This is a genomic window from Brevibacterium permense (assembly GCF_025506275.1).
GTDB classification, from domain to species: Bacteria; Actinomycetota; Actinomycetes; order Actinomycetales; family Brevibacteriaceae; genus Brevibacterium; species Brevibacterium permense_A.
Genome location: NZ_QYCP01000080.1, coordinates 1 through 56,987 on the forward strand (window position 1 = coordinate 1; position 56,987 = coordinate 56,987).

Annotated in this window: 52 protein-coding genes and 1 tRNA gene (1 of these 53 running past the window's edge); 35 read left to right on the plus strand and 18 right to left on the minus strand. The window is 64.7% G+C overall.

Annotated features, from left to right (window positions below):
• The first annotated feature begins 105 nt into the window (after positions 1-105).
• The 6 genes from D3I60_RS05860 to D3I60_RS05885 all read left to right on the plus strand — a co-directional run bounded on the left by D3I60_RS05860 (position 106) and on the right by D3I60_RS05885 (position 6,149).
• Positions 106-1,053 carry a metallophosphoesterase gene (locus tag D3I60_RS05860; RefSeq protein WP_262775211.1) on the plus strand — a complete coding sequence of 316 codons (948 nt, stop codon included), beginning with the start codon at positions 106-108 and terminating at the stop codon, positions 1,051-1,053.
• Positions 1,054-1,108: 55 nt separating this feature from the next.
• Positions 1,109-3,469, plus strand: coding sequence for a transglycosylase domain-containing protein (locus D3I60_RS05865; protein WP_262775212.1), 2,361 nt, complete (start codon positions 1,109-1,111; stop codon positions 3,467-3,469).
• A gap of 279 nt (positions 3,470-3,748) precedes the next feature.
• Entirely contained in the window at positions 3,749-3,904 is a 156-nt protein-coding gene (locus D3I60_RS05870; RefSeq protein WP_009883339.1) for a hypothetical protein, read from the plus strand.
• A 49-nt stretch (positions 3,905-3,953) separates the two neighbouring features.
• Positions 3,954-4,427 carry a RidA family protein gene (locus D3I60_RS05875; RefSeq protein WP_101545695.1) on the plus strand — a complete coding sequence of 158 codons (474 nt, stop codon included), beginning with the start codon at positions 3,954-3,956 and terminating at the stop codon, positions 4,425-4,427.
• Positions 4,417-5,388: a hypothetical protein gene (locus tag D3I60_RS05880; RefSeq protein WP_262775213.1), complete on the plus strand. Its 972-nt coding sequence runs from the start codon at positions 4,417-4,419 to the stop codon at positions 5,386-5,388. Before D3I60_RS05875 ends, D3I60_RS05880 begins: the two co-directional genes overlap by 11 nt.
• Positions 5,385-6,149, plus strand: a complete 765-nt coding sequence (locus D3I60_RS05885) for an MBL fold metallo-hydrolase (RefSeq protein WP_262775214.1) — start codon at positions 5,385-5,387, stop codon at positions 6,147-6,149. The genes D3I60_RS05880 and D3I60_RS05885 overlap by 4 nt, the downstream gene beginning before the upstream one ends.
• Positions 6,150-6,450: 301 nt before the next feature.
• Here D3I60_RS05885 and D3I60_RS05890 read toward each other — a convergent pair whose 3' ends face one another.
• The gene (locus D3I60_RS05890; RefSeq protein WP_181274653.1) at positions 6,451-7,128 is read right to left on the minus strand and encodes a Crp/Fnr family transcriptional regulator; all 678 of its coding nucleotides are present in this window, start codon (positions 7,126-7,128) and stop codon (positions 6,451-6,453) included.
• Between the two features lie 244 nt (positions 7,129-7,372).
• On the opposite strand from D3I60_RS05890, the gene nth reads away from it, so the two are divergent.
• Both nth and D3I60_RS05900 read left to right on the plus strand, forming a co-directional pair.
• Complete coding sequence (nth, locus tag D3I60_RS05895) at positions 7,373-8,149, plus strand: endonuclease III (protein WP_440588564.1); 777 nt, start codon at positions 7,373-7,375, stop codon at positions 8,147-8,149.
• Positions 8,146-8,877 (plus strand): NUDIX hydrolase, encoded by a 732-nt coding sequence (locus D3I60_RS05900; RefSeq protein WP_262775215.1) that lies wholly within the window; start codon positions 8,146-8,148, stop codon positions 8,875-8,877. Before nth ends, D3I60_RS05900 begins: the two co-directional genes overlap by 4 nt.
• Before the next feature lie 28 nt (positions 8,878-8,905).
• Here D3I60_RS05900 and D3I60_RS05905 read toward each other — a convergent pair whose 3' ends face one another.
• Entirely contained in the window at positions 8,906-9,424 is a 519-nt protein-coding gene (locus tag D3I60_RS05905; protein WP_262775216.1) for an ABC transporter permease, read from the minus strand.
• On the opposite strand from D3I60_RS05905, the gene D3I60_RS05910 reads away from it, so the two are divergent.
• The gene (locus D3I60_RS05910) at positions 9,423-9,710 is read left to right on the plus strand and encodes a hypothetical protein (RefSeq protein ID WP_262775217.1); all 288 of its coding nucleotides are present in this window, start codon (positions 9,423-9,425) and stop codon (positions 9,708-9,710) included. The genes D3I60_RS05905 and D3I60_RS05910 overlap by 2 nt on opposite strands.
• A gap of 97 nt (positions 9,711-9,807) precedes the next feature.
• Here D3I60_RS05910 and D3I60_RS05915 read toward each other — a convergent pair whose 3' ends face one another.
• Positions 9,808-10,752 (minus strand): ATP-binding cassette domain-containing protein, encoded by a 945-nt coding sequence (locus tag D3I60_RS05915; RefSeq protein WP_262775218.1) that lies wholly within the window; start codon positions 10,750-10,752, stop codon positions 9,808-9,810.
• On the opposite strand from D3I60_RS05915, the gene D3I60_RS05920 reads away from it, so the two are divergent.
• Positions 10,739-11,029 (plus strand): hypothetical protein, encoded by a 291-nt coding sequence (locus tag D3I60_RS05920; RefSeq protein WP_262775219.1) that lies wholly within the window; start codon positions 10,739-10,741, stop codon positions 11,027-11,029. The genes D3I60_RS05915 and D3I60_RS05920 overlap by 14 nt on opposite strands.
• Positions 11,030-11,111: 82 nt before the next feature.
• Here the strand turns inward: D3I60_RS05920 and D3I60_RS05925 are convergent, their stop codons facing one another.
• Positions 11,112-11,519, minus strand: coding sequence for a phage holin family protein (locus D3I60_RS05925; RefSeq protein WP_262775220.1), 408 nt, complete (start codon positions 11,517-11,519; stop codon positions 11,112-11,114).
• A gap of 179 nt (positions 11,520-11,698) precedes the next feature.
• Positions 11,699-13,636 (minus strand): acetate--CoA ligase, encoded by a 1,938-nt coding sequence (gene acs, locus D3I60_RS05930; protein ID WP_262775221.1) that lies wholly within the window; start codon positions 13,634-13,636, stop codon positions 11,699-11,701.
• 336 nt (positions 13,637-13,972) lie between these two features.
• Between acs and D3I60_RS05935 the strand changes: the two genes are divergently transcribed.
• The 9 genes from D3I60_RS05935 to D3I60_RS05975 all read left to right on the plus strand — a co-directional run bounded on the left by D3I60_RS05935 (position 13,973) and on the right by D3I60_RS05975 (position 21,892).
• The gene (locus D3I60_RS05935) at positions 13,973-16,402 is read left to right on the plus strand and encodes a hypothetical protein (RefSeq protein ID WP_262775222.1); all 2,430 of its coding nucleotides are present in this window, start codon (positions 13,973-13,975) and stop codon (positions 16,400-16,402) included.
• Positions 16,403-16,645: 243 nt separating this feature from the next.
• Positions 16,646-17,653 carry a septum site-determining protein Ssd gene (gene ssd, locus D3I60_RS05940; protein ID WP_262775223.1) on the plus strand — a complete coding sequence of 336 codons (1,008 nt, stop codon included), beginning with the start codon at positions 16,646-16,648 and terminating at the stop codon, positions 17,651-17,653.
• Positions 17,650-18,822 (plus strand): TadA family conjugal transfer-associated ATPase, encoded by a 1,173-nt coding sequence (locus D3I60_RS05945; protein WP_262775224.1) that lies wholly within the window; start codon positions 17,650-17,652, stop codon positions 18,820-18,822. The genes ssd and D3I60_RS05945 overlap by 4 nt, the downstream gene beginning before the upstream one ends.
• The gene (locus D3I60_RS05950) at positions 18,819-19,514 is read left to right on the plus strand and encodes a type II secretion system F family protein (protein WP_262775225.1); all 696 of its coding nucleotides are present in this window, start codon (positions 18,819-18,821) and stop codon (positions 19,512-19,514) included. Before D3I60_RS05945 ends, D3I60_RS05950 begins: the two co-directional genes overlap by 4 nt.
• The gene (locus D3I60_RS05955) at positions 19,511-20,107 is read left to right on the plus strand and encodes a type II secretion system F family protein (RefSeq protein ID WP_262775226.1); all 597 of its coding nucleotides are present in this window, start codon (positions 19,511-19,513) and stop codon (positions 20,105-20,107) included. The genes D3I60_RS05950 and D3I60_RS05955 overlap by 4 nt, the downstream gene beginning before the upstream one ends.
• 42 nt (positions 20,108-20,149) lie before the next feature.
• Positions 20,150-20,752, plus strand: coding sequence for a GNAT family N-acetyltransferase (locus D3I60_RS05960; RefSeq protein ID WP_262775227.1), 603 nt, complete (start codon positions 20,150-20,152; stop codon positions 20,750-20,752).
• Positions 20,753-20,939: 187 nt separating this feature from the next.
• A complete protein-coding gene (locus tag D3I60_RS05965) occupies positions 20,940-21,185 on the plus strand; it encodes a DUF4244 domain-containing protein (protein WP_276584427.1) in 246 nt (81 codons plus the stop codon).
• 6 nt (positions 21,186-21,191) lie between these two features.
• Positions 21,192-21,578, plus strand: a complete 387-nt coding sequence (locus tag D3I60_RS05970) for a TadE family protein (RefSeq protein WP_262775228.1) — start codon at positions 21,192-21,194, stop codon at positions 21,576-21,578.
• Positions 21,575-21,892 carry an Rv3654c family TadE-like protein gene (locus D3I60_RS05975; RefSeq protein WP_262775229.1) on the plus strand — a complete coding sequence of 106 codons (318 nt, stop codon included), beginning with the start codon at positions 21,575-21,577 and terminating at the stop codon, positions 21,890-21,892. The genes D3I60_RS05970 and D3I60_RS05975 overlap by 4 nt, the downstream gene beginning before the upstream one ends.
• Positions 21,893-21,901: 9 nt before the next feature.
• Here D3I60_RS05975 and D3I60_RS05980 read toward each other — a convergent pair whose 3' ends face one another.
• Positions 21,902-24,178, minus strand: coding sequence for a DEAD/DEAH box helicase (locus D3I60_RS05980; protein ID WP_262775230.1), 2,277 nt, complete (start codon positions 24,176-24,178; stop codon positions 21,902-21,904).
• 34 nt (positions 24,179-24,212) lie between these two features.
• On the opposite strand from D3I60_RS05980, the gene D3I60_RS05985 reads away from it, so the two are divergent.
• Together D3I60_RS05985 and topA are read left to right on the plus strand one after the other, a co-directional pair.
• Positions 24,213-25,871: a class I SAM-dependent methyltransferase gene (locus tag D3I60_RS05985; protein WP_262775231.1), complete on the plus strand. Its 1,659-nt coding sequence runs from the start codon at positions 24,213-24,215 to the stop codon at positions 25,869-25,871.
• Positions 25,872-26,039: 168 nt separating this feature from the next.
• Positions 26,040-28,889 carry a type I DNA topoisomerase gene (gene topA, locus D3I60_RS05990; RefSeq protein WP_262775232.1) on the plus strand — a complete coding sequence of 950 codons (2,850 nt, stop codon included), beginning with the start codon at positions 26,040-26,042 and terminating at the stop codon, positions 28,887-28,889.
• A 186-nt stretch (positions 28,890-29,075) separates the two neighbouring features.
• Here the strand turns inward: topA and D3I60_RS05995 are convergent, their stop codons facing one another.
• Together D3I60_RS05995 and D3I60_RS06000 are read right to left on the minus strand one after the other, a co-directional pair.
• Positions 29,076-29,570 (minus strand): GNAT family N-acetyltransferase, encoded by a 495-nt coding sequence (locus D3I60_RS05995; RefSeq protein ID WP_262775233.1) that lies wholly within the window; start codon positions 29,568-29,570, stop codon positions 29,076-29,078.
• Between the two features lie 93 nt (positions 29,571-29,663).
• Complete coding sequence (locus D3I60_RS06000; RefSeq protein WP_262775234.1) at positions 29,664-30,419, minus strand: lipoate--protein ligase family protein; 756 nt, start codon at positions 30,417-30,419, stop codon at positions 29,664-29,666.
• Positions 30,420-30,528: 109 nt separating this feature from the next.
• On the opposite strand from D3I60_RS06000, the gene tmk reads away from it, so the two are divergent.
• Positions 30,529-33,426, plus strand: a complete 2,898-nt coding sequence (gene tmk, locus D3I60_RS06005) for a dTMP kinase (RefSeq protein ID WP_262775235.1) — start codon at positions 30,529-30,531, stop codon at positions 33,424-33,426.
• A gap of 1 nt (position 33,427) precedes the next feature.
• The gene (locus D3I60_RS06010) at positions 33,428-34,585 is read left to right on the plus strand and encodes a DNA polymerase III subunit delta' (RefSeq protein ID WP_262775236.1); all 1,158 of its coding nucleotides are present in this window, start codon (positions 33,428-33,430) and stop codon (positions 34,583-34,585) included.
• A 39-nt stretch (positions 34,586-34,624) separates the two neighbouring features.
• Here D3I60_RS06010 and D3I60_RS06015 read toward each other — a convergent pair whose 3' ends face one another.
• Positions 34,625-35,743, minus strand: a complete 1,119-nt coding sequence (locus D3I60_RS06015; RefSeq protein WP_262775237.1) for a M20/M25/M40 family metallo-hydrolase — start codon at positions 35,741-35,743, stop codon at positions 34,625-34,627.
• A 208-nt stretch (positions 35,744-35,951) separates the two neighbouring features.
• Between D3I60_RS06015 and D3I60_RS06020 the strand changes: the two genes are divergently transcribed.
• Positions 35,952-36,024, plus strand: a tRNA-Thr gene (locus tag D3I60_RS06020).
• Positions 36,025-36,501: 477 nt separating this feature from the next.
• Here D3I60_RS06020 and D3I60_RS19325 read toward each other — a convergent pair.
• The 5 genes from D3I60_RS19325 to D3I60_RS06040 all read right to left on the minus strand — a co-directional run bounded on the left by D3I60_RS19325 (position 36,502) and on the right by D3I60_RS06040 (position 39,409).
• Positions 36,502-36,993, minus strand: a complete 492-nt coding sequence (locus D3I60_RS19325; protein ID WP_369415275.1) for an SRPBCC family protein — start codon at positions 36,991-36,993, stop codon at positions 36,502-36,504.
• A gap of 15 nt (positions 36,994-37,008) precedes the next feature.
• A complete protein-coding gene (locus D3I60_RS06025) occupies positions 37,009-37,416 on the minus strand; it encodes a hypothetical protein (protein ID WP_262775238.1) in 408 nt (135 codons plus the stop codon).
• Positions 37,417-37,543: 127 nt separating this feature from the next.
• Positions 37,544-38,014 carry a VOC family protein gene (locus D3I60_RS06030; protein WP_262775239.1) on the minus strand — a complete coding sequence of 157 codons (471 nt, stop codon included), beginning with the start codon at positions 38,012-38,014 and terminating at the stop codon, positions 37,544-37,546.
• Between the two features lie 157 nt (positions 38,015-38,171).
• Complete coding sequence (locus D3I60_RS06035; protein ID WP_262775240.1) at positions 38,172-38,651, minus strand: ureidoglycolate lyase; 480 nt, start codon at positions 38,649-38,651, stop codon at positions 38,172-38,174.
• 77 nt (positions 38,652-38,728) lie between these two features.
• Complete coding sequence (locus tag D3I60_RS06040) at positions 38,729-39,409, minus strand: DUF2848 domain-containing protein (protein WP_262775241.1); 681 nt, start codon at positions 39,407-39,409, stop codon at positions 38,729-38,731.
• A gap of 138 nt (positions 39,410-39,547) precedes the next feature.
• Here D3I60_RS06040 and D3I60_RS06045 point away from each other — a divergent pair, with 138 nt between their 5' ends.
• Entirely contained in the window at positions 39,548-40,918 is a 1,371-nt protein-coding gene (locus tag D3I60_RS06045) for an MFS transporter (protein WP_262775242.1), read from the plus strand.
• 143 nt (positions 40,919-41,061) lie between these two features.
• Here the strand turns inward: D3I60_RS06045 and D3I60_RS06050 are convergent, their stop codons facing one another.
• Positions 41,062-41,706 (minus strand): GntR family transcriptional regulator, encoded by a 645-nt coding sequence (locus D3I60_RS06050; protein WP_262775243.1) that lies wholly within the window; start codon positions 41,704-41,706, stop codon positions 41,062-41,064.
• An 83-nt stretch (positions 41,707-41,789) separates the two neighbouring features.
• On the opposite strand from D3I60_RS06050, the gene D3I60_RS06055 reads away from it, so the two are divergent.
• Complete coding sequence (locus D3I60_RS06055; protein ID WP_262775244.1) at positions 41,790-42,620, plus strand: carbon-nitrogen hydrolase family protein; 831 nt, start codon at positions 41,790-41,792, stop codon at positions 42,618-42,620.
• Between the two features lie 147 nt (positions 42,621-42,767).
• Here D3I60_RS06055 and D3I60_RS06060 read toward each other — a convergent pair whose 3' ends face one another.
• Positions 42,768-43,172, minus strand: a complete 405-nt coding sequence (locus tag D3I60_RS06060; RefSeq protein WP_262775245.1) for a hypothetical protein — start codon at positions 43,170-43,172, stop codon at positions 42,768-42,770.
• Positions 43,173-43,456: 284 nt separating this feature from the next.
• Between D3I60_RS06060 and D3I60_RS06065 the strand changes: the two genes are divergently transcribed.
• The 3 genes from D3I60_RS06065 (at position 43,457) to D3I60_RS06075 (ending at position 47,858) form a co-directional block, all read left to right on the plus strand.
• Positions 43,457-44,665: an acetyl-CoA C-acetyltransferase gene (locus D3I60_RS06065; protein ID WP_262775246.1), complete on the plus strand. Its 1,209-nt coding sequence runs from the start codon at positions 43,457-43,459 to the stop codon at positions 44,663-44,665.
• Between the two features lies 1 nt (position 44,666).
• On the plus strand, positions 44,667-46,844 hold the full coding sequence (locus D3I60_RS06070; RefSeq protein ID WP_262775247.1) for a 3-hydroxyacyl-CoA dehydrogenase NAD-binding domain-containing protein: 2,178 nt from the start codon (positions 44,667-44,669) through the stop codon (positions 46,842-46,844).
• Between the two features lie 93 nt (positions 46,845-46,937).
• On the plus strand, positions 46,938-47,858 hold the full coding sequence (locus tag D3I60_RS06075; RefSeq protein WP_262775248.1) for an NADP-dependent oxidoreductase: 921 nt from the start codon (positions 46,938-46,940) through the stop codon (positions 47,856-47,858).
• A gap of 64 nt (positions 47,859-47,922) precedes the next feature.
• Here the strand turns inward: D3I60_RS06075 and D3I60_RS06080 are convergent, their stop codons facing one another.
• Positions 47,923-48,549 carry a TetR/AcrR family transcriptional regulator gene (locus tag D3I60_RS06080; RefSeq protein ID WP_262775249.1) on the minus strand — a complete coding sequence of 209 codons (627 nt, stop codon included), beginning with the start codon at positions 48,547-48,549 and terminating at the stop codon, positions 47,923-47,925.
• Positions 48,550-48,683: 134 nt separating this feature from the next.
• On the opposite strand from D3I60_RS06080, the gene D3I60_RS06085 reads away from it, so the two are divergent.
• The 4 genes from D3I60_RS06085 (at position 48,684) to cls (ending at position 55,182) form a co-directional block, all read left to right on the plus strand.
• Positions 48,684-50,297, plus strand: coding sequence for a carboxyl transferase domain-containing protein (locus D3I60_RS06085; protein ID WP_262775250.1), 1,614 nt, complete (start codon positions 48,684-48,686; stop codon positions 50,295-50,297).
• Between the two features lie 17 nt (positions 50,298-50,314).
• Positions 50,315-52,324, plus strand: a complete 2,010-nt coding sequence (locus tag D3I60_RS06090; RefSeq protein WP_262775251.1) for an acetyl/propionyl/methylcrotonyl-CoA carboxylase subunit alpha — start codon at positions 50,315-50,317, stop codon at positions 52,322-52,324.
• 47 nt (positions 52,325-52,371) lie between these two features.
• Positions 52,372-53,544, plus strand: coding sequence for an acyl-CoA dehydrogenase family protein (locus D3I60_RS06095; protein ID WP_262775252.1), 1,173 nt, complete (start codon positions 52,372-52,374; stop codon positions 53,542-53,544).
• A 165-nt stretch (positions 53,545-53,709) separates the two neighbouring features.
• Entirely contained in the window at positions 53,710-55,182 is a 1,473-nt protein-coding gene (gene cls, locus D3I60_RS06100; RefSeq protein ID WP_262775253.1) for a cardiolipin synthase, read from the plus strand.
• A 218-nt stretch (positions 55,183-55,400) separates the two neighbouring features.
• Here the strand turns inward: cls and D3I60_RS06105 are convergent, their stop codons facing one another.
• Positions 55,401-56,222 carry an HAD-IIA family hydrolase gene (locus tag D3I60_RS06105; protein WP_262775254.1) on the minus strand — a complete coding sequence of 274 codons (822 nt, stop codon included), beginning with the start codon at positions 56,220-56,222 and terminating at the stop codon, positions 55,401-55,403.
• 182 nt (positions 56,223-56,404) lie between these two features.
• Here D3I60_RS06105 and D3I60_RS06110 point away from each other — a divergent pair, with 182 nt between their 5' ends.
• Both D3I60_RS06110 and D3I60_RS06115 read left to right on the plus strand, forming a co-directional pair.
• Positions 56,405-56,767, plus strand: a complete 363-nt coding sequence (locus D3I60_RS06110; RefSeq protein ID WP_262775255.1) for an ArsR/SmtB family transcription factor — start codon at positions 56,405-56,407, stop codon at positions 56,765-56,767.
• A 101-nt stretch (positions 56,768-56,868) separates the two neighbouring features.
• Positions 56,869-56,987, plus strand: the 5' portion of a protein-coding gene (locus D3I60_RS06115) for an SRPBCC family protein (RefSeq protein WP_262775256.1). The gene runs 385 nt beyond the window's last position; the window shows 119 of its 504 coding nt (coding positions 1-119); the start codon lies at positions 56,869-56,871; its stop codon lies beyond the right edge, outside the window.

Consider the following 56,987-nt stretch of genomic DNA (forward strand, 5'->3'; position numbering starts at 1 on the left):
CCCCTATCCCCACCCCCTAATTGCTACCTGACGGCGGCCCAGCAACCTCGCGCGAGGTTGCTGGGCCGCCGTCAGGTAGTTCTGGGAGCGGATAGAGTTGGGGGAATGAAGAAGCGCGCTCTCCTCGTCGGTGCTCTTGCCGCCCCTACGGCCGCCGGAATCTGGGGTGCGGTCATCGAACCGCACCTCTTCGCCATCCGCCGCCACACCCTGCCGATCCTGCCTGCCGGAGCCGAATCCATCCGGATCCTCCACGTCGCCGACCTGCACCTGGCGCCCTGGCAGAAGCACCGTGCCTGCTGGGTCAAAGCGCTCACCCGGCTCGAACCGGACGTCGTCGTCAACACCGGTGACAACCTCTCGGCCGATATCGTTCCCGACGTCCTCGCCGTCTTCTCCGGTCTGCTCGACACACCCGGTGTCTTCGTCCTGGGGTCAAATGACTTCTTCTCGCCGCAGGCGAAGAATCCCGCAAAATATCTGCGCTCGCCGTCCCAGGTCAAACACCGAGTGAACCCCGATCTCGACGTCAAGGCCCTCGTCCGCGGATTCGAAGAACCGACATCCCCGTCGGGCTCGACGGCCGGCGGTCAGGGATGGCATTTCCTCGACAACACCGAGGCGACCCTGACGATCAAGGGCACCCGGATCCACTTCTCCGGGCTCGGCGACGCCCATATCGACCGCGACCGGATCCGTTGGAGTGGGGGAGCGCCCGGCAAGGGCGTGCTTGAGCATCCGCGGTTCGATTCCGAGGCCGGCCTCAAAGTGGGCGTGACACACGCCCCGTATTCGCGGACCTTGGAGGCGTTCGCCTCGGCGGGGGCGGACCTCATCATGGCCGGACACACTCACGGGGGACAGATCCGCGTACCCTTCTGGGGTGCGCCGGTGACGAACTGCGACCTCGATCGGACACGCGCGCGCGGAGTCTTTCCGTACCGGAAGAGCCTCGTCGCCATCTCCGCCGGTCTCGGATTCTCACCGTACTCACCAGTGCGTTTCGCCTGCCGACCCGAAGTCAGCGTCTTGGAACTCGTCGCAATGGCCTAACCCGTTCAGCGGTTTCTGAAGATTTGCACAAGGCAAATTCGTTAAACTTGCTACCATGGTGTCTCCTGAGTCAAACGCCCCACTCACAAAAATGGGCGCGTTCATGCAGTTCGTGGCCGTCAGCGCAGTGGCGGGAATCGTCGCTGCCGGTCTGGCCATTCCCGGAGTCGGTGTCGCAACAGCCAGTGCGAACAGCGCTGTCGAGATCTTCGATTCACTCCCCGCGACCTTGGAGATCAAGGATCTCGGTGAGAAGTCGACGATGCTTGCCTCCGACGGGTCCGAGCTTGCGGAGTTCTACTGGCAGAACCGCCAGGAGGTCCCGCTGGATAAGATCTCGAAGGATATGCAGAATGCGACGATCGCCGTCGAGGACTACCGGTACTTCGAACACGGCGGCGTCGACATCGAGGGCATCGCTCGTGCAGCGGTGCACAATATGGTGTCCTCGACGACTCAGGGCGGATCGACGCTGACCCAGCAGTACGTGAAGAACGTGCTGGCAGAGAACGCGCATGCCGAGGAGGACTCCGAAGGTGTGGCTGCGGCGAAGGAGTCCGAGGGCACCGCCGGCTATGCGCGTAAGCTGCGCGAAGCCAAACTCGCTGTCGCGGTTGAGAAGAAATACGACAAGAAGGAAATCCTCAACCGCTACATGAACATCAACAACTACTCGGGATCCCCGAACGTCTACGGCGTCGAAGCCGCCGCCTACCGGTACTGGGGCATCCACGCGAAGGATCTCAACATCCAGCAGTCGGCGATGCTCGCCGGAATCGTTCAGAACCCCTCGGCGTTCAACCCGCAGCGGTTCCCCGACCAGGTGCTCAAGCGTCGCAACACCGTGCTCGGGCAGATGCTCAAGTACGACCACATCACGCAGAAGGAATACGACAAGGCGGTCAAGACCGACCTCGACCTCGACCTGCATGAGACTCCGAACGGCTGTTCGGCAGCCAAGAGCAAGGCAGAATTCTTCTGCAACTATGTTCAGAACGTCATCATGAATGATGACACCTTCGGCGACACGGCTGACGAACGCCTGGCCTTCCTCCAACGTGGCGGTCTGAAGATCAAGACGAGCCTCAATCCCGATATCCAGAAGATCGCGGACAAAGAGATCAAGAAGCGTGTCCCCGTCGGCGACCCCTCCGGCGCCGGACACGCTCTGGTGACGATCGAACCTGGAACCGGTGAAGTCATCGCTATGGCCGAGAACCGCGAATACACCGCGGGAGAGGTCAAGAAGAAGGACAAGAACAAGAAGACCTCGATCAACTACACCGTCGACAAGAAACACAACGGCGGCGGTGGCTTCCAGGTCGGTTCGACGTGGAAGCCTTTCGTCCTGACGGCATGGCTGAAGGAAGGCAAGAGCCTCAACACCACCGTCAATGCGACGAAGCGTAACTTCCCTGCCAGCTCCTGGAAGTACGAGGGCTGTCCGAATATGGGCGGAGACTGGGACCCGAACAACGCCGGCGACGGTGAAGGCAAGGGTTCGATGACCGCGCTGGAGGCGACGAAGAAGTCCGTCAACACGGGCTACGCGGCGATGGGCAACCAACTGAACATGTGTGACGTCATGGACACCGCGATGGACCTCGGCATCCGCTATGGCAGCGGAGAGGCGCTCGACTTCAAGGACAAGTCCGGCTTCATCCAAGCCCTGTCACCGTCGTCGATTCTCGGTACGACGGAGACCACGCCGATCGCCATGGCTGCGGCGTTCGCTACCTTCGCGAACGAAGGCGAATTCTGCGGACCGAAGCCGATCACCGAGATCAAGGACCGCAAGGGCGAGAAGCTCGACCTGCCTGGCGAAGGCTGCAAGCGAGTGCTCGACAAGGAAGTGGCCAAGGGCGTCGCCTACGCGCTGACTCAGACGTTCAACGGCGGTACGACGAGCTCGCTGAAGATCGGAGTGCCGGCAGGCGCCAAGACCGGTACGACGAACTTCGAGGTCGGTCACACCTGGCTGCTCGGGTTCACCAAGACGCTGTCGACTGCGGTCTGGACCGGTGATCCGGGGGGCACTCGCGACTGGCGTACCAACGGCGCCGGCGCCGTCAGAGGCCACATCTACGGTGCGACCATCTCCGGTAAGACCTGGCAGGCATACATGAGCCAAGCGGTCAGGGAAACCAAGGGCAATACCGGGTTCCCGAAGCCCAGCAGCAAGTACTTCTCCGGCGGCGGCTCCGGCGGTGGCGGCGGTTCGTCCACCGGCGGCCGCGGTGGAGGCGGCGGTGGCGGCACTGGCGGCGGTGGCGGTGGCGGAAGCCACGGCAACGGCGGTGGTGGCACCGGTGGCGGCGGCAACGGCGGCGGTGGAGGCGGCAACTCCGGAAACAACGGAGGCGGCGGAAACGGCGGCAGCGACGGCGGCGAGGCTCCTGGCCTCGGCGGCAACTGAGCCGATGAGATGCCGGTCGTGACCGGCCGCTAGAACCCGCCGGAGAACGTCCCGGTGAAGGCGGGGAGGACCAGGTCCTCCCCGCCTTCGCTGTCTGACTTTCGCAGGTGTCGCCGCAGCGAAACAGCTGTGACCGCCGCCCACGGAACACGGGTGCCCAGCGTGCCCAGTCTGGGCTAGTGTGGGGAACGGACCAGCGTCGTCGACCGCACCAGGAAAGCCTGGTCATACCGGATCACCCGGACTGCCTCGGCGCCGCACCAACAACTGAGGAGAACCATGACCAAGTGGGAATACGTCACCGTGCCGCTCATCGTCCACGCGACTAAGCAGATCCTCGACCAGTGGGGCGAGGACGGATACGAACTCGTGCAGGTCGTCCCGGGTCCCGACAACAACGGACTCGTGGCCTACCTCAAACGCCCCAAAGAGTGAGCTGAACCGGCCGGACCGTTGACACCCCACCCTCACCGAAAGAAGAACAATGTCGAAAACCCTTGAGCGCCTTTCCGAACTCGGCCTCGAACTGCCCGAGATCGCCACTCCAGCCGGCGCCTACGTCCCCGCCCTGCGCACCGGGAACTACGTCTATACCTCGGGCCAGCTGCCCGTCGTCGACGGCAAGCTGCCAGCGACCGGTCACCTGGGCACGGACGTCGACCTCGACACCGGCTACCAGCTTGCACGCACCGCCGGGCTCAACGCTCTGGCCGCCATCGCCGGAGTCATCGGCGATCTCGACAAGATCGTGCGCGTCGTCAAGGTCACCGGCTTCGTCAACTCCGCCGACGACTTCACCCAGCAGCCGGCCGTCATCAACGGCGTGTCCGAGCTCTATGGCGAGATCTTCGGCGACCGTGGGCAGCACGCCCGCAGCGCGGTCGGCGTGAACACCCTGCCTCTGGGCACCCCCGTCGAGGTCGAAGTCATCGTCGAGGTCTCAGGCGATGCCGCTTAGCGGACGCACTCTTCCCGTCTCGTCGGAGCTGCGGTGGCTGCTTGACCACTGGCAGTCCGACGGACGGTGGCCCGTCCCGGAGGCCCCGCGCCCCACCTCGGCGATCGTGCTGATCCGGGACTCCGCGGACGGGCTGGAACTCTTCATCACCCGGCAACTCGACGCCCGCGGCGTCGAAGACCGCAACCGGTGGGCATTTCCCACCAGCAGCCTGCGCCCGGGTGATGTGCGGAAGCTGCCTCTTGCCGGATGGAATTCTGCCCGGTGCGCCCGTGCGCTGAGCATCGAGAACAAATCCCGCGCCCTCCACCACTTCTCCGCGGCCGCCCGCATCACCTTCGCCGCCACCGGAATCCTGCTCGCCGAGGATGTCGACCGGGAGATCGTGGCCACACCGCAGACGGACTGGAACACCACCCGATCGAGGCTGTTCTCGAACGAAGTGTCCTGGTCACAGGTCCTACGCGACCGAGACCTGCGGTTGCGTCCCGACCTGTGCAAACCGTGGCTGCGCTGGATCAACACCCCCACCCAGCTGCACCGGTTCGACACCACCTACTTCATTGCCACCGTGCCCTTCGGCCAGGACGTCGACTTCCTGTCACCGAACGAGACCTCCGCCGGATGGAAACGCCCCGACCAGATCATCGCCGAGGTGGGAGGAGACCCTGACCGCATCGGCGCGGCCGCCCGCATCATCGTCGAGAGCCTCGCCGAGGTCCCGACCGTGGGCGCGGCCATGGCGCAGATCCGCAACGTCCACCCGCTGCGTCCGGAGATCGTCGATGACGACGGCGACTGGAAGGTCGTCATCCACACTGGCAAGGACCCCCACAGCAAGGGCAGCCTGCGCGACCGGGCCGTGGCCGTCGGCGAGACCGACAACGACCAGAGTCCCGGCTTCCTGACATTCAGCGGTGACGATGACGAAACGACAGACGAGGAGAACGACGACTCATGAGAATCCGTGCGAACAACCCCGGCCCGATGACCCTGACGGGTACGAACACCTACGTGCTCACCAGCCAGGATGACACGTCCGCGGTTGTCATCGATCCGGGCCCGGAGATGGCCGATCATCGTGAAGCCTTCCTCGCCGAGGTGGCCGACCGTGATCTGGCGGCGATCGTTCTCACCCACCAGCACGCCGACCATTCCGAGATGCTCGGAAGCATCGAGCAGTGGGCCCCCGAGGTTCCCGTCTATGCTGTGCTCGAGCGATTCGCCCGTCACACGGATCCGGTCAGCGACGGCGACGAGATTGCCTTCGGTGGCACTCCGGCCGACGTGCTGCGCGTCGTAGCCACCCCCGGACACACGAGCGACAGCATCAGCCTCATCCACTCGGGAGCCCTCTACAGCGGCGATACGATCCTGGGGGAGGGGACGACGATCGTCACCCACCCGGAAGGCTCCCTGGGCGACTATCTGAACTCCCTCGACCGATTGAAGGAGCTGCTCGACGCAGGGGAGTTTGCCATCATCGAGCCGGCCCACGGTGAGCGCATCGACGCCCCCGCCGAGGTGATCGACTACTACCGTTCCCACCGACTCGAACGCATCGAGCAGGTCAAAGCGGCATTGGAGCAGGGGGCGAAGACGGCCTCAGAGGTATGCGACATCGTCTATCACGACGTCGACTCCAGCGTGCGGACGGCGGCCGAGCAGATCGTCAAGGCTCAGCTGGCCTACCTCGACGCCTTGCCCGCCGCCGACGCCTGAGTCCCGTTGCTGACGCCGGAGCTGCAGGCGCCTTGAGCGCCCTGCGGCGGCGCCTGGTGCGCGACGTCTTCGCTCTAGCTGGATGACACACCACTCACGACTCGGATTCTGATCCAGTCATCGAGTTTGAACTCGATGACTGGATCAGAACCCGAGTACGAAGGCTCCCACACCTGACGCGACAGCCCCTGAGACGGCGAGCACTGGCCGCGTCGCACACCTGCCCCGGCCAGGACGAACGCCCCAGCCGAATCGGCTGGGGCGTTCGTGCGCTGTGGCGGTTTGGAAGCCGCGAGGAGGATCAGCGGGCGCGGTTGCGCATGCGGTCCATGTCGAGGATGACGACGGAGCGGGCCTCGAGACGGATGAAGCCGCGGGCGGCGAAGTCGGCTAGTGCCTTGTTCACGGTCTCACGAGAGGCACCGACGAGCTGAGCCAGCTCTTCCTGAGTGAGGTCGTGAGCGACGAGCACACCGTCGGGAGCCGGCTTCGAGAAACGGGCGGCGAGGTCGAGCAGAGCTTTGGCGACACGGCCGGGCACATCGGAGAAGACGAGGTCGCCGACGGTCTCGTTGGTGCGACGCAGACGCTGGGCGAGAGCCTTGAGCAGGTTCATCGCGGCCTGCGGGCGCTCGTGGAGCCAAGTGGTGAGGTCCTCGTGCTTGAGGCTGAGCAGCTCCGACTGGGAGACGGCGGTGACAGAGGTCGAACGTGGGCCCGGATCGAAGAGGCTGAGCTCACCGATGATCTCGCCGGGACCGACCACGGACAGCAGGTTCTCACGGCCGTCGGAGGACTCACGGCCGATCTTGAGCTTGCCCGAGGAGACGATGTAGAGCTCGTCACCGGCATCGCCCTCATGGAAGAGCACGGTTCCCCGACGGAGACTCCGCGGGTTCATGAACTTCATCAATGCACTGGTGGCTTCATCGTCCAGACCTGCGAAGAGCGTCGCGCCCCGCACCACTTCAATATCCACTGGTTCCTCCTTGTCGTGATAATCACACACAAATCTACCTGGTCATCTGCATCGATACCAGCAAAGACGCGGGAGTGTGGCCCATCAGTATGAAAACCTCTCCCGCACCGCCCAACACGACTCCCGTCCACACCATTCCCGCAGACGGCCATCTCAGGGCGCGCAGATCCGGCGCACGGACATGATTTGCGGGTGTGACCGGCATGACTGCGGAATGACAGGGCACGGATTAGGATGGTGAGTCGTGTTGACTGTGGCAGAGAAGAGCGCGCGGAAGTTCGCGAAGGAGACCCCGCTGGGCCGGACCCGCCGGGCGCGGAAGATCCATCGCATCCTCGCCGAGGTGTATCCGAACGCGAAGTGCGAACTCGACTTCGAGACTCCGTTCCAACTGCTCATCGCCACCGTCCTCTCTGCTCAGACCACCGATATCCGCGTCAACTCGGTCACCCCGGGCCTCTTCGCCGCTTTCCCCGACGCCCACGCCCTGGCCGTGGCCAATCTCATCGAGGTCGAGGAGCACATCCGCTCCACAGGGTTCTACCGGGCCAAGGCCCGCAACATCGTCAAGCTCGCGAACGAACTCGTCGATGAATACGACGGCGCGGTGCCGAATAAGCTGGACAAGCTCGTCAAGCTCGCCGGAGTCGGACGAAAGACCGCGAACGTCGTCCTCGGAAACGCCTTCGACACCCCCGGGCTGACCGTCGACACACATATGGGTCGGCTGGCCCGCCGCTTCGGCTGGACCGAGGAGACCGATCCGGTCAAAGCCGAACACGAGATCGCGGCGCTGTTCCCGAAGAAGGACCTCACCATGCTTTCGCATCGGGTGATCTTCCACGGCCGCCGCATCTGCCATTCCCGAAAACCCGCATGTGGAGCCTGCCCCCTGACCGCGCTGTGCCCATCGTTCGGGATCGGGGAACTCGACCCGGACAAGGCACGTGCCATGCTCCGGTTCGAAATGGCGCCCTTGGCCACTCCCGCCGCGGAGGCTGTCCCTGAGGACGGACAGTGAGCGCCCGAATCCCCGACCTTCCACCCGAATCGGCGACGATCGCCGATGGGGCCCTGCGCGGGCAGCTCGAAGGTCTCGCCGCCTCGCACGGGTCCCCACTGTGGCTGCGCCGACAGAAGGAAGCCGCCGAGCAGTCCGCCCGTGACGCCGCCGTGCTCATGCTCTTCGGGCGCGGGGGAGAGCCTCGCACCGAGGCGGGAGGAGCAGAAGCATCGCGCCTGGCCGAACTCGGCGTCGCCGATGTCGACATCGTTCTTCTCCAGCGGGCCGCGACCCTGCGCCATCATCCCGGACAGGTCGCCTTCCCCGGAGGCGGTCGTGACCCCGAAGACGATTCCATGGCGGCCGCCGCACTGCGTGAAGCGGAGGAAGAAGCCGGAATCTCCCCGGACACCGTCGAAGTGTTGGGAGAGATGGACCCGCTCTATATCCCCGTCTCGAAGTTCGAGGTCACTCCGGTGATCGGATATTGGCGTCAGCCGGGCCAAGTCCAGGTGATGGATCAGAGGGAGTCCTACTCCGTCTATCGGGTGGCCATCGCCGACCTCGTCGCCCCCGCCAACCGCGGAACCTTCGCCCGTCCCGATCTGAAGATCTCGACCCCGGCCTTCGACGTCGGAGTCCTCAAGGTGTGGGGCTTCACCGCCGGCATCCTCGACTTCGCCCTCGACCATCTCGGCTGGGCCGGCGATTGGGACAAGAAGGCTCCCATCGCCATCGACTTCTGAATTCGGACACTGCGGATTCCGGCGCCGGTCAGCGCTGCCCGGCCTTCGCTCTGAACAGCACCGCGGCCCACATCGCCGCCACAGCGAGGATGAGCAGACACCAGCCGACAGCGAGATAGCCGGAAGCGCCCATCTCGGTGCCGATGAGCAGTGCGCGCAGAGCGTCGATGATCGGGGTGATCGGCTGATTGTCGGCGAACACCTCCAACCACCTCGGCATGGTCTCGACCGGTACGAATGCGCTGGAGACGTGCGGGAGGAAGAGCAGGATGAAGCCGTACCCGTTGGCGGATTCGGTAGACTTCGCGGCGAGGCCGATAGCGGCGAAGAGATACGTGATCGCCAGAATGTAGAGAGCGACGAGTCCGACTGTCGCCAGCCATTCGCCCACTCCGGCGGAGGGACGGAATCCGATGGCGACGGCGACGAGGAGGACGATGGAAGTGGCGAACAGATTCCGTGCGAGACTCGCCGCCACGTGCCCGGTGATGACGGCAGACGCTCGCACCGGCATCGTCCGCAGTCGGTCGACGAACCCGGAGGTCATGTCCGAAGACCGACAGCGAGGTCGAGGCGGCACCGAATCCGGCGCAGGTGAGGATGATTCCGGGGACGACGTAGTCGACGTAGCCGCCGTCGGGATCGAGGGCGCCGCCGAAGACGAACGTGAACATGAGCATGAGCATCACCGGCAGAGCGACGGCCATGAGCAGCGATTCGACGTCGCGAACAGCGTGACGCAGGCTCCTGCCGATGAGGACGACCTCTGTGGAGAGCCCGGGAGGGCGTGTACGGGAGACCTCGCGGGGGAGGGCAGAGGCGGTGGTCGCTGATGTCGTCGGGGTATCGGTGATCGGGTGACTGTGTGACATTGGTTTGTCCTCTCTGGACGGTGTGGAGATCGGAGACGTGGGATCGGATATCGAGCGCTCAGTGAGGTGAGCCGGCCGCGGTGAAGGCGAGGAAGACGTCGTCGAGGCTGGGACTGTGCAGGGAAACCGAGGCCCGAGGCGATCGGGAAGTCCACGGTTCGAGCGCCGCGGCGAGGCCGGCGACAGTGCCGTCGGTGGCGATCTCATCCAGTTGAGTTCCGTCTGTTCTGCGGATCGACACGGTGTCCTCGCCGATGCGTGCCTTGAGTTCTGCCGGTGTGCCCAGACCCGCCATTCGGCCGCTGTCGAGCAGGCCGATCCGGTCGGCCAATGCATCGGCCTCGTCGAGGTACTGGGTGGTGAGGAACACCGTCGCGCCGCCTCGGGAGAGCTCGCTGACTTCGGTCCACAGCTCCTGCCGGGAGCGGGTGTCCAGCCCGGTGGTGGGTTCGTCGAGAATGAGCACCTCGACGGGGACGACGAGGCTGAGAGCCAGGTCGAGGCGGCGACGCATACCGCCGGAGAGCGCGGCGACCCGGGTGGACATGAAGGTTGTGAGGCTGAGCTTCTCGGCAAGGTCGCGGCTTCTCGCTTTCGCGGCACTCCGACTCAGCCCGGAGAGCCGACCGAGGAGGACGAGGTTCTCTTCGGTCGAGAGATGGGCATCGACGGCAGCTGACTGGCCGGTGACGGAGAATCGCCGCTTCGCCTCGGCGGGTGACTCATGCACATCGACGTCCATGACGCGAACTGATCCGGCATCAGGGCGGACGAGGGTGGTGAGGATACTGATGCACGTGGTTTTGCCTGCGCCGTTGGAGCCGAGAAGTGCGAAGACCTCGCCTCTGTGCACGTGGAAGTTGAGTCCGTCGAGGACGGTCTTCGTTCCGAAGCGCTTGCCCACCTTCCTCAGGAAGGCGATCGATGCGGGGGTCTTCGCCTCGGAATTCGATCCCTTCGACTTCGGGTTCGAACGAGGTTTAGACGGGGTGGAGGCCTTCATCGAGGCGATCGTGAACGCGCGGGCAGGTGCCGGGTCCGACGTGGCGAACGACGGCTCGAGCGCAGCGACCTCAGTCGACGCGCCCGATGATGCGACGGAGGCAGCGGCTCCAGAGCAGGCCGCGATCGCCGATGATGACCCTGCGGTAGCGGCCGATAAGAAGCTTCGAGAGGCGCAGAAAGCGGACCGGCAGGCGCAGAAGGTGCTGGCCGAGGCACGGAAACGGGAACGTCAGGTTCTGCGGGAAGCCAAGGAGCGAGTCGCGAAGCGACGCTGAGCGTGAATGCGAGAAGCGGCGCCGGACGAAATGTCCGGCGCCGCTTCTCGCATCTGCCGCGGTTCTCAGATTGGGAGAGGTGTCAGTACCTGGGTCCCGAGGGATTCTTCAATGCGCGCTTGACGGAGGCCACCAGCGACTTGGCCGAACCGATCGCGGTGCCCGGAACCGGATTGCCCTTCTTGAACAGCGGGAGGGCCACAAGGACGAGGATGATCGCAATGACGGCGAGGATGCCGAAGACGATGAGGAAGCTGCCCCACCATGGCCAGCCCAGACCCTCATGGAATGCTGCCGCACCGGCGAAGATCACCATGAACGAGGACAGGAAGAGCAGGAAGAGAGCGACGATGGCCAGTCCGGCCCCGATGCCCAGGTTCTTCGCACCGGCAGTGGCCTCGGCCTTGGCGAGGGCAATCTCTTCTTCGGCGATCGCTTTGGAATCGTCGCTGATGCCTTTGATCAGTTCGCTGATGGACCGTTCGGCCATGAGAGCTCCTAAATCGAGAACGAGGACAATCTAAATTAAGAGTAGTCTGAACGGGCTCTGCGGCCAAAGGCGAATCGGCGGGGAACCGGGAAAACCCGTCGGATCCGGACGACGGCCGTTATGCGGCAGGGTCGTCTGTCACCGACGGGTCATCAGATCTCGGCCTCAGAGCGAGAGGTTCAGGCTCCTGTGATGGACTTTTCGATCTGATCCATCACCGAAGCATCGGCGAGGGTCGACGTATTGCCGACCTCGCGGTTCTCGGCAACGTCCTTGAGCAGGCGACGCATGATCTTGCCCGAGCGGGTCTTGGGCAGGTCCGTGACGATGTGGACTTTCTTCGGCTTCGCGATGGGGCCGATGTCCTTGCCCACATGCTGACGCAGCTCCTCAGAGGTCTCGGGGGAGTCCTCGACGCCGTTGGAGACGATGACGAACGCGACGACGGCCTGACCGGAAGTGTCGTCGGCGGCGCCGACCACAGCCGCCTCGGCGACCTTGGGATGCGCGACGAGCGAGGACTCGATCTCCGCGGTGGACAGGCGGTGACCGGACACATTCATCACGTCGTCGACACGCCCGAGGAACCAGATGTCCCCGTCCTCATCACGGCGGGCGCCGTCGCCGGCGAAGTACGTGTCCTCGAACCGCGACCAGTAGGTCTCCTTGAAGCGCTCCGGGTCTTTCCAGATTCCGCGCAGCATCGACGGCCATGGGCGGCGGATGACGAGCAGCCCGCCTTCGGGACCGGCCGGATTCTCACCCGAATCATCGACAACATCGACGGAGATGCCGGGAATCGGACGCTGTGAGGAGCCTGGTTTGGTTGAGAGCACGCCGGGCAGAGGCGCGATCATGTGGGCCCCGGTCTCGGTCTGCCACCATGTGTCCACGATCGGGCAGCGCTCACCGCCGATGACGCGGTGGTACCAGCGCCAGGCTTCGGGGTTGATCGGTTCGCCGACGCTGCCGAGCAGGCGCAGACTGGACAGATCGTACTTCGCGGGGATCTCCTCGCCCCACTTCATGCAGGTGCGAATCGCCGTCGGAGCGGCGTAGAGGATCGTGGCTTTGTACTTCTCGATGATCTCCCACCAGCGACCCTGATGCGGGGTGTCCGGAGTGCCTTCGTAGATGATCTGAGTGGTGCCGGCGGCCAGTGGGCCGTAGGTGACATAGGAATGACCGGTGATCCAGCCGACGTCGGCGGTGCACCAGAAGACATCGGATTCGGGCTTGATGTCGAAGACGGCCTTCATCGAGTAGAGCACCTGAGTGAGGTAGCCGCCGGTGGTGTGGAGGATGCCCTTGGGCTTTCCTGTCGTACCGGAGGTGTAGAGGATGAACAGCGGGTGCTCCGAGTCGAAGAATTCGCACTCGTGTGTGTCGCTGGCCTGGCCGACGGAGTCCTCCCACCACTGGTCACGGCCTTCGACCCAGTCGACGTCCTGACCGGTGCGCTTGACGACGAGGACGTGCTCGACGGGAGTGTCGCCCTGGGCGATCGCTTCGTCGACGGCCGGCTTGAGGCTTGTGGGTTTGGCGCGCCGGTAGCTGCCGTCGGCGGTGATGACGACGCGGGCTTCGGCGTCGATGATGCGTGAGTGCAGAGCATCGGCGGAGAATCCGCCGAAGACGACGGAATGCGCCGCACCGAGGCGGGCACAGGCGAGCATCGAGATCACCGCTTCGGGGATCATCGGCAGATAGATGGCCACCCGGTCGCCGGTCTTCACGCCGAGGTCGGTCAGCGTGTTCGCCGCCTTCGACACCTCGGCGAGGAGTTCGGCATAGGTGAAGGTGCGGGAGTCGCCCGGTTCGCCTTCGAAGTTGATGGCCACCCGGTCGCCGTTGCCTGCGAGGACGTGACGGTCGAGGCAGTTATAGGCGACGTTGAGCTTTCCGCCGACGAACCACTTCGCGAACGGCGGGTTCGTCCAATCGAGGATCTCGCCGAAGTCTTCGTGCCAATCGACGAGCTCACGGGACTGTTCGGCCCAGAAGCCCAGGTAGTCCGCCTCGGCGCGTTCGTATTCATCGGCCTTGACATTGGCTGCGGCCGCGAATTGCTCAGGTGGGGCAAACGTCTCGGTCTGCTCGGCAGCGGTTTCGGTCATGCTTTCCTCCGACTTCCTTGGTGGATCGAAAATTCTAGTTGCACTGTATACCTGTGGTCGGGGGCTGGGGAGAGCAGTTTCACTCGATGAACGGGGAAATCGGGGGTAGCCACCGCGCATTTGTCGTGGTATGGCTCACATGATTTCGATGGTTGCGCGGCGATGGAAGGGCCGCCTCGGCGGGGGACTGAGGAGTTTTCGACGTGCCTGAGAATGAGCATATGAGTGCACAGGTGGCCTGTGTTCTGCAAGGATGGGGTCAGAGTCTGTCGGGATCCGTCCCGCGCGGACACGGAAACACTGTTAGCTTTTCCCCGAGATCGACTGGAGTCAGCGATGAGTTCGCCGCAGCATCCAACCGGGTCCGGGCCACAACCGTGGCAGGATCAGCCCCCGCAGTACCCGGGCCAGAACCCGCAGCGGCCTGGTGGTCAGCCGCCGGCCTATGGTTCGGGACCGGGACAGTTCGGTTCGGCTCCCGGGCCGGGCTATGGTTCCGTACCGGGACCCTACGGTTCGGCACCGGGACAGCCCGCCGCACAAGGACCCTATGATTCGGCCCCGGCCCAGTACGGTTCGGGACCTGGCCCGTACGGTTCTGCTCCCGGTCAGTACGGATCTGCGCCGGGACCCTATGGTTCGACTCCGGGACAGGGCCAGTTCGGTCAGGCGCCTGCGCCGAAGCAGAAGACCGGCCCGGGAATCCTCGGACCGCTGACTCTGCGCGATCTCTTCCTCCTGTTCGCCGGACTGCTCGCCTTCATCGCATTGTTCGTGCCTTACCGGGGTTACGATTACGGCCTCGGCAGTGAGACGACCACTCTGTGGCACTGGAATGTCGCCGATATGGGCGCGCTCGTATTCGGAGTGCTCACAATTCTGCTCATCGTGGCGGCCGTGCTCGTCAACAAGCTCGGCAACGGCCGACTGCGAGTCGGATCGCTCAGCCTCGACCAGTTCATCTCCGTGCTCTCGGCGATCGCTTTCACCTATGTGTTCGTCGACCTGCTCACCTCGGCGGTCTACTGGCATGTGGGTTCGTACCTGACGTTCTTCGCCGGCCTCATCGCATTCTTCGCCGGAGTATTCACGATGCTGCCGTTCTTCGCCAAGGAATTCGCCGGCCGCGAGGACATCGAAACCCATCCGAAGGCTCGCCCTGTCGCCAAGCACACCCAGCATCCGGCACCAGTGGCCAACGTGCCCGGTGCTGCCGGCCCGGGCACCGGTGCACCCGGATTCGCGCCGTACGGAGCGGCTCCGGCCGGTGCGGGACTGGCGCGGCCCGGTCAGCCGGATCAGTTCGGTCAGCCGGGCGGCCCGGGACAGTCCGGCCAGCCGACTCAGTTCGGTGCGTCCGGACAGCAGGACCGGTTCGGCGGACCAGGACAGTCGGGCCAGCCTGCACAGCAGGGTCAGCAGGACCAGTTCGGTCAGTCTGGTCAGTTCGGCGGTCCGGAACAGCAGAACCAGTTCGCCGCTCCCGACCAGCAGAACCAGCCCAGCCCCTACGCTCCGCTGGAAGAGCAGGACTCCGATCGTTCGGCCGGCTCCTTCGCCGCCCCCGCCGCTGCCGGCACCTCGGGCGCGGGCGCTGCGCCCGAATCCGCGGACGCGGCATTGGACCAGACATCTGCAGACGGACCAGTGCACAGCACCGGTGACGGACAGACCTACCTGGGTGGTCACGGTTCGGACGTCCCACAGCATTCGCAGAGCGAACCGACTCAGGCATTCGGCGTCGGAGCCGGTCAGTCGCAGACTGATGCGACCGGAGACCAGACCGCCGCTGCGGGAAGCCAAGCTGCTGAGTCGAGCAGCCAGCCTGCAGCGTCTGACGCCCAGTCCACGCAGTCAGACGACAAGTCACATTCGGGCGCCGCGGCCGCTGCCGCAGGTGCCGGAGTGATCGGTGCCGGTGCTGCCGGCGTCGCCGCCGCGCATTCGGATTCCGAACGTCGTCGTGGCCGCCACTCTGCTCCCGAAACGGAGTCCTACGCTGAATCGACGCTCGGTGCGGAACCGGCCGACACCGGGCCGGCGACTCAGAAAGACGAGACGAACGACGACACGTCCGCGGACCGGTCCACGGCCACCTCGGCGACGTCAGACGAGACCCCCGCGGTGGTGTCACCGGCCGAGAGCAGCGACCTGGTATCCAAGGTCAACGCCAAATCGTCGGATACGAACGTCGCCGGCGCGAACTCGGCTGCACAGTCCTCGACCGATGCCGATCAGACCTCGACAGGTAACGCATCGGAAGACGCGGCCTCGGCAGATGCGGCGTCGAACGATTCGCCATCGGATTCCCCGGCGTCGACCGAGGGAACCGAGGCGCATGGCCCGGACGACGACGAACAGGCGACCGCTGTGATGGAGCCGGCAGTCAGCTCGGAGCGGACCACCGCTCCCGAAAGCGAAGAGCCGACTCAGTACGTTCCCGTGGCCGACTACGCCAACCGGCCGGAGACCGATGCGGGGCAGAACCGGTCCGGTGATGCGCCGAACCACGGACGGAACGCCGATCAGGACAATGGTCAGGCCGAGAACCAGGACGGTGGACGCCCCATCATCCAGGCCTTCTGGTTCGCCGTTCCCGAACCGCGTGAAGCTGTGGACGAGACCACCGGAATGCCGGTGTTCACGATCTACCCCGGCGACTGGTACCTCAGTCTCGAAGACAACGGATCCTGGTTCAAGGTCCGCGACTCCGACGGCAGCACCACTGGCATTCTGCGCAATATCGAAGGAATCCAGCGCGGCTGATCCGACTGGAACCCACTCGCACGTCAACGCTGTGGACAGACCTCGGTCGAATCGGTGCCCACCAGCACCGCATGATGTGACCGGCTGGTCGGCCCACCACAGCTGACGTGGACGGAGGCCGCCGACTGCCGCTAGGGGCGCCTCCTGTGACTCAACCTCACAGGAGGCGCCCCCTCGTCGTTCCATCCACAGGGCAGCACTCCGGTCTGGCCGGTGACAGCCGGGCGGATACAAGCTCGATACATGCAGGTAGCCCTCATCACCGACCTCGGTGCGATCACCGAAGAATGCGCCCGAGTGGCCGAAAGCATCGGCATCTCGCTGACCGTCCTGCCTCCCGACTCCGGAGGCTGGCAGTCCGCGTCGCTCATCCTCCTCGGCGAAGACGTCCGCGAAGCCCCCGCCACCGACCGGGCAGACACGATCCTCGTCGTCCTCGACGATGACGAACCCTCCTCGACCTGGGCGAGGGCCGCTCACCTCGGCGTCGACCAGCTCGCCGTACTGCCTGCTGCTGCGGAATGGCTGAGCGGGCGGATGATCGCCGCTGTCGAACCGCCGACGGCACCCGGGACCACGGTCGGCGTCGTCGCCGGATGCGGGGGAGCCGGAGCCTCCGTGCTCGCCTGCGCACTCGCCCGTCGGGCCGGAGCCGATCACAGCACCGTCCTCGTCGACGCCGACCCGCTCGGCGGGGGACTCGACCTCGTTCTCGGTGCCGAACAGGCGCCCGGTCCCCGATGGACCGACCTCAGTGCCTCCCGCGGACAGCTGCGCCCCTCTACCTTGGCCGAAGCGCTGCCTCGCCACGACGGGCTCGCCCTTCTGTCCTGGGGGCGAGACGACACCGTCGACCTCGACCCGGACGTCTTCGACGACTTCCTCGCCGCGGCCGGCCAGGCCTTCGACCTCGTCATCGTCGATCTGCCCCGCCACGCCCCACCGCAGTGGACCCGGCGCTGCCATCATGTCCTCCTCGTCTCCCCGGCCCGGGTCAGATCAGCCGTCGCCTCCTCCCAAGTGGCCAAGCGACTCTCCCAAGCCCACCCGGATGTGCGACTCGTCGTCCGTGAAACCGGGGGCGGCGGTCTCGACGCCGACCTCCTCGCCGATTCCATCGGGCTGAGCCTGGCCGGAAGCATCCGCGACGATCGGGGCCTGTCCGCCGCCGTCGACCGCGGAGAGGGAATCCCAGGTGGTGCGCACCTCGGCCGGCTCGTCGACCGATTGCTGGGGGAGTGGGCGGAATGAGCGAATGGCTCGACGCCTCGCTCGTCGCCGATGTCCGCAAAACGCTGCTCGACAATCCGGTACCGGTGACCACGGCCGCCGTCGCCGAGGCGGTCCAGCGCACCGGACGCGTGCTCGGTTCCTCCGCCCTGCTCGAACTCGTCACCCGGCTGTCCGCGCAGCTGTCCGGGGCCGGACCCCTGCAGTCCGTGCTCGAGGTGCCCGGCACCACGGACGTGTTCGTCAACGGGCCGCGGGAGGTCTTCGCCGACACCGGTGACGGTCCCCAGCTGCTCGACCTGACCCTGGGATCCGAAGAAGACGTGCGGTCCTTGGCGGTGCGTTTGGCCGCCCTCGGCGGGCGCCGCCTCGACGATTCTTCACCCTATGTCGACGTTCGTCTGCCCGACGGGGTGCGGATGAACGCGATCGTCCCACCGATCTCCGGGGAGACGACGACGATCAGCTTCCGCGTACCCAAACGGGCCGGATTCCCCTATTCTCAGCTCTGCGCCGAAGGGTTCGTCCCCGATGAGATCAGCCCCCTCGTCGCCGAGGCGGTCACCTCACGGGCGAACATCCTCGTCTCCGGCGGAACGGGCACGGGAAAGACCGTCCTCCTCGGCGCTCTGCTGTCGCTGGTCGAACCGATCCAACGCATCGTCATCGTCGAGGACTCTCGCGAGCTCATCGTCACCCACCCGCACACCGTGCAGCTCGCCGCGCGTCAGGCCAACGTCGAAGGCGGCGGCGAAGTGACCCTGACCGACCTCGTGCGCAATGCACTGCGGATGCGACCTGATCGCCTCGTCGTCGGGGAATGCCGCGGTGCCGAGGTCCGGGACATGCTCACTGCCCTCAACACCGGGCACGAGGGTGGGTGTGCGACGATCCACGCGAACACCGCCGAGGCCGTGCCCAGCCGGGTGGCCGCGCTCGGTGCGCTGGCGCAGATGAGTCCGGACGCCGTGTATTCGCAGTTCTCCACCGCCATCGACCTGGTCATCCATCTGCGTCGCACGGGTTCCGAGCGGGGAGTCACTGAGCTGGCGATCCCGACGAGGACCGGACCCGAGGGAGTGGTGATGGAACCGGTGTGGGGTCGCCCCTCGCCGTCGACGGCCGGCACTGTCAATCGGCGTGCCCTGGCCCGGTTCGAAGCCGTGCTCGAACAGAAGTCCGCGCAATGATCGTCGTCACCGCCGTCCTCATCGCGGCCGGGATCATCCTCGCCGCGCCCCCGGACCCGGGCTTCAGGCTGCGCGAGCTCTTGCCCCGTGGCGAGGGCGGCGAATCGGTGCGGAAAGGGGTGCGGGCCTTCTTTCGCCGAGGCGGTCATACCGCCGATGATCAGGCCGAGCGTCTGTGGGCGATCGCCGCCGTGGAGAACTGCGCCCACCTGCTCAAGGTGGGGATGACCCCGCAGGCGGTGATGAGCACGCTGAGCCGCCGCAACGACGCCCTGACCCCGATCTCACGAGCCATCTCCCTGGGTGAGGAACCCGGGCGCGCCATCGCCACCCGCAGCTCCGGACTGTCGGAGACCGCCGCTCACGTGCTGTCGGGAATGGCCGCCGTGTGGACGGTGTCCGAACGCTCCGGAGCACCGGCAGCGGAGATGATCCTCAGGTATGCGGCAGCGCAGAGAGACGCCCTCGACGCCGAACGCGAACGCCGCATCGCCATGGCCGGGCCGAAGTCGACGGTGCGGGTGCTCAGCTGGCTGCCGCTCATCGGCGTCGGTCTCGGCCTGCTCATCGGCGTCCGCCCTCTGGAACTCATCAGCGGACTGCCGGGACAACTGAGCATCGGTGCCGGCCTCCTCCTGTACGGGGCCGGCCGGTGGTGGATGCGGACGATGATGCTCAGGGCACAGAGATGACCATGCTGATTGTGCTCATCGGTGTCTGCGTCGGACTCGGCGTGCTCCTGTGGTCCGGTCCGACCCGCGGGAGACTGCAGAGCCTCCTCGGCGAGGGCCGATCCGTTCCCACCGACACCGAGGCGGCTGATGGGGAGGCGGGAACGCCGGAGTCGGGGACGGCAGGAGCAGTGGCCGATGATCAGCTGGCGTTCGACCTCGACCTTGTGGCGATCTGCCTGACCTCCGGTCTGCCGATTCCCGTGGCGCTGACCCTGACCGCCGAGGCGACCGATGACCGGTCGGGCCTGCAGAGGATCGCCCGTGCGATGACGATCGGAGGGCGCAGGCTCGCCGACGACGATCGTCTGCTGCCGGTGCTCGAGGTCTTCGAGTTCTCCGAACACACCGGAGTCGGCCCGGCACCTCTCATCGAGTCAGTGGCCGAGGAGCTGCGGGCTTCGTCCCGTCGGCGTCGGCAGGAGGCTGCCGCCTCGCTGGGTGTGCAGCTGGTGCTGCCCTTGGGCGTGTGCATTCTGCCGGCGTTCCTGCTGCTGTCTGTCGTTCCGGTCGTCATCTCACTGCTGACCGACCTCACGACCGCGTTCTTCTGAAGTGGTGACCTAATTTTCAGACTCGACCGATAGGCTCGGGACATGGCACCGGTCACACCTTTCAATCAGCTGTCCAATGTCGAACAAGCCGAGGACTACGCCGAGAATCTCTTCGTCGGTCGATCCGTGCGTCTGCGGCCGCTGAGGGAGGAGGATCTGCCGTACCTCGAGCAGTGGTGGTTCGATCCCTCGATCGTCGTCCTGCAGAATCACACAGTTCTGCCGCGGCCCGAAGGGGGTGTGTCCGAGCAGTTCTCGCAGTGGAGCGCGAACACCACGAGCGAGGCAGTCGGCTTCAGCATCGAGCTGACCGAAACCGAGGAGTTCGTCGGCCATGTCACCCTCTACGGACGCAATCCCATCAACCAGTCCGCCACTCTGGCGATCGTCCTCGGCCCTGAATTCCACGGCCGCGGATACGGCTCGGATGCCGTGCGACTGGCCGTGAAATACGGGTTCCTCCAATTAGGACTCAACCGCATCGAGCTGCAGACCTGGGCGTTCAACACCCGTGGAATCGCCTCCTATACGAAAGCCGGATTCGTCGAAGAAGGCCGTCGACGAGAAGCAGTGTTCTTCAACGGCCGGCGCCACGACGAAGTCATCATGGCCATCCTCAGAGACGACTGGGCCGGTAACAGCTGAGGCGCCGCCACCACTGACTCGCACGCCGTTTCCTGTGGACGGCGCCTCCACTCACACAACTTGATCCTGTGGATGCAGAACCCGTTTCCACAGGCGCGAATCCGGCCCTGGACACGGCAGCATGCCGACTCCCAGGCTGAAGGTCCGCTCGCAGAGTGCGAACGGGGTTTCAGCCAAGGAGGAGAGCATGGCCACCACATCACCGTTCCCGGAGATCGAGGATCCGCCGACCGGGCACGTCGAATCGGTCGAGGACCGAAGCGAGATCGAACAGTTCTGGGAACCCGACGCCGGAGCGACCACAGCCGAATATGCGATCACCACTCTGGCTGCGTGCGGATTCGCCGCACTGCTCGTCGTGGTCCTCAAATCCGAACCGATCAAGGAACTCATCACAGGGGTCATCTCCTCGGCGCTCGGTCTGGGAAGCTGAACCGTCATGGTACGCGGACGCTCCCGTCAGCGGCAGCGAGGATGGAATCGCGATGCGGGAACCGCGACGGCGGAATTCGCCGTCGTCATGCCGGCCGTCGTTCTTCTCATCGTGCTGCTCGCGGGAGCCGCCGCTGTCGGGTTCTCCCAGCTGCGAGCCTTCGACGCGGCACGGTCTGCGGCCCGTGAGATCGCCCGCGGCGAACCACAGGCCGCCGTAGTGTCCGAGGCGAAGAAGCACGCCGGCGACTCCTCCTCGGTCCGTGTCCGAGCCGACGGCGGATACTCGGTCGTCACAGTCACGATCGAGCTGCCGGCCGCGATCTTCTTCCTCGACACCGTCGACGCGGATGCCACCGCTCGATTCGAAGGGGACAGAGAAGGACCGCCATGACGAACATCGTCGTGGGTCTCTGCTCGATCGTGCTCGTCCTCGTCACCGCCATCGGCAGCCTCGGCCAGGCGTTCGTCGCCCACAGTCGGGCACAGAGCGCCGCGGATCTGGCAGCGCTCGCCGCCGCGGACGCAGTGCGCGGGCTGGCCACCGGGGAACCGTGTGAGACGGCGAAGGAGGTCGCGATTCGCAACGGCGGACACATCAAGGACTGCCGAGCCTCATTGAGTGAGCAATCCGCCTATGTCGTCGTCGAAGTCGACATCCCGGGGCCTCTGCCGAAGGTCAGAGAGGAGGCGGTCGCCGGGAAATGAGGGGGATCGCTACCTGAGCACGGTGCGCAGCAGCCGCAGCGCAGCGTCCTTCTCCAACGGTTCGTTGCCGTTGCCGCACTTCGGCGACTGCACACACGACGGGCAGCCGTCGATGCACTCACATGCGGCGATGGCATCCCTTGTCGCACCCAACCATTCTTCGATGACCTCGCTGCCGCGTTCGGCGAAACCGGCACCACCGGCCAAACCGTCATAGACGAACACTGTCGCCAGTCCGGTGTCGGCATGCAGTGCCGTCGACACCCCGCCGATATCCCAGCGATCGCAGCCGGCGAAGAGCGGCAGTAGACCGATCGAGGCATGCTCGGCGGCATGGACGGCTCCGGGCAGGTCTCCGGAGACGACTTCGGCCTCGTCGAGGACGCTCTGCGGAATCGTCCACCACACGGCCTTCGTCCGCAGCGTGCGCTCCGGCAGGTCGAGCTCATGTTCGGCGATGATCGCTCCACCGCGCTTGGCCCGCATCCGGTAGGCGACGACCTGATCCTTGACGTCGACGGTGCCGCTGCACACAGCCACCCCGGAGGGCAGAACCCGCTGCGCATCGGCGTCGACGATCGAGATCTCCGTCTGCGAGCGCGGCTGAGTCGTGTAGTCGACCTGGGCACGTTCGACGGCGACGATCCGGTCCTCGAGGTCGAGATCGAGGACCGTGAAGTCGATCCCCTGATGCGTGTACACCGCGCCCGGATGGGCTCCCGTATGTGCTCCCGATTCGTCGACCGTGCCCAGCAGAGTGCCGGTGCTCGCTTCGACCAGGCTGAACTGTCCGCCGCCGGAACCGCGGATATCGGACAGGTCGGTCGCCGGTTGGTCTTTTGCCCAGAACCATCCGGTCGGCCGTACCCGCAGCATCTTCCGCTCCACGAGGTCGTCGACGACCGCAGACGAATTGTCCGGGAAGTGCACGAGATCGGCCGCCTTCAGTGGCACCTCGGCGGCGGCCGCACACAGGTGACCGGAGAGCACGTGCGGATTGCCCGGATGGATGACGCCGGCGTCGACGGGGGAGTCGAAGATGACTTCGGGATGGTGGACGACGAAGGTATCGAGCGGATCATCGCGGGCGATGAACACAGCCATCCACCGTTGCCCGGCTCGGCCCGCGCGTCCCGCCTGCTGCCATAGGGACGCCAACGTCCCCGGCCACCCGGAGATGATGACCAGGTCGAGTCCGGAGATGTCGATGCCCAACTCCAGAGCATTCGTCGACGCCACGGCCAGCAGCTGACCCGAACGCAGAGCCGCCTCGAGCATCCTGCGCTCTTCGGCCAGATACCCGCCCCGGTATGCCGCGACCTTGCCGGTCAGGGTCTCATCCACCTCACCCACCTGGTCACGGACCGTCTGCGCCAGGGCTTCGGTGCCTCGGCGGGAGGCGATGAACGTGATCGACCGAAAACCCGCGCACATCGAATCGGTGATGACATCGGCGGCCTCGACGAGGCCGCTGCGCCGATCCCCGCCCGGTGACACAGGAGGCTCCCACAGTGCGAAGCTGCCGGCTGCCCGCGGTGAAGAATCCTCGGCCACCGCGTGTGCGGGCCGCCCGGTCAGCTTCGCAAAGGCTGCGTCCGGGTTCGCCATCGTCGCCGAGGCTCCGATGACGACCGGGGCAGCCCCGTAGTGGGCGGCGATGCGCAGCAGGCGGCGAAGGATGAGTGCGACGTGGGACCCGAACACTCCACGGTAGCGGTGGGCTTCATCGATGACGATGAAGCGCAGGCTCTTGAACATCCGGGCGAAGCGCTCGTGCTGGGGCAGAATGCTGCGGTGGAGCATGTCCGGGTTGGTGAAGATGATGTTCGCATGCCGTCTCGCCCAGTCCTTCGAGACCTGCGAGGTGTCCCCGTCATAGCTGGCGGGACGCATGCCCTGGATGACGAATCGTTCGAGTTTGGCCAGCTGATCGGCGGCCAGAGCCTTTGTCGGAGCGATGTAGATCGCCGAGGCGGTGCGCAGCTTTCCGCGAGTCGATTGGATCGCTTCGAGCACCGGCAGCCAGAATCCCAACGACTTGCCCGACGCGGTGGGGGTGGCGATGACGACGTCTGAACCGTCCCTGGCCGTCTGCGCCGCCTCGAGCTGGTGCTGCCACAGAGCGTCGACGCCGATGGAATGACATGCGTGCTTGAGTTCCTCGTCGATCCAGTCCGGCCACTCGGCGTCCCGTTCGAAACGCTGCGGGATATCGCGGACATGGACGATCCGCTCATCCCGGGCACCGAAACCGGTGACGATGTCGAGAAGAGCAGAGGAGGCCATGAGTCAATTATGGCGCAGTCGCTAGGATTCTTCTGTGACTGATCTGCCGTTGGCCCACCTGGGCGAGACCCTCTACCGTTCCGGATACACCGAACCACGGCTGCGCCAGTTCTGGGGTGGCCCGACCACGGAGGCGCTGCTGCGCAACAACGCCGCACCCGCCATCCACCACTGCGCCCGGACGCTGGCGGACCAGTCGTCGACGGCCGCCGACCGGGCCATGGCCAGCGCCGCGCTGCTCTTCCACTTCCACCGCACAGTCCCGGTCGCTGAGGTCCGAGCCCTGCTGGGGGAGTCCTTCGACACCGCCGCCGAGGCAGGGCTGATCACCGTGGACGACGAGGAGGTGACCGCCCCCTTCGCCCTGACCCCCTATGATCTTCCCGTCGGTGTCCCCCGCGGCTTCCGTCCCGGGGACGAGAACCTCTATCTCGTGGCCGACCACGGCACCCTGACCACACCGGATGTCCTCGACGGAGAATTCGTGCTCGGACTCGGCGGAGCCGGCCGGACACTGGTGTCGATCACCCCGCGCGACCACGTCGGGGTGGCCGCCGACATCGGCACCGGCTGCGGAATCCAAGCTCTGCTGCTGACCCGACACAGCGACCGAGTCATCGCCACCGACATCTCCCAACGTGCCCTGCGTCTGGCCGAACTCTCGGCCGGACTCAACGGTGTGACGACGATCGAATTCCGGCACGGCTCTCTTCTCGAACCATTGCAGGAACCCGTGGATCTGCTCGTGTCGAATCCGCCATTCGTCATCACCCCGCGCAGCACGGACACCACCTTCGAATACCGGGACGGCGGAATGACCGGGGACCGACTTGTTCGGGAGCTCTTCACCCGGATCCCTGAGAACCTCACCTCGGGTGGACGCAGCGTCTGCCTCGGAAACTGGGAAGCCGCCTCCGGGAAGAACGAAGGACCGGAGACCTGGGTCGGTGATGACTACACGTCCGTGTTCGTCATCGAACGTGAGGCCCTCGACCCCGTCGCCTATGCCGAGACGTGGATCCGCGACGGCGGGGTCCCTCGCGCCAGCACCGCCTGGAACGACGCAGTCGCCGCATGGCTCGACGACTTCGCCACCAGAGCTGTGGACGAAGTCGTCTTCGGGTACGTGCTGATGGCGAAGTCCGATAACGATGTGCCAACGATTGGTACCGAAGATCCCGTGATCGGCGGCGCCGACTCGGACGTCGACCGCGGACCGTCGGGGACGGCCGAGGGAGTGTTCAAGACCCGGGTCAGAGTCACCTCGGCGCCAGCGAACAATCCGCATGGACTCGCAGAGTTCCTCACCACGGTCATCGCGATCCGGTCGTGGCTGGCAGCGGCCGGACCTGAGGAGATCGCCGCGACCGCTTTCACCCGCTCACCCGACCTCGTCGAACATCGCCATTTCGTTCCCGGAGCGCCGGAACCCAACTCGATCACCTTGGAACAGGGGATCGGCTTCGGGCAGGTCTTCGATCTCGACACGGCCCTGGCCGGATTCGTGTCCGTCGCGGATGGGACGCTGACCCTGCGACAGACGGCCGGGGCCTTGGCCCAGCTTCTCGAGGTCGATCCCACGGCTCTGGAAGATCAGCTCGTCGCGCAGGTCAGAGCCCTGTGCGCGGCGGGTGCGCTGCTGCCCGACAGCGGTGATATCGGGAGCTCGGCGACTGGGACGTCGGCGGAATAGGGATAGGATCGGAAACCGTTGACCCCGTGTCCGAGCCGAGATCGGGCGAGGTCCGGGCAGCATCCGGGCCGCAAGGGCCGATGAGGAACGTGTCCGTTCAACAGTGTTACATTGGGCCGGATCGTCCGTTGCAGCGGGCAGCTGATGCCGTGAGAGGAATGTGAAAGCGTGACCACAACCGAGAAGAAGCCCCGTCGCCTCGTCATCGTCGAGTCTCCGACGAAGGCGCGAACGATTGTGGGATACCTCGGCGACGGTTATGACGTCGAGGCCTCCGTCGGTCATATCCGCGACCTGCCCACCCCTTCGGAGCTGCCCGCCGATATGAAGAAGGGGCCGTACGGAAAGTTCGCTGTCGACGTCGACAACAACTTCGATCCCTATTATCGGATCGATCCGGGCAAGAAGAAGAAGGTCACCGAACTCAAGCGTCTGCTCAAGGACGCCGACGAACTCTATCTGGCAACGGATGAGGACCGCGAGGGAGAGGCCATCGCCTGGCATCTGCTCGAAGTCCTCAAACCGAAGATTCCGGTCAAGCGCATGGTCTTCCACGAGATCACGCCTGAGGCGATCGAACGGGCTCTGGAGAACACCCGCGATATCGATTCCTCGCTCGTCGACGCGCAGGAGACACGCCGCATCCTCGACCGTCTCTACGGCTACGAGGTCTCACCCGTGCTGTGGCGCAAGATCCGTGCCGGACTCTCGGCCGGACGTGTGCAGTCCGTGGCCACCCGCCTCGTCGTCGAACGCGAACGCGAACGCATGGCTTTCGTGCCCGCTGACTACTGGGACCTCGATATCGATCTCGGTCTGCCGGACGGGACGAACCCGTTCGCCGCGAATCTCACCAGCCTCGATGGATCGCGGGTGGCCAGCGGCCGTGACTTCAACGACAAGGGCGAGCTGAAGAACACCTCGGCGACGATCGTCGACCAGGCGCGAGCGGAGTCGTTGGCCACAGAGCTGAACGGCAGCGCCAAGGATGCGCTGACGGTGACCGCGGTGGAGTCGAAGCCGTACTCCCGGCGCCCGGCCGCCCCCTTCACTACCTCGACCCTGCAGCAGGAAGCCGGACGCAAACTGCGCATGAGCGCTCGTCAGGCCATGCGCACCGCCCAGTCGCTGTACGAGCACGGCTACATCACCTATATGCGTACCGACTCCTCGGCGCTGTCGGGTCAGGCCATCGCTGCCGCCCGCAAGCAGGTGACCGAACTCTATGGTCCCGAATTCGTTCCGCAGTCGCCGCGCCAGTACGCGAGCAAGCAGAAATCGGCGCAGGAGGCCCACGAGGCGATCCGCCCCGCCGGTGACTCCTTCCGCACCCCGGCACAGGTGTCCAAGCAGCTGAACGGCGACGAGTTCCGTCTCTACGACCTCATCTGGAAGCGCACCGTCGCCAGCCAGATGGCCGACGCGAAGGGCAAGACCGCGACGATCAAGGTCAGCGCCGCCCTCGCCGACGGCCACGAGGCCGGTTTCAGCGCCAGCGGCACCGTCATCACCTTCCGCGGGTTCCTTGCCGCCTATGAAGAGGGTCAGGACGCGTCCCGCTACGACACGAAGTCCGGAGAGTCGCGGCTGCCGCAGGTCGAAGAGGGCCAATCGCTGTCGGTCGTCAAGGCCGAAGCCGACGGCCACACCACCGCTCCGCCGCCGCGCTTCACCGAAGCCAGCCTGGTCAAGCAGCTCGAAGAGCTCGGCATCGGCCGACCCTCGACCTATGCTGCGACGATCTCCGTCATCCAGGACCGCGGCTATGTGACGACTCGCGGCAACGCATTGGTGCCCAGCTGGTTGGCGTTCTCCGTCGTCCGCCTGCTCGAAGAGCACTTCACCGGTCTGGTCGACTACGCGTTCACCGCTGACCTCGAATCCGAACTCGACCGGATCGCGATGGGCGAGGAGGATCGCAACGACTGGTTGGCCGGATTCTACTTCGGTGACAAGACCCAGGACCGTGAAGGACTCAAAGCCATCGTCGACGACCTCGGCGATATCGATGCCCGCGAGGTCAACACCGTCGCCATCAGCGAGGGCGTGAACCTGCGCGTGGGCCGCTACGGTCCCTACCTCGAGGTGGCTTCGGAGAAAGACGGAGAGGACCCGAAGCGGGTCTCCGTCCCCGACGATCTGGCACCCGATGAGCTGACAGCGGCGAAGGCAGCCGAACTCATCGAATCCCAAGGCGACGGCGACCGCGAGCTCGGTGTCGATCCGGAGACCGGACACACCATCGTGGCGAAGAACGGTCGTTTCGGACCCTATGTCTCCGAGGTGCTGCCCGAACCCGAGGAGAAGCCGAAGCGGGGCGCGAAGAAGCCGAAGCCGCGCACAGGTTCCCTGTTCAAGTCGATGGATCTGAACTCGATAGACCTCGAAACCGCGCTCAAGCTGCTCAGCCTGCCGCGCGTGGTCGGTCAGGACGAAGAGGGAACGGACATCACCGCGCAGAACGGCCGCTACGGACCGTACCTGAAGAAGGGAACCGACTCCCGCTCCCTGACCGATGAGGAGCAGATCTTCAACATCACCCTCGAAGAGGCGCTGAAGATCTACTCCGAGCCGAAGCAGCGCGGCGGTCGTCGGGCCGCGGCACCGCTGAAGGAACTCGGGGAGGACCCGGAGACGAAGAAGCCCGTCGTCGTCAAGGACGGTCGCTTCGGACCGTATGTCACCGATGGTGAGACGAATGCGACCCTGCGCAAGGACGACTCCGTCGAAGCCGTGACGCTCGAACGTGCCGCGACTCTGCTCGCTGAGAAGCGCGCGAAGGGACCGGCGAAGAAGAAGGCTCCGGCGAAGAAGGCCCCCGCCAAAAAGCCGGCTGCGAAGAAGACGACGGCAGCCAAGACGACAGCCGCGAAGAAGACCACCGCGTCGAAATCAACAGCGTCGAAGACCACCGCCGCGAAGAAGACGACGGCTTCCAAGTCGACTGCGTCGAAGTCCACGGCTGCGAGAACTACGGCTGCGAAGAAGACGAGCACGGCCAAGCCGAAGACTCCCTGAGCCGACGTCCGCCGAGCCCGCGGCGGTCACCTGTCACTGCTTTCGCCACCTGCCTGATGGTCCAGGCAGGTGGCGAAAGACGTTTCTTCTCCTGTGGCCAGTGATACCCCGTGGACTGTGATTGTTGGCACCGGCCACGTACTCCAGTGCTTCTGGGACGAGGTCATCAGTGCCTCAGGGACGAGGTCAGCCGCGCGACGAATCTGCGAAGTCGGTGAGCGCCTGACCGTCGAGGCGGTAAGTCTCCCACTCGTCCTGCGGCTTCGCACCCAGCGATTCGTAGAACCCGATCGACGGTGTATTCCATTTGAGCACGCACCATTCGAGCCGCGTCAGTCCGCGCGCCCGGCAGATCTGCGCCAGCCGGCCGAGGAGCGCCTTTCCGGCTCCCGAGCCGCGATGTTCCGGCAAGACGAAGAGGTCCTCGAGCCAGATGCCGTTCCTGCCCGTCCAGGTCGAGAACGAATGGAACCAGATCGCGATGCCGATGACCTCGCCGCCCGCCTCGGCTACGAGACCGAACGTATTCGCATGACCATCGTCGGGGAACATCACTGCCGCGAAATCCGCCTCGGTGGCCTCCACCGCATCCGGTTCCTTCTCATAGACAGCCAGCGCGCGGACAAGCCGCAGGATGTCGGGCAGATCAGAGCGTTCTGCTTCACGAATGGTGACGGTCATGTTGTGTGCTCCCAAAGTCGTTCGGTCAAAGGAATTCAGTCTCCGTGGTTCGTGCGCTGTCCCGGCCTGTGCCGTCCACTGCTTTCGCCGACCTCACAGCCTGTGCTTGTCCGCGTGGGCGGCTACTTCGGCCAGCTCCTCGGCGGTGGGGGACAGGGGCGAATCCGGATTCGCGTCGGCATAGTAGGAGGCGAACGCCTCGGCGACGGAATCGATCGTCACCTCCGGATGGACCTCGCTGATCGATCCGCCCGTGGACGGATCCCAGTCGATTCCGAGAGCGGCTTCGACATCGGTGAGTACCGCGCGGATCGGATCCGGGTCCTCGACGACGACCGACGACGAGAACAGCCAGGCACCGGAGACCACGCGCTGAGCGGTGCCGATCGCCTTGATCCGCCCGGCCACGTTGACACTGTGCTCACCGGGACAGTATTCGCCGGGAATCTCGCCGAGGCGGGCATCGATACCCAGCCCGCGCAGCACCTCGACATAGTCCTGGCCGAAACCGGTGAACCGTGCGTTGGTGTTCGTGATGAATGAATCACTCGGTTCGATGTGATCGACGACCAGCGACCCCGGATGGTATGCGGCCGCGCGCCCGCCGAGGCTGCGCAGGGCAGGCGTGAAACCGTGATCCCGGGCCGCTGCGATGGCGGCGGCGAACCCGGGCAGGAAACGATCCCTGGCACCGAACGCCAGGGTCGGGGCCGGTCGGTACATCCGCAGGGTCGCCCCGCGGCGTCCGGCCTTGACCGAATCGAGGAGGACGCGGGCGAATGCGAGTTCCTCCACAGGGCCCAAGCCTTCCGCCGCCACCGTGGTCATCGCCAGTGAGTCTGTGTGCACGAGTTCAAGGGTAGAGGATCGGCAGGCCCCGGTCGGGTCCGGGTTGTCGCAGATCGCACTCGTTTCCAAGAGATATGTCAGTTCGGCCAGATAGTGTAGGGCTGTGAGCATGTTGACGACTACAGGACACCGCCTGCCCGGAGCCCCCGGCCGCCTGGTCACCGAGACCGCCGCCTGGGGTGCCCTGATCGTTCTTGTCGCGATCAGCTATGTCGTGGCAGGAACCAGCGGACTCGTCGCGACGGTGGGCGGACGCGCCTTCACCGCCATGGGAGAGTCTCTCAGCTCCGGAGGATTCGACAATCAGATGGGCAGTCTGTCGCTGCTCATCGTCTTCGCCCTCTCCTGCGCAGGTCTCTTCATTCCCGCAAAGGTCTTCGCCTCCCGACCGCCGGCGGTGCGCAAGACAGCTCTGAGCATCTCAGCGATCGTCGAAGCCGCACTTCTCGTCGTCCTCAGCTTGGCTCCCAGTGCCTGGCTGACCTGGGTCGCGGCCCTGTTCCTCGGCGCCGTGGTCGGTCTGCTCATGAGCATCAACCCCTTCAGACACGAGAAGCCGTGGCGCCGCGTCGGCATTCCCGCGGCCGTCCTCGTCTTCGTCTCCTGTGCCTTCCAGATCCTCGGCGGCTCTGCAGCGGGAACTCAAGCGCTCGGCTGGGTGTCCCTGCTGGTGGGCATCGGCATGGCCGCCGGTTCCGTCATCATCTTCCTCACCCCCGAACGTGCCCTGCACGCGGAGTCTGCGACGACCGGGCAGTTCCCTGAACTCAAGGCCCGGGTCGCCCGCCCCGCCGAGGCGATCGCGAATCCGTGGGTGTGCATCGGCCTCTTCGCCGTCCTCGGCGCGACCTTCATGCTGGCCCAGCCGACGGCTATCGGCCACGGCTATGGTCAGGCCGGTTTCGCGCTCATCATCGCCTGCTGCCTCGTCGGGTGGGCCGTCGGATTCGAGATGGGGCCGACCTTCGCCCCCGGAATGTCCCGTCCACGTGTGTCCACTTTCGCTCTGCTCGTCTCCGGTGTGCTGCTGCTCGCCACCGGCGCCATCAACGAACTCTCCGGCAAGGTTGTGCTCTCGGCCGCGATCGCGTTCCTCGTCGGCATCGGCGTGCGCGCTCAGCCCTATGACTTCTCCCGCCGATACGGTGCCGTCGCGGGCGCCGGTCTGGCCTTGGTGATCAACGCCCTCGACCTCGGCGGCACGGTCGAAGTCGGTTCAAGCCCTGACTGGATCCTGGCTCCCAGCGACGTCGCGTTCCTCATCTTCGGCATCGCCGCCCTGGTCGCCGGAGTCATCGGACTCTTCACCTTCGACCCGCACAGACTGCAGGGGCTGTCCGTCGACATCGTCCACGGATTCCGCCCGCCCAGCCAGCCGGAGACTGCGGCCGGTGGACTCGGGAACTCGGCCGAACGCCTCGGCGCCGGATTCTTCATCGCCATCGAAGGCGGAGATGGTTCCGGCAAGTCCACACAGATCAAACGCATCTCCGCGGCTCTGGCCGATGACGGTTATCACGTGGAGGCCACTCGCGAACCCGGAGGCACCGAACTGGGCACGAAGATCCGTTCTGTTCTCTTCGACTCCGACCCGCCGAGCTCGCGCACCGAAGCCCTTCTCTTCGCTGCTGACCGTGCCCACCATGTGGCATCCCTGGTCGACCCCAGCCTCGACGCCGGAAACATCGTCATCACCGATCGGTACATCGATTCGACGATCGCCTACCAGGCAGCCGGTCGCAGCTTCGACGAGAAGACGATCCTCGCGCTGAGTCGGTGGGCCACCAAGGGGCTCGTACCGAATCTGACGATCGTCCTCGACATCGAACCCGAGGTCGCGGCCGAGCGGATGGGCAAGCGCGGCGACAGCAACTACCTCGACGACGAGAACCAGCAGTTCCACCAGCGTGTGCGCCAGACCTACCTGTCCCGCGCACACAAGGAACTCGACCGGTATGTCGTCCTCGACGCCTCGGTCGACGCCGATGATCTCACCGAGCAGATCCTTGCGGCCATCCGCGCTCGGCTTCCGCAGACCCTGGTCAGACGCGACACCGGCACCGAGGCGGCCCCCGCCTCGACGTCGAATGCTGAGTCCGGCGGCGGTCCGGAACGCGGCTCCGTGCCGGTCGCTGCCGTGGCCGCCGGGTCCGTGCCCGATGACGGCGCGGTCGAGTCAGACGACGACAACCAGGACGACGAACACTCTGCGGACAGTTCTGCCGATGCGATCGGTCACCGCGATGCCGACAGCGATGCCGTCGACGGCGGCGATGCGACAGAGGAAGCTGCCGCAGACGACGCCGACCCAAGCGGTATCAGCGGCGATGACTCAGTTCACGAACGTGGACCGCGGTTCGTTCCCGCCTCCGGAGACCGCTTCGTCCCCGCTGCTATCACCGACGCCGAGGCCGAGATGTCCGGCGCAGTTCCCACCGAGCGCGTCGACCTCGGTGCCGATCTGCGGGAGGACCCGGCCGCCTCGGCGAAGGAGGAGCAGTTCGGTGCTTCCGGTTCACCGGCATCTGCAGGCGAAACGGCGGACCGGGACACGGAGCATGACGAGGAGGAACTCCCGTCTTTCCTGGAGAGGAAGGACGAGCGCCGTTCCGGCGAGGACGACGCCACCACGGTGCTGCCGGCCAGTGCGAACGCCTCAGAAGCACTCATCGATGACAGCGACGAGGCCGATGGGGTGCCGACGGACCGCATCGCCGCGGACGAAGACGCCGAGACCCGGATCGTCAACCGCGTCGATCCCGAAGAAGCCGAGACCCGGGTGGTCCACCGGGCCGAGCCGGCTGTCAACGCCAGCGCAGATGGCGAGACCTCCGACTCGGTCGACGACGAGGACGCAGAGACCACGGTTCTCCCGGCCCGCAGTGCACGGGAGATGAGCCGTGAACGCCTGCATGCCCAGGCCGAGATCGAACGTCAGGCACGGGAGCGTCTGCGCAGGCAGCGTGAACGCAGCAACCGTCGCTTCACCAACCCGGAGGATTCCTGAAGTGAGCGTCTTCGACGAACTCGTCGGCCAGGATGACGTCATCACGCAGCTCGGCTATGCCCTGAACAACCCGACGGCCATGACCCACGCGTGGCTGTTCACCGGTCCTCCGGGGTCGGGTCGGTCGAACGCGGCACGCGCCTTCGCTGCGGCCCTCATCTCCGGGGGCACGGAATCGAACGATGTGACCGCCCGGGTTCTGTCGGGTCATCACGAGTCCCTGACGATCATGTCGACCCAGAAATCGGTCATCTCGATCGAAGAGGTCCGCGAACTCGTGTCCAAGGCGCAGGCGTCGCCGGTGAACTCGAAATGGCGCGTCGTCATCATCGAAGATGCCGATCGGATGATGGAGCGAACGGCGAACGTGCTGCTCAAGGCCATCGAAGAACCGCCTCCGGGGACCGTGTGGCTGCTGTGTGCGCCGAGTCCGATCGATGTGCTCACCACCATCCGATCGCGTTGTCGTCCCGTGCGTCTGCGGATCCCCTCTCGGGATGCGGTGGCGCAGCTGCTGATGCAGCGTGACAACGTCTCGGCGGACCGGGCCCATTGGGCTGCCGCCGTGGCCCAGAACCACATCGGGCGCGCGAAATACCTGGCGCTCAACGAGTCGGCCGATGCCGAACGCAAGCAGATCCTTGCGATCCCCGGCAAACTCACCTCGGTGGGGGCGACGATCCGCCTGGCCGGGCGCATCGTTGACGCCGCCGCTGAGACCGCGAAATCACGCGTCGAAGAGCGCAATGCCGCCGAACGGACTCAGCTTCTCACGACGTTGGGCGTCGAAGGGGAGAAGACGATTCCGCCCTCGGCAAGAGCACAGATCAGAAAACTCGAGGAGGAGCAGAAGCGCCGTTCGGTGCGAGCCCGTAACGATGAGCTCGACCGGATCTTCCTCGAACTAATGAGCCTCTACCGCGACATCCTCATGTACCAGCTGGGGATCCGAGACGGGTGGATCAACGCCGGCGAAGTCGACCTCATCGCCGAACAGGCGAACCGGGACGGCCCCGACACCACTTTGCTGCGCATCGATGCGATCACCGAGGCCCGGCAGCGCCTGCAGACGAACATGTCGCCCGTGCTCATTGTTGAAGCAGCCTTCGTGCTGCTGTCGAACCCCTGGCTGCAAGAGGACCGCACGGGCGCACTCTGATCGCCGACGGTTGAGCGCGCCGGGGGAGTGGCCGAATGTTCAGACGTCGCCGAGGAGCTCTGCGACGAGTGCCGCGGTGAGTTCGATGCGGCGGGGAATCCAGATCTGCAGAGCGTGTTCGGTCCGGGCGTGGGAACCTCCGCCGACGGTGCCGAGGCCGTCGAGGGTCGGCGTCCCGACTCCGGCGGTGAAGTTGCCGTCCGACCCGCCGCCGACTGCGACTGACCGCAGCGGGGGATGCCCGAGTCGCCCTGCCAGTCGTTGGGCACGAGCATAGAGGCCCATCGCCATGTCCTCTTCGAGCGGGGCGCGGTTGATTCCGCCCTTGAGCTCGATCTTCGCACCGGCCACGCTGGGCGTCAGGGCGCGCAGAGCATCATCGATGCGCACCTGTTCATCCACCGAGGCTGCTCTGGAGTCGATGCCGACGACGGCTTTGGCCGGCACGGTGTTCGTGGTCGATCCGCTGGTCATCACGGTCGGGACGACGGAGGTGCCGACCGCGGGCTTGTGCAGTGCGGCGATTTCGATGACCTGGTTTGCCACTTCGATGGTGGCGTTGATGCCCTTCTCCGGTTCGACTCCGGCATGCGATGCCAGACCGTTGACTTCAAGCTGGTAGATCGCTACGCCTTTGCGTGCGATCTTGACGGCACCGTCGGCGGCACCACTTTCGAACACGAGGGCGGCCTCTGCCCCACGCGCTTCGTCTTCGATGATCTGCCGGGAACCAGGGGAGCCGAGTTCTTCATCGGCGGTGATGAGGAGGCTGACACCATCGAGGTTGCCGAGTTCGGCACGGACCTTCGCCAAGGCGTAGATCGCGATGAGCAGTCCGCCCTTCATATCATCGGCGCCGGGTCCGCGGACTACCCCGTCCTTGACCGAGTACGGGAAGTCTGCGAGCGTGCCGGTGGGCCAGACGGTGTCGTGATGGCCGATGAGCACGACCTTGCGCGGGCCGGTGCCGAAGCGCCACAGGACATGCGGGTGGCCGTCGGTTTCGATGATCTGAGGTGCGGCACCGAGCATTCCGGTGCCGATGCGCGAGACGAGTCGGGCGCTGCGGGCCAATGAAGAGAGGTCGTTGGAGAACGACTCGCATTCGATGAGCGCTTGGAAGTCGCTCATGAAGTCGTCGGAGTCGAACTCTGCCATGGATGTCTCTCCCTCGTGTCTGTGCCAACTGTCCTTTCAAGGTTAGCGGGTGCGTGACTGTTGCTGTGCGGCCCCCGTTCGACTGCGGGCCAGACGCCCGGTTGTCGCCTGTCAGCGAGGGGGTGACAAAGGTCTTGGTCGGAACCGCTCAGGAGAGCATCCGTCGTTTTGACCGCTGGCAGAGAGATTGGCTAAAGTTGGTTCGGTTGCCGCCTTAGCTCAGTCGGCAGAGCGATTCACTCGTAATGAATAGGTCGCGGGTTCGATTCCCGCAGGCGGCTCGGCAACAGCCCCTCTGATCAGCAGAAATGATGATCAGAGGGGCTTCTTCTCGCCGTTAGATCGTAAAACTACGCGCTAAACTACGCGCTAGGGGACCAGTTTCACCTAACGGGCGGCGTAGCCGCCCCGGGCGTCATAGTGAAGATGATCACCGACGTCGGAGGAGACAGACATGTCCGCCGAGTCCAACGCCCGATCCCACGCCGAAGCTTTTCGCTGGTGGCGCGGAGCCCCTAACCTCGATGCGACGGAGGCCAAGCGCCGAGATCTAGAAGCTCTTCGCGACGCCTGCACTGAGTTGTTACACGATCTCAACTGACTGAACGATGATGCCCTGCACCAGCTGGTACGGGGCATCCAAGTTCGACGACCACTGCCAAGGCTGGCAGGAGTGCGCCATCGAAGGGAAAACTCACAAATCGAAGTTGCGAATCAGAATTCTCTGATCCGCCGGAACTGTCGATCACGGTCGAGACTCAGCTCGGTGCGTTGAGACAAACGATCGTTGAATGGATTTGCCAGAACATGGACCAAGGTAGAGGTGCCCCGAGCGCGGACCCTTCGAGGAATGTTAAGTGCACAGGCCAGCCATCGCGATAAGAGCTGACGAGGTCTGCGAGGCCGGAGTGGGTCAACGTGAGTAACGTGCCGTCGCCATGAGGGGCCATGCTCCACGCCACATCGGTGCCAGTCTCATCGGGGAACTTCCACGAATAGGTCAACGCACTCAAGACTTCAAACTTCTCAACCGTCGACTCGCATAGATAGCCGTCGCCATGGTCTATCGCGAATGACGACCCCGAAGAAATCGAGCCAGAGACAACCGTCCCAAGCCACTCTCCAATGTGAGACGACGTGGTCAGGGCCTCCCATGCTCGGACGACTGGGGCGTTGATGACCCACCCGACATGCAACTCTGATTCGTCGGACTCTACCGAAACTAACGGCATCTGATTACCCTTTCGCATCGGTGTGTATCGCCGTCACTGTATGCCATCGACAGTCACTCTCTCGTCGCCTGAGTTCCCGAACCCGATGCTCGGGATGTCTTCTGAGCACATCGACAAATCGAGGTACCGGAGAACAGTTCCGTCACAATCTACTGCGCCATACTTGCCGACCGGCACGTTCATCGGCGGTATAACCCAAGAGCTAGTTCCTCCGAGGCCGGTTTTCGACACGTCGTCGACCAGCAGTACTGGACCAGCCCCAAGGGCTCGCTCTGAAGAGTCGTCTTCAATCATCACAAAAGCGCGCTCATTCGCTCCGACAATCGCCGTCTGCGGATCCGGCCTCCACAGGAACTCAAGACCTCCCCCAACGTAAGGGGCGGCTGTCCTCGCGAGATCATTCGTGGGAATCATGGTGAAAGCGTGCGCGAGGATCTTCATAACCCGGCCCTCATTTTGCTGAACTGGGACTCGACGTCGTCATCGAAGTCCTCAAAGCTCACTGTAGCGCGTTTCGCTGTTGCGACGCTGGTACCTCCAGTCTGCCGCCTGCGATCACCCCGCGGTGCTACTTCTGGTGCGATCCCTCATACTCGATGAACTGCGCATCGTCGTTGACCGAAGTTCCCCGGTATTCCACCTGCTGTCCACTGGGCACAAGATCTTGGTAGTAGCCAAGCCAATTACCCCACGGGTCGGAGAAGTCGACAAACGAAACAACTCCAGGCAGCTGCGAGGGCTCGGAATGCTCAATCCCTGACGAGTCGAGAAAGTCCAGCGCAGCACGGAGATCGAGCACACGGAATCGCATTCTCTTGTGCATAGGCGCTGCGTCTGCTTTGCCTCCGACCTGAACCCAGCATTCTTGGCCAGAGATCGGAGACCACTCGAAGAAATCATCATGCGGCTCGAACTCCGGTTCGCGGCCGAATAGCGCGCTGTAGAACGAACGAGCTTTTTCAGTCTCGTCGGTCGGCACGTACACCTGCACGGTGACACCCGCTGTAAAGGGAGCAGAGTTCGTGGAACCGTTACTCATAGCTGTATCTCCCATATCGGTAGAAGTGGAATTGATCGTCGTGGTAACACCGTGACCCCTCCCGCAGGCGGCTCGGCAACAGCCCCTCCCACCAGAGCAAAATCTGGCTCGGGAGGGGCTTTTTCGTAGCTGCAGCGCCTTTCAGGCATGGCCCGTCTCAGCAAGGCGGCGGAGCGAAAACGGTTTCGACCGCTTGGCAAGCCGATTGTAGACTGTGGCTGAGGTCGTCAGTGGTGCTCGTTCGGCTGACCATCAGACACATCACTTCACCGTCGACGGACGTCGTCGTATGAAAGCTACCCGGGGACATAACGATTCCCTGCCCCGGGCGGACCAGGAACCGTTTGACCGTTCCATTGTCGACATCGTTGCGGAAAAGGTGCTGGACGATCGTGCCGGAGATGGGAATGAGCGCCTGCTCGGTGAGCAGGTGCGACTCGAACTCTTCTGGCGGCGCACTGCGGTCGTACGACACCCACAGGAGATCAGTGCTTCCGGCGTCGCCCGGGTCGAAGAGCGAGGCGCGGAAGAACGAGGTTGCCTCTGACATGAATGCTGACGAACCTTGCATTCGCTGGGCGTGGAAATCCATCACCCTGCCGAATTGTGCGAAGGCTTCCGGTGTCAGCTCGAGCATTCCGTCCCGCGCGAGATCTGAGTGTTTGGGCCGGTCCGAGCTCTCATGAAAGCGAGAAGGTGACTTCAAGGTCCACTTCATCCAACCGGCTCCGGCATTTTTTCCACGGTGTATGTCATCTCGATGCTGTCCTCGGTGCGCGGGTCGAACAGGCGCACTCGCCAGCGCGGGGCGAACTGGTCAACACTCTCGGCCATGGGAATGGTGCCGGAGATGAGGACGGTGCCCGGATTCGCGACCTCCTTGGCCTTGAGCTCGTTCAGCCAGTAGCTCGGAGGCAACAGATCGGCGAAGCTTCCATCCTGAAGCTGCGATTCGACGCCATCCGCATTGGTCACGAAGGACTCGATGCGGATCTCGTCGATGTGATCAGCAATTTCCTCATAGGACCATGCCCGCTTGGCCAGAATGTTCGGTGCGGCGTTCTTGCTCCATGCCACTCCATACACTTCGAGGTCGCGATCGGTCTGATCGCTGGCCGCTGTGATGAGAACGCCGCGGTCCGATACGACCAGCGCCCATTCGGCCTCCCCGGAAGACTTTCCGTGCTGGACCGTCACGGTTTCGGTCTGCTGAGCAAGATAAGGAGACACGGGGTATAGGGCGGGCACCTGGCTGGGGCCGGGGACTCCAAGCGCGGCCAGTTCGTCAATATGATGCTGAACGGCCTCTTGGTTTCGGCCGGCATAGCCGGCGTTGAGGAGCCTGTCGACGTGTACGTCGACGGTGGTCTTGTCTGGGAGTTCGAAGGTCAGCATGGTGTCTTCTTCCTTGTAACTGATGAGCTTTCGTTTGGTGTTGTCTCATTGTATACAGCCTGTATACTGTAAGCGCAATCACAGTTCCCGCCGCAGAGTCGCAGGCGAGGATTGCCCAGACAGATGAAAGGGATTGCTATGCAGAGTGCATCAACAACCCATCCGCCGGTGGCGCGGAAGGACCTCATCAAGGCTTTCTCCGCCAGCCTGAGCGGCACCACGCTCGAGTGGTACGACTTCGCCATCTATTCGGCTGCCGCGGCCATCGTCTTCCCCGTGCTCTTCTTCCCTTCAGGTGATCCGATGGTCGGCGTGCTGCTGGCCTTTTCGACCTACGCAGTCGGTTACGTCTCCCGGCCGTTGGGCGGAATCGTCTTCGGCCGCCTTGGCGACAAGGTCGGCCGGAAGAAGGTCCTGGTCTGGACTCTTGTGCTCATCGGAGTCTCGACATGTCTCATCGGTGTCCTCCCGACCTACCAGAGCATCTCTCTGTGGGCTCCACTCTTCCTGGTGCTGCTGCGCTTTGCCCAGGGAATCGGTGTCGGTGGTGAATGGGGCGGCGCTGTCCTCCTGTCGAGCGAATATGGCGATCCGCGCTACCGCGGCTTCTGGTCGTCGGCTGCTCAGATCGGACCTCCAGCCGGCAATCTCATGGCGAACGGCGCCTTCGCAGGTCTGACTCTCGCCCTCAGTGAAGAGCAGTTCTTCGCTTGGGGTTGGCGCGTTGCGTTCCTCGTGTCGGCGTTGCTCGTGCTCTTCGGCCTGTGGATCCGCCTCAAGCTCGAAGATACCCCGGTCTTCAAAGCAGTCGAACAGTCGGGCGAGCGTCCCGAGAAGCCGATCACCGAACTACTGCAGTCCGAGTCCCGCCCGCTGCTCTCGGCGATCCTCGCCCGCATCGGGCCTGACGTCACCTACGCACTCTTCACGGTCTTCACTCTCGCTTACGGCACGATTGTGCTCGACCTCGAACGGACCACGGTGCTGGGTGCAGTCATGCTCGGCTCGGCCTTTCAGGTCGTCTGTATTCCGTTGGCCGGCTACCTTTCGGACATTATCAACCGCCGTCTTATCTATGGCGTCGCCGCGGTGGGCGCAGTGGCATGGACCTTCGTGTTCTTCAGCAAGCTCGAATCAGGAGACGCAACCTGGATGTACGTCGGCATTCCAGTCGGGCTGTTCTTCCACTCGCTCATGTATGGGCCGCAGGCGGCGTTCGTCGTTGAGCAGTTCACGCCTCGACTGAGGTACACCGGCTCGTCACTGGCCTACACGATCGCCGGCGTGCTCGGCGGAGCGATTGCGCCGATGATGTTCACGCTGCTGCTCGACAACACCGGAACCTGGGTGTGGGTGGCCGTGTATCTGGCCGGAGCTGTGACTCTCACTCTGATCGGTCTGATCATGGGACGAAACAATAACGTCCAGGAAGACATCGACCACCTTGAGAAGCTTGCAGCCGCACAACTCTCGGCGGACTCAGCCGACGAGGTGGCTGCGAGTCATTGAGTTCGACGAGCCATGTGTTCCGGCGGCCCACGGTCGCCGGAACACTGCGCGCTTCGAGGGGCTCCAGAGTCATCGGTGAATGCGAAGCAAGAAGTCGAGAACGAAACCCGAGGGGAGAGCATGCTCGTCGTGGGCTGAGGGTCTCAGCGGGAGAGCAAGAGATTCTGAGTTTGTGCGATGTGTTCGCAGATCGCCGCGGCGGTGGCGTCGTAGTCGCCTAACTTCAGTGCCTCGAGTATCCGAGAATGCTCATCGAGTACCTGCGCTGGTCGGTCGGCGCTGGTCCACGTCGCAGAGATTCCGAAGCGAACGTGCTTGACCCGCAGGCGGGTATAGATGTCGCTGAGTACACGGTTTCCTGCTGCGTCGACCATAGATGCATGAAAGCGCTGATCGAGATTGATGAAATCGGGAATCGTATCGGGGGAGACGGGAAGCTCCACCTGCTGGCGATAGAGATCGTCCATGGTCGCAACCGGAGCTTCACCGGAATTTAGGATCTGTCGAGCCGTCTCGAGTTCGATCATCTGCCGGACTTCCATCGTCTCGCGGACCTCACGATCGTCACTGGGGCGAATATAGGCTCCGCGGTGCGGAATGAGATCGACGAGCCCGTCTGAAGCGAGCATGATGAGCGCTTCGCGGATCGGAGTGCGGGACAGGCCGAACCGTTTGACCAGATCCCCTTCGGTCAGGAAGGTTCCTTGAATCGCAGGATCCGTCAGAACGAGGTCCCGCAGGCGCTCATAGGCGGTCCGGCGTGCGGCGGGACCTGACGAAGTCTGCATGCAACCCACCTTAGTCGTTTGCTGGACAACCAGCATTCGCCGCACGAGAGTCGTTCGATTCAAAGAAAGAAGAGGAGAGAGATATGAAGATCGCGTTGGTTCAGATGAACTCGACGGGAGACCTGCAGGCCAACCTCGACAAGGTCGCGGGCTACACGGAGGCGGCAGCGGGTGAAGGTGCGCGGCTCGTGGTCTTCCCTGAGGCCACGCAGATCGCTTTCGGGCACGACTTGGCGCGTACGGCGGCGGATGACGAAGGCAAGTGGATTCAGTCAATCACCGAGATCGCACGGGAGAACGACATTGTGATCGCCGTGGGCGTCTTCCGCCCCGGCATCAACGGGACTGTAACCAACAGTCTCGTGGTCCGCGGTGTCGATGACGGTCGCGAGGTCAGTGCCGACTACGACAAGATCCATCTCTACGATGCCTTCGGCCACCGAGAATCGGATTCGGTGACCGCAGGGGAGTCGGTGCGCACGTTCCGCCTCGGCGATGTGACCTTCGGTCTGGCGATCTGCTACGACGTGCGATTCCCCGCGTTGTTCACGGCCCAAGCGCGAGCGGGAGCCGATGCGATCATCCTTGCGACGTCGTGGGGCGCAGGTCCAGGCAAGGCCGACCAGTGGAAGCTCTTGGGACCGGCCAGGGCGTTGGACTCAACAGCTTATGTGCTCGCGTGTGACCAGGCAGATCCCGCGGTTACAGGGGTGCCGGCGAAGGGTGGCAGCCCGACGGGGATCGGCCATTCGTATGTTGCTGCTCCGAACGGTGAACTGCTCGCCGAGGCGGGGCGTGGTGAAGAGATCATCTTCGCTGACATCGACCCGGACAGAATTGCGGACATCCGCGCCTCGCTGCCCGTTCTCGATAACTCTCGTCTGGAGAAAGGCATTCGTGTCGAATGCATCTGAATCAAGATAGTCAGCTGGCTGACTAATGGAGCACCCGGCACGGGCATATTAGCGAGAGCCCCTTCCGATCCAGCATGCATGCTGGATCGGAAGGGGCGGATTACGTCGTGTCGTGCGTTCTCGGCCGGTAGCCGATTCTTCAGACGCTCAGCGCTTCTTCACAGGCTTGAACGACGTCGAGCACTTCCACGTCGTCTTGCCCTTCTTTGCGGTGACGGTCACAGAAACCTTCTTGCCCGGTGTCGCCCCGGAAATGTAGTACTTCAGAGAGGCCTTGCCCTTCTTCGATGCGGTGGCCTTCTTCATCGTCTTCGTCGTCTTGTAGTGAGCGATGGTCTCAACCTTGGCATTCGGCCCGACCTTCGAGACGTTGACCCAGGTGTTCGAGTACTGGCGGGGCTTCGAGTTCGACATCTTCACTGCGCATTTCTTCGTCGCAGCTTCGGCAGGTGCCGCGTCGACGGCGAGGGAGCCGGCGAGCAGGCCGGCCGCAAGGGCCAGCGCCATCAGCTTCGAGCCCATCCTCGTGCGGGCAGGGGTGGTCACGGACATGATTCTCCAGGGGGCCAGAAATGATGAGTGGAGCCATCTTAACCACACCCGCTGTCTTCCGCGCCGCCGAAATGACTCGGTCGGAGAACTGTTATCAGTTCGAGAGATCGGAAGAGACTGTCGTCTCAATCCGCCCCTCTCCGATCCGCGGTCGCGCCATGCTCCTAGCAGGACTAGCGTGTGTTGCTCGTCACCCGAAATCGGGGCACAATGGGACGTGCGAATGTTACTGAACGATCGATCAGATCTCAGGGTCGATCTTCCATCCAGTCTGTGAGGAATTCATGAGCGAAGCGTTCATCTACGACGCGGTGCGCACCCCACGCGGCAAGAACCGCGGCGGCGCGTTGCACAGCGTCAAACCCATCGATCTCGTGACCGGGCTCATCGACGCCCTCCGCGAGCGCAATCCCGATCTCGACGACAAGGCCATCGACGACATCGTGCTCGGCGTCGTATCGCCAGTCGGCGAGCAGGGGTCGGATATCGCCCGCGTCGCCGCCATCGTCGCAGGACTCGACGAGTCCGTCGCCGGCGTCCAGGTCAACCGGTTCTGCGCCTCCGGGCTCGAAGCCGTCAACCTCGCCGCCCAGAAGGTCGGCTCCGGATTCGAGAATCTTGTCCTCGCCGGAGGCGTCGAGTCGATGTCGCGTGTGCCGCTGGGATCCGACGGCGGAGCGTGGGCGCAGGACCCGACGACGAACTACGACACCTACTTCGTCCCGCAGGGAATCGGTGCCGACCTCATCGCCACCACAGAGGGCTTCACTCGTGCAGACGTGGATGCCTTCGCCGCCGAATCGCAGAAGCGAGCCGCCGCGGCCTGGGAGAACAGCCTCTTCGAGAACTCGATTATCCCAGTCAAAGACATCAACGGCATCACCGTGCTCGACCGTGACGAGCACATGCGTCCCGGCTCGACCGTCGAATCGCTGTCGCAGCTGCCCCCGGCCTTTGCCAAGCTCGCCGCTCAGACCGGATTCGATGAGGTGGCTCTGCAGAAGTACCACTGGATCGAAGCCATCGACCACGTCCACACCGCCGCGAACTCCTCCGGAATCGTCGACGGAGCTTCGCTGGTCATCCTCGGCGACGAGGAAGTCGGTCAGAAGATGGGGATGAAGCCCCGCGCCCGGATCGTGTCCACCGCAGTCACCGGGTCCGAACCCACCATCATGCTCACCGGTCCGACTCCGGCGACGAAGAAGGCACTCGATAAAGCCGGCATGACCGTCGACGACATCGATCTGTTCGAACTCAACGAGGCATTCGCCGCCGTCGTGCTCAAGTGGATGAAGGATCTCAACATCCCCCACGAGAAGGTCAACGTCAACGGCGGAGCCATCGCCATGGGCCACCCGTTGGGAGCCACCGGCGCCATGATTCTGGGCACTGTCCTCGACGAACTCGAGCGCCGCGACCTCAAGCGTGGACTCGTCACCCTGTGCATCGGCGCAGGCATGGGCATCGCGACGATCATCGAAAGGGTCTGACATGACGAACACTGAAACCACAGCTGCCGACTACCAGCGCAACACCGATGCCGAAGGCATCGTCACCGTCGTCATCGACGAACCCGGTGCCAAGGTCAACACCATGAACGACTACTTCGCAGCCGCCCTCGAGGCGACCGTGGAGTGGCTTGAAGCCAATGTCGATGACATCACCGGCGTCGTCCTCACTTCCCCGAAGAAGACCTTCTTCGCCGGCGGAAACCTCAACAAGCTGCGTGCGGCCGATCCGGCCAATGCCGAAGAGGAATTCGCGACCGTCGAACACCTCAAGAAGGTGCTGCGTCGCCTCGAGACCTTCGGCAAGCCGGTCGTCGCCGCCCTCGGCGGTGCGGCACTGGGCGGCGGTCTCGAACTCGCCCTGGCCGCTCACCACCGGATCGCCGCCGATGACAACCCGAGCGCCCGCTTCGGCTTCCCCGAGGTCTCACTCGGCCTGCTGCCCGGCGGCGGCGGAGTCGCCCGGTCGGTGCGCATGCTCGGCATCCAGACCGCACTGCAGAAGGCCATCCTGCCGTCGACGAAGTTCAAAGCCGCCGACGCCCAGGCGCTCGGCCTCATCGACGAACTCGCCCCCGCAGCCGAACTCGAGTCCAAGGCCAAGGCATGGATCAAGGCCAACCCCGAGGCTGTGCAGCCGTGGGACGTCAAGGGCTTCAAGATCCCCGGCGGCTCCCCGTCCTCGCCGAAGATCGGCGCGATGCTTCCCGCGCTGCCGTCCTTGCTGCGCAAGCAGGGCAAGGGTGCGCCGATGCCGGCTCCGCGAGCCGTGGTCGCCGCTGCGGTCGAAGGCGCGCTGGTCGACATCGACACCGCGCTGACGGTCGAGTCTCGCTACTTCGTCAACGTCACCCATACTCCGGTGGCGAAGAACATGATCAAGGCGTTCTTCTTCGACCTCGGCCACATCAACTCCGGCGGCTCGCGCCCTGACGGCTTCGAACCTCGTCAGGTGAAGAAGCTCGGCGTGATCGGTGCCGGGATGATGGGTGCCGCTATCGCCTATAGCGCTGCGAAGTCCGGTATCGAGGTCGTCCTCAAGGACGTCGAGCTCGCCAATGCGGAGAAGGGCAAGGCCTACGCCGCCAAGCGTGAGGAATTGGCCATGGCCAAGGGCAAGACCACCGAGGTGAAGTCGCAGGCCGTCCTCGACCGGATCACACCGAGCGCCTCGGCCGAGGACTTCGCCGGTGTCGACTTCGTCATCGAGGCGGTCTTCGAATCCGTCGATCTCAAGCAGAAGGTGTTCCAGGAGATCCAGGACATCGTCGAGCCTGATGCGGTCCTCGGTTCGAACACCTCGACCCTGCCGATCACCGACCTGGCCAAGGGCGTCACCCGGGACAAGGACTTCATCGGCGTCCACTTCTTCTCGCCGGCCGACAAGATGCCGCTGGTCGAGATCATCTGCGGTGAGAATACCTCCGACGAGGTCCTCGCCCGCACCTTCGACCTCGTGCAGCAGATCCGGAAGACTCCGATCGTCGTCAACGACTCGCGCGGATTCTTCACCTCCCGCGTCATCGGCACCTTCATCGCCGAGGCGGTCGCTGCCGTCGGCGAAGGCGTGGAGCCGGCCAGCGTGGAACAGGCTGCACTGCAGGCCGGATACCCCACCGGTGCCTTGCAGCTGCTCGACGAACTGACGCTGACCCTGTCGCAGAAGATCAACAAGGAGACCCGCGACGCGGTCGAGGCCGCAGGCGGCACCTGGATCTCCCACCCCTCCGAAGCCGTCTTCGACTGGATGGTCGAGCAGGGACGGACCGGACGCAAGGACGGTGCCGGCTTCTACGACTACGACGAGAACGGCAAGCGCACCACCCTGTGGCAGGGTGTGCGCGAGAAGTACACGTCCGGGGCGAATGATCAGCCCTTCGCCGATCTGCAGGAGCGGATGCTCTTCGCCGAGGCGATCGAGACGATCAAATGCCTCGACGAGGGTGTGCTCACCTCGGTGCCGGATGCGAACATCGGTTCGATTTTCGGCATCGGATTCCCCGCGTGGACCGGCGGCGTGCTCCAGTACGTCAACCAGTACGAAGGCGGACTGGCCGGCTTCGTCGACCGGGCGAATGATCTGGCTGCGAAGTACGGCGAGCACTTCACACCGCCGGCCTCGCTGGTCGAGCGCGCGAACACCGGGGAAACCTACGAGTAAGAGGTGACCCCTGGAATAGCCTGATGGCCTTCCGGTGTTGTCCAGTCACACTGAGACTTCAGTGTCTCTGACATCTACCGGAAGGCCATTGCTATGCGCGCCGCCGTCTACGACGCCTACACCGAAAACTTCGACGACATCACCGTCCGCGAGCTGCCCGATCCGAAGCTGCCGCCCGCCTCGGTGCTCATCGATGTCAAGGCCGCAGGGGTCAACCCGGTCGATTGGAAGCTCGTCGGCGGGCACCTCGATCCGGTCATGCCCACGCAGTTCCCCGTCACCCCGGGCTGGGACGTCGCCGGTGTCGTCATCGGACTCGGCTTCGACACCCCGGAATTCTCCATCGGCGATGAAGTCGTCGCCTATGCACGCAAGGACGTGCTGGGCGGCGGAACCTTCGCCGAGAAGGTCGCCGTCCCCGTGCGTGCGGTCGCCCCGAAGCCGAAGAGTCTGAGCTGGGAACAGGCGGGCGGACTGCCGTTGGCCGGAGGCACCGCTCTGCGGACCCTTGAGTCCCTCGGCGGCCTGGAGGGCAAGACCGTGCTCGTCCACGGTGCCTCCGGGGGAGTGGGCAGCTTCGCCGTGCAGATCGCCCGGGCCGCCGGAGCACGCGTCATCGGCACCGCGTCGGAAGCCAATCATGAATACCTGCGCGGACTCGGTGCCGAACCCGTGACCTACGGCGACGGTCTGGTCGAGCGCGTTCTCGAGGCCGCCGGCGGCAAGGTCGACGGGGTCGCGGACTTCGTCGGGGGAGTCCTCGACGACACCCTGGCCGTGCTCGCCGAGGGCGGGGCGCACGCCTCGGTGGCCGATCCCAGCGTCGCCGAGCACGGCGGACGCTACATCTGGGTGCGTCCCGACGGCTCCGAGACTGCTCGCCTCGGTCTCCTCGTCGACGAAGGAAAACTCACCGTCGACGTCGCCGGCACCTACGGCCTCGACGATGTTCCCCGGGCCTTCAAGGACAGCGCCACCGGACACGTCCGCGGCAAGCTCGTCATCGTGCCCTGAATATCAGCTATACCGTCCTCGGCGATCGAAATATCGCCGAGGCGGGACTCGGCTGATCCGGTGATCAGCTGAGTCCCAGCGCAGCGGCAGCAGCGGCGCGCAATTCGACCCCGACCACCTCGGCGCTGGAGCGACGGGCCTGGTGCGGGGTCGAATTCATCATCCCGAACGCCGAATGCACGCGCACAGTGGCCGACTCCAGCGTCCACGCCGGGTGGGCGGCCTCGACGACCTCCGCCCACCGACTGACATAGGCACGCTGGAGACGGCGCACGGTCCGTCGCGATTCGTCCGGCAGCGCCTCGAGGTCACGGTCCTGGATGCGGATGAGCTCGGGCTCGCTCATGGCGAAGTCGACATGGAAGTCGATGAGACGCCGCAGGGTCGGGGCCGCCTCGGTGGGGGAGATCCCCGACGCGGTGTCCCACGCCTCGGAGACGATCTCCTCGCCTCCGGACTGCAGATAGGCGGAGATGCCGACGAGGAGCTCCTCGAGCACAGCCTCCTTCGACGAGAAATGCCGGTAGACCGCCGGTGCCGAGATCCCCGCGCCCTTGCCCAGGTCGTCGAGGCGCACCCCATGGAAGCCGTGCCGGGCATAGAGTGTCTTCGCGACCTCGAGCAGCTGCTCGCGCCTGGCTGCCTTCGCCGCTGCTCGCGCCGTCGGCTTGGCCTCGTCCGAGATCGACATCCAGCCTCCTTCCCTGAGCCTGATGCCCACCGTCGCGGACGACGTCGGTGCGGTCTGGCTCGTGCGTTGTCAGTTCTGCCTGTGAGCAGTATCATAGCAGTCAGTTAAGAATCATTAACTGAAATGAGGATGGAATGAGAGCAGTGGGAACTGCGGTCAGTCCGGCGACGGGGCAGGTCAACTCCGAGGCCCACGCCGAACTCATCGCTGAACTCCGGGAGCGCATTGCGGCCACAGCCCGCGGCGGTTCCGAGAAGTCCAGGCAGCGCCATATCGATCGCGGAAAGCTGCTGCCGCGTGAGCGCGTCGAACATCTCCTCGACCCCGGCACGCCCTTCCTCGAACTCTCTCCGCTGGCCGCCAACGGCATGTACGACGACGCCAGCCCGGGCGCCGGAATCATCACCGGAATCGGGCGGGTCTCCGGTCGCGAATGCGTGATCGTGGCCAATGACGCCACCGTCAAGGGCGGAACATACTACCCGGTGACCGTGAAGAAGCACCTCCGGGCTCAGGAAGTCGCCAAAGAGAACAGCCTTCCGTGCATCTACCTCGTCGACTCCGGTGGCGCGAACCTGCCGAATCAGGACGACGTCTTCCCCGACCGTGAGCACTTCGGCCGCATCTTCTTCAACCAGGCCACACTCTCCGCTGCCGGCATCCCGCAGCTGGCCGCCGTCATGGGCTCCTGCACCGCCGGCGGCGCCTACGTCCCGGCCATGGCCGACGAATCGATCATCGTCTCCGAGCAGGGCACGATCTTCCTCGGAGGCCCGCCCCTGGTCAAGGCCGCCACCGGTGAGGAAGTCACCGCTGAAGAACTCGGCGGCGGAGCGCTGCACTCCCGGGTCTCCGGCGTCACCGACCACCTCGCCGCCAATGATCCCCATGCGCTGGAGATCATGCGGGACATCGTCTCGACTCTCGGGCCGAAGAGCACCCCGAACTGGGACGTCATCGAGTCCCGCCTGCCGGCACACTCGCCGGAGGAGCTGACCTCCGTCGTACCCGTGGACTCGCGCACACCGTATGACGTCCGCGAGGTCATCGCCCGCCTCGTCGACGGATCCGAATTCCATGAGTTCAAAGCCGAATACGGCACGAGCCTCGTCACCGGATTCGCTCACCTCGACGGACACCCCATCGGCATCATCGCCAACAACGGAATCCTCTTCGGCGAATCCGCGCAGAAGGGTGCCCACTTCATCGAACTCTGCGACCAGCGCAGCGTGCCCTTGGTGTTCCTGCAGAACATCTCCGGATTCATGGTCGGCCGCGACTACGAAGCCGGAGGCATCGCCAAACACGGCGCGAAGATGGTCAACGCCGTCGCCACCGCCCGCGTCCCGAAGTTCACCGTCGTCATCGGCGGCTCCTTCGGCGCCGGCAACTACTCGATGTGCGGCCGCGCCTACTCCCCGCGCTTCCTGTGGATGTGGCCCAATGCCCGAATCTCCGTGATGGGCGGCGAGCAGGCCGCCAGCGTGCTCTCGACCGTCAGACGCGACCAGCTCGAGGCCCGCGGCGAGGAGTGGAGCGCTGCAGACGAAGACACCTTCAAACAGCCCATCCGCGACCAGTACGAAGACCAGGGCAACCCGTACTACTCGACGGCTCGCTTGTGGGATGACGGAATCATCGAACCCGGTGACACCCGCCAGGTGCTGGCGCTGGCCCTCGAACTCGCCCGCTTCGGACCGATGGAACGCCCGCTGAGTGCCAGCGGCTACGGCGTCTTCAGAATGTGAGCCCCACCATGACGAAAATGTTCACAACAGTCCTCATCGCCAACCGCGGCGAGATCGCCCTGCGCGTCATCCGCACCTGCCGCCGTCTCGGCATCCGCACCGTCGCCGTCTACTCCGACGCCGACGCCCATGCGGCCCACGTCAGGGCCGCCGACACCGCGGTCCACCTGGGGCCCGCCGCCGCCTCCGAGTCCTACCTGCGCATCGACAAGGTCATCGCCGCAGCACAGGCCACGGGAGCCGAAGCCATCCACCCCGGTTACGGATTCCTGTCGGAGAACGCCGAATTCTCCGCCGCCTGCGCCGACGCCGGAATCGTCTTCCTCGGCCCCGGAGCCGACGCGATCCGGACGATGGGCGACAAGATCACCGCGAAGCAGGCAGTCTCCTCCCGCGGGGTGCCGCTCGTGCCCGGCACGAAGGATGCCGCGATGAGCGACGAGGCCCTCATCGCGGCCTCGACGGACATCGGCTTCCCCGTGCTCATCAAGCCTTCTGCCGGCGGCGGAGGAAAAGGCATGCACGCAGTGTTCGAAGCCGGCAAGCTCGCCGAGGCGCTGCGGACCGCCCGCCGCGAAGCCGCGAGCTCCTTCGGCGACGACACCCTGTTCCTCGAACGCCTCGTCGCCACCCCGCGCCATATCGAAGTCCAGATCATGGCCGACTCCCACGGCAATGTCATCCACCTCGGCGAACGCGAATGCTCCCTGCAGCGCCGTCACCAGAAGGTCATCGAGGAAGCACCCTCGGCGCTGCTCGACGAAGAGACCCGCGCCCGAATCGGCCAGGCCGCCTGCGAGACCGCGAAGTCCGTCGGCTACGTCGGTGCCGGCACAGTCGAATTCATCGTCGGGGCCGACCGTCCCGATGAGTTCTTCTTCATGGAGATGAACACTCGACTGCAGGTCGAACACCCCGTCACCGAGGAGGTCACCGGAGTCGACCTCGTCGAACTCCAGCTGCGCGTCGGCGCGGGCGAAGAGCTGCCGCTGACGCAGGATGACATCACGCTGACCGGGCACTCGATCGAAGCGAGAATCTACGCCGAGGACCCCTCGCGCGGATTCCTGCCCACCGGCGGTCGCGCCCTCGACGTCGTCTTCCCGGAAGGGGAAGGCATCCGCGTCGACGCCGGGCTCGAAGCCGGGCAGACCATCGCCTCGGACTACGACCCGATGATCGCCAAGCTCATCGTCCGCGCCGATGACCGCGCCCAGGCCATCGCCCGCCTCGATTCCGCTCTCGCCGCCTCGGCGGTTCCGGGAATCGTGACGAACATCGACTTCCTGCGCACCCTCATGAGCCTGCCCGAAGTCGTGTCCGGTGATCTCGACACCTCACTCATCGACAATCTCGGCGAGGATCAGCTGGCGCACAGCGCCGGTGAGATCCACGCGCAGCTGGCGGCCGCTGCTGTCACGGTCACCGGGGGAGCGGCAGGAACGACCCTGACCGGACCAGTCACGGACGCCGAGCTGACCGCGAATCGGTCGGCCGCCTCGGCGTGGGCAGGACCGAGCGCCTGGCGCACCTCACGTCCGGACTTCCACCCCACGGTCACCCTGACCACGGGCGGAGAGACGGTCGAAGTCGAGACTCGAGCGGGGGCCGTCGAGGTCGATGCCGACGGACTGTGGCATGTCACCCTCGACGGGATTCAGCACACGGCGCGAATCTTCTCCGATGCCCGTGACCGCAGCATCTGGGTGAGCACCGACACCGGAATCCACGTCTTCACCCGGCCTTTGGCAGATTCGTCGCTGACGCCTGGGCTGGAAGGCGCCGAGGTGCTCGCACCGATGCCCGGCTCCGTCGTCGATATCAGGGTCGAGACCGGGGACGCAGTGGAGCAGGGAGATCCGATCGTCGTCGTCGAGGCGATGAAGATGGAGCACGTGCTCACCGCACCCGCTGCCGGAATCGTCACCGTCACCGCCGTCGAAGGCGCCCAAGTCGCCCTCGACGAAGTGCTCGCCACGGTCGTCGACGAAGCCGCAGCCGAGGCGGTCGCAGACACCGCCGAATAGTCACCAGCCACTCACACCACAACCACGCCACAAGCGGGGAGGAAACAATGGAAACCTTTGTTCCGGGAATGCTGCCCGAAGAATACGAAGACCTGCGCCAGGGTGTCGCGAAATTCGCCGACGAAGAGGTCGCACCCGTCTCAGCCGAACTCGACGCCAAGCACGAGTTCCCCTACGACCTCGTTGCGAAGATGGGCGAGATGGGGCTGTTCGGTCTGCCCTTCGACGAAGAGTACGGCGGAATGGGCGGCGACTACTTCGCCCTGTGCCTGGCCATCGAAGAACTCGGCCGGGTCAACCAGTCCCTGGCCATCACGCTCGAGGCCGGGGTCTCGCTCGGAGCGATGCCGATCTACCGCTTCGGCACCGAAGAGCAGAAGAAGGAATGGCTGCCGAAGCTCACCGATGCCTCGGGCCTGGCCGCCTTCGGACTGACAGAACCCGAGGCCGGTTCAGATGCCGGCGGCACCCGGACCAAGGCCACTCTGGAGGGCGGCATCTGGACGATCAACGGCAGCAAGTGCTTCATCACGAACTCCGGCACCGACATCACCCGCCTGGTCACCGCCACCGCCGTGACCGGAGTCCGAACGTCGAAGTCGGGCCGCGAAGTGCCTGAGATCTCGACGATCATGATCCCGACCGGCACCCCCGGCTTCACCGCCGAACCGGCCTATGACAAGGTCGGCTGGAACTCCTCCGACACGCACCCGCTCACCTTCGACAATGTGCAGGTGCCCGAAGAGAACCTGCTCGGCGAACGCGGACGCGGCTACGCGAACTTCCTGCGCATCCTCGACGAGGGCCGCATCGCCGTGGGCGCCCTGTCCGTCGGCGCCGCCCAGGGCTGCGTCGACGAATCAGTGAAGTACGCGAAGGAACGCCAGGCCTTCGGCAAGCCGATCGCCGACTTCCAGGGCATCTCCTTCAAGATCGCCCGCATGGAAGCCCGCGTCGTCGCAGCCCGGTCGGCGTACTACCTCGCGGCTTCGCGGATGCTCGCCGGACTCCCGTTCAAGAAGGAAGCTGCTATTGCGAAGATGATCGCCGGCGAAGCAGCCATGGACAATGCGCGCGACGCCACCCAGATCCACGGCGGCTACGGCTTCATGAACGAATACCTCGTGGCTCGCCACTATCGCGACTCGAAGATCCTCGAAGTCGGCGAAGGCACCACCGAGGTCCAGCTCATGCTCATCGCCCGCGAACTCGGACTCTGAGCTCCCGCTCCTGATCTGAGAGCCGGTGCCGACCTTCCGTCGGTCAATCGCCCGCCGAGGCGGCGCCGCACATCCGTACGGATGTGCAGGTCCGCCTCGGCGGGCGATATTCTTATCCGATAACACCGTGAGGTGAGACGGCGGCCGAAAGGGAAGTGGGAGCAGATGGATCTCAGCATGGTGGCATCGGTGGCGACGACGACGTGGATCGTCATCGAATACATCGTGAAGATCATCGCGGTCGGTGTGGTGCCGGAGAACCGTCGCCCGTCATCGTCATCGGCATGGCTGCTGCTCATCCTGTTCGTGCCGATCGTCGGAATTCCCGCTTTCCTGCTGCTCGGCAGTCCTTATATCAACCAGCGCCGGGCGCGGATCCAGGCCGAAGCGAACGAACTCATGCACGAAGGCGCCGACGACCTGCCCGACGTGCCGCCGTCTCTGGTCGCTGAGCCCGAATTCGTCTCCGTCGCCCAGCTGGGGCGGGCGCTGACCGCACTGCCGATGGTCACCGGCGACAGCCATGGGGTGATCTCCGACTACGAAGAGTCGATCGCACGGATGGCCGAACTCGTCGACGGGGCGACTGACTACGTCCACGTCGAGATCTACATCATGGCGTGGGATTCGACGACCGAAGTCTTCTTCCAGGCTCTGGAGCGAGCATCTGCGCGCGGGGTCGAGGTCCGTGTCCTCTTCGACCACATCGGATCTCGGAAGTATCCGGGATTCCACCGGCTCGGCAAACGACTGAACGCCGCCGGCATCGAATGGCACCTGATGCTGCCGTTCATTCCATGGCGCGGCAAGGCTCGGCGCATCGATCTGCGCAACCACCGCAAGCTGCTCGTCATCGATGGCAAGAGGGCGATGATGGGTTCGCAGAACATGATCGATTCGAGCTACCTCAAAAGGAAGAACTCTCAGATCGGCCGGAACTGGCACGACATCATGGTCGAGCTCTCCGGGCCCATCGTCGCCGGAATCGAGGCGGTGTTCTCCACCGACTGGTATTCCGAATCGGGACAGGCTCTGGGCATCCGCCCGTACGAGCGCGACGGCAACGAGCCCGAAGTCGGCGGGGCGACGAGTGCGATGCAGCTGGTTCCTTCGGGGCCCGGGTTCACGACCGCTCCGAACCTCAAGGTCTTCACCTCGATGATGTATCTGGCGCAGAAGCGTCTGGCCATAGTCAGCCCCTATTTCGTGCCCGACGAATCGCTGCTGGCCGCCGTGGAGACCGCGGCCAGGCGTGGGGTCGACGTCGAGCTCTACGTCAGCGAGCAGGCGGACCAGTACATGGTCGACCGGGCGCAGTCGTCCTACTACCGGTCGCTGCTCGAAGCGGGGGTGCGGATCTTCCTGTATCCGAAACCCGCCGTGCTGCACACGAAGTGCTTCATCGTCGACGACGTCTATGCCGTGATGGGCTCATCGAACATGGACATGCGCTCGTTCGGTCTCAACTACGAGATCAGCCTGCTGACCACCGGCGGCGATCTGGTCGATGACATCGTCGACGTCGTCGCCGACTACCAGGGCGTCAGCCGAGAACTCACCCTGGAGGAATGGGGGAAGCGGCCATGGCCCCGCCGCTATATGGAGTCCGTCATGCGCCTGACCTCATCGCTGCAGTAGCCGGGAGTCCGGAGCCTCTTGTGCAGCAGGTGCGATGCTGTGCAGGTGCGGGGCGATCGCATCGCGTGCCGTGGTGCAGAATTGTGGTCATCTTCGGATAGCTGCGCCCAAACCCAGGTCACTATCGGATACTTTTCGCGGCCAGAAGTATCCGTTAGTGACCTAAGTTTTCGGGGGAGTCGAGTTCATCGCCGGGAAGTGCGGCTGGCCGGTCTGTTTCAGGCGGAACCCGTGGGGTCGGGGCCGAGGTCGCCGCGGCTCTCCAGCGGCACGTCCAACAGATTGTGGACGCCGTCGACGATCTCGTTGGGTCGGAACGGGAAGCGGCGGACATCCTCGGCGGTGGAGATCCCCGACATCACGAGCACCGTGTGCATGCCCGCTTCCATGCCCGCGATGATGTCGGTGTCCATGCGGTCGCCGATCATTGCGGTGCTCATCGAATGGGCGCCGATCCTGTTCAGGGCCGAGCGGAACATCATCGGGTTGGGCTTGCCCACGACGTAGGGCTCGCGGTTCGTCGCCTTGGTGATGAGAGCGGCGATGGCGCCGGTGGCAGGCAGGACGCCCTCGGGGGAGGGGCCGGTGGCGTCGGGGTTCGTGACGATGAAGCGGGAGCCGGCATCGATGAGGCGGATCGCCTTCGTGATCGCCTCGAACGAATAAGAATGGGTCTCGCCGACGACGACGAAGTCCGGGTCGTGCTCGGTCATGACGAACCCGGCCTCGTGGATCGCCGTGGTCAGCCCCGCCTCGCCGACGACATAGGCCGTGCCGTGCTCGACCTGATTGGACAGGAAGTCCGCGGTGGCCATCGCCGAGGTCCAGATGTTCGACTCGGGGACGTCGAGCCCGTTCGAGCGCAGCCGGGCGGAGAGATCGCGAGCGGTGTAGATGGAGTTGTTCGTCAGCACCAGGTAGGGGATATCGGCCTGACGCCACTGGGCGAGCAGCTCCGCGGCTCCCGGCAGAGGGTTGTTCTCCTTGACCAGGACGCCGTCCATATCGGTCAGCCAGCAGTCGATCGAATCGCGATCCATGTCTCTCCTCGAGCTCGGGGTGGGCCGAAGCGGCTGCTTCCAGCCTAGTCGGGTTGGGCGCAAGTGTGCTGAGAAGTTCGATCCGATGGCGCCGTACCCCCTGTTGAGATCGTCCCAGAGCCCCCTTGACGGGGCGGTCGAAGAGTGTATTGTAGTAATCACTTAATTAAGGGGATGCTTAAATGAGTATGGATCACGTCTTCGCGGCGCTTGCCGATCCGACGCGTCGGGAGATCATCGATCGTCTGCGCGGAGGAGACAAGACCGCCGGTGAGCTCGCGGAGCCGCTGCCGATCAGTCGTTCCGCGGTCTCCCAGCACCTCAAGGTGCTCGAGGCGGCGGGGCTGATCACCCGATCGAAATCCGCGCAGCAGCGCATCGTCGCACTCAATGCGGACGCCCTCACCGAGGCGACCGACTGGCTGCAGGCGGCGCACGACGAATGGCAGCAGCGCTTCGACAACCTCGACCGCATCCTCGCCGAGGAGGTGCCCGCCGATACATCGACGACCGATCCGTCGACCGCAGATCGAACTGCGGACTGACCATTGCCCGCAATGACGTACCGCGCGACGCAGGCATCACGTACGACGCAGACATCACGTACGACGCAGACATCATGCACGACTCAAGGAGGAGAACAGCGATGAACGCAGAGAACACAGACACCACAGACAACACAGTGACCGATCCGAACAGCGCACAGGCGGGAGAACCCGGATTCACCATCGTCCGCGAATTCACCGCCCCGCGCGCCCGCGTCTG

Bases quoted from the DNA above. Each gene is read 5' to 3' on its own strand.
- D3I60_RS05860 (WP_262775211.1), top strand. From the start codon at position 106: ATGAAGAAGCGCGCTCTCCTCGTCGGTGCTCTTGCCGCCCCTACGGCC.
- D3I60_RS05865 (WP_262775212.1), top strand. From the start codon at position 1,109: ATGGTGTCTCCTGAGTCAAACGCCCCACTCACAAAAATGGGCGCGTTC.
- D3I60_RS05870 (WP_009883339.1), top strand. From the start codon at position 3,749: ATGACCAAGTGGGAATACGTCACCGTGCCGCTCATCGTCCACGCGACT.
- D3I60_RS05875 (WP_101545695.1), top strand. From the start codon at position 3,954: ATGTCGAAAACCCTTGAGCGCCTTTCCGAACTCGGCCTCGAACTGCCC.
- D3I60_RS05880 (WP_262775213.1), top strand. From the start codon at position 4,417: ATGCCGCTTAGCGGACGCACTCTTCCCGTCTCGTCGGAGCTGCGGTGG.
- D3I60_RS05885 (WP_262775214.1), top strand. From the start codon at position 5,385: ATGAGAATCCGTGCGAACAACCCCGGCCCGATGACCCTGACGGGTACG.
- D3I60_RS05910 (WP_262775217.1), top strand. From the start codon at position 9,423: ATGTCCGAAGACCGACAGCGAGGTCGAGGCGGCACCGAATCCGGCGCA.
- D3I60_RS05905 (WP_262775216.1), bottom strand. From the start codon at position 9,424: ATGACCTCCGGGTTCGTCGACCGACTGCGGACGATGCCGGTGCGAGCG.
- D3I60_RS05915 (WP_262775218.1), bottom strand. From the start codon at position 10,752: ATGAAGGCCTCCACCCCGTCTAAACCTCGTTCGAACCCGAAGTCGAAG.
- D3I60_RS05925 (WP_262775220.1), bottom strand. From the start codon at position 11,519: ATGGCCGAACGGTCCATCAGCGAACTGATCAAAGGCATCAGCGACGAT.
- acs (WP_262775221.1), bottom strand. From the start codon at position 13,636: ATGACCGAAACCGCTGCCGAGCAGACCGAGACGTTTGCCCCACCTGAG.
- D3I60_RS05935 (WP_262775222.1), top strand. From the start codon at position 13,973: ATGAGTTCGCCGCAGCATCCAACCGGGTCCGGGCCACAACCGTGGCAG.
- ssd (WP_262775223.1), top strand. From the start codon at position 16,646: ATGCAGGTAGCCCTCATCACCGACCTCGGTGCGATCACCGAAGAATGC.
- D3I60_RS05945 (WP_262775224.1), top strand. From the start codon at position 17,650: ATGAGCGAATGGCTCGACGCCTCGCTCGTCGCCGATGTCCGCAAAACG.
- D3I60_RS05950 (WP_262775225.1), top strand. From the start codon at position 18,819: ATGATCGTCGTCACCGCCGTCCTCATCGCGGCCGGGATCATCCTCGCC.
- D3I60_RS05955 (WP_262775226.1), top strand. From the start codon at position 19,511: ATGACCATGCTGATTGTGCTCATCGGTGTCTGCGTCGGACTCGGCGTG.
- D3I60_RS05960 (WP_262775227.1), top strand. From the start codon at position 20,150: ATGGCACCGGTCACACCTTTCAATCAGCTGTCCAATGTCGAACAAGCC.
- D3I60_RS05965 (WP_276584427.1), top strand. From the start codon at position 20,940: ATGGCCACCACATCACCGTTCCCGGAGATCGAGGATCCGCCGACCGGG.
- D3I60_RS05970 (WP_262775228.1), top strand. From the start codon at position 21,192: ATGGTACGCGGACGCTCCCGTCAGCGGCAGCGAGGATGGAATCGCGAT.
- D3I60_RS05975 (WP_262775229.1), top strand. From the start codon at position 21,575: ATGACGAACATCGTCGTGGGTCTCTGCTCGATCGTGCTCGTCCTCGTC.
- D3I60_RS05980 (WP_262775230.1), bottom strand. From the start codon at position 24,178: ATGGCCTCCTCTGCTCTTCTCGACATCGTCACCGGTTTCGGTGCCCGG.
- D3I60_RS05995 (WP_262775233.1), bottom strand. From the start codon at position 29,570: ATGACCGTCACCATTCGTGAAGCAGAACGCTCTGATCTGCCCGACATC.
- tmk (WP_262775235.1), top strand. From the start codon at position 30,529: ATGTTGACGACTACAGGACACCGCCTGCCCGGAGCCCCCGGCCGCCTG.
- D3I60_RS06015 (WP_262775237.1), bottom strand. From the start codon at position 35,743: ATGGCAGAGTTCGACTCCGACGACTTCATGAGCGACTTCCAAGCGCTC.
- D3I60_RS19325 (WP_369415275.1), bottom strand. From the start codon at position 36,993: ATGCGAAAGGGTAATCAGATGCCGTTAGTTTCGGTAGAGTCCGACGAA.
- D3I60_RS06025 (WP_262775238.1), bottom strand. From the start codon at position 37,416: ATGAAGATCCTCGCGCACGCTTTCACCATGATTCCCACGAATGATCTC.
- D3I60_RS06030 (WP_262775239.1), bottom strand. From the start codon at position 38,014: ATGAGTAACGGTTCCACGAACTCTGCTCCCTTTACAGCGGGTGTCACC.
- D3I60_RS06035 (WP_262775240.1), bottom strand. From the start codon at position 38,651: ATGCTCGAGCTGACACCGGAAGCCTTCGCACAATTCGGCAGGGTGATG.
- D3I60_RS06040 (WP_262775241.1), bottom strand. From the start codon at position 39,409: ATGCTGACCTTCGAACTCCCAGACAAGACCACCGTCGACGTACACGTC.
- D3I60_RS06045 (WP_262775242.1), top strand. From the start codon at position 39,548: ATGCAGAGTGCATCAACAACCCATCCGCCGGTGGCGCGGAAGGACCTC.
- D3I60_RS06050 (WP_262775243.1), bottom strand. From the start codon at position 41,706: ATGCAGACTTCGTCAGGTCCCGCCGCACGCCGGACCGCCTATGAGCGC.
- D3I60_RS06055 (WP_262775244.1), top strand. From the start codon at position 41,790: ATGAAGATCGCGTTGGTTCAGATGAACTCGACGGGAGACCTGCAGGCC.
- D3I60_RS06060 (WP_262775245.1), bottom strand. From the start codon at position 43,172: ATGTCCGTGACCACCCCTGCCCGCACGAGGATGGGCTCGAAGCTGATG.
- D3I60_RS06065 (WP_262775246.1), top strand. From the start codon at position 43,457: ATGAGCGAAGCGTTCATCTACGACGCGGTGCGCACCCCACGCGGCAAG.
- D3I60_RS06070 (WP_262775247.1), top strand. From the start codon at position 44,667: ATGACGAACACTGAAACCACAGCTGCCGACTACCAGCGCAACACCGAT.
- D3I60_RS06075 (WP_262775248.1), top strand. From the start codon at position 46,938: ATGCGCGCCGCCGTCTACGACGCCTACACCGAAAACTTCGACGACATC.
- D3I60_RS06080 (WP_262775249.1), bottom strand. From the start codon at position 48,549: ATGTCGATCTCGGACGAGGCCAAGCCGACGGCGCGAGCAGCGGCGAAG.
- D3I60_RS06085 (WP_262775250.1), top strand. From the start codon at position 48,684: ATGAGAGCAGTGGGAACTGCGGTCAGTCCGGCGACGGGGCAGGTCAAC.
- D3I60_RS06090 (WP_262775251.1), top strand. From the start codon at position 50,315: ATGTTCACAACAGTCCTCATCGCCAACCGCGGCGAGATCGCCCTGCGC.
- D3I60_RS06095 (WP_262775252.1), top strand. From the start codon at position 52,372: ATGGAAACCTTTGTTCCGGGAATGCTGCCCGAAGAATACGAAGACCTG.
- cls (WP_262775253.1), top strand. From the start codon at position 53,710: ATGGATCTCAGCATGGTGGCATCGGTGGCGACGACGACGTGGATCGTC.
- D3I60_RS06105 (WP_262775254.1), bottom strand. From the start codon at position 56,222: ATGGATCGCGATTCGATCGACTGCTGGCTGACCGATATGGACGGCGTC.
- D3I60_RS06110 (WP_262775255.1), top strand. From the start codon at position 56,405: ATGAGTATGGATCACGTCTTCGCGGCGCTTGCCGATCCGACGCGTCGG.